Source organism: Nitrosospira sp. Nl5, assembly GCF_900102495.1.
Taxonomy (GTDB): domain Bacteria; phylum Pseudomonadota; class Gammaproteobacteria; order Burkholderiales; family Nitrosomonadaceae; genus Nitrosospira.
The window spans coordinates 1-57,671 of sequence record NZ_FMVQ01000010.1 but is presented as its reverse complement, the minus strand read 5'-3'; the positions used below and the strand labels follow the sequence as shown (position 1 = coordinate 57,671).

Genomic DNA, 57,671 nt, shown 5'->3' with positions numbered 1-57,671 from the left:
CCCGCTGGCGGCCATCCTCTTTTTTATTCTGGGACTGGGCATCACGCTGCTGGGCAGCGCCGCTCCCGCCTGGGAAGCTGCGACAGCTAATCCCGCCCCGGCACTCAAATCCGGAAGCGAAGATGCCGCGCTCTCAAAACTGGCCACGCCCTGGCCCGGCTTGCTTTGCCTGGCATCGGGAATATTGTTTACTCAACTACCGCCGGTTTTCGATTTGCCGATCTTCGGCTATCTCGCGATAGCGCAATTACTGACCGGCGGCATCGTCCTCATGCCACGTCTTTCAGCATTGATTTTCTCTGCCCTATCGCCCGCGTCCGCCAAGCGCAAGCCCGGCACTGTCGCGTCGATACTCGCCACGCTGTCGTTGGCACGCCTGGCCAATGCTCCCAATCAGGCTGCCATCGCTTTGAGTGGGGTGCTGGCAAGTTTTACCTTGATGGTGGCGATGGCGATCATGGTTGCGAGTTTTCGCGTGTCGGTCGACGATTGGCTGAAACACATCCTTCCGGCCGATTTGTATTTGCGGACAGCCACGAGCGGAGATGCGCGCGGGCTCACGCCGGATGAAATGAAAGCGCTTGCGAGCGTACCCGGTATCGCCCGCGTGGACTTTTCTCGCTCATCGCAACTGATGCTCGATCCCAGCCGTCCCAGCATCGCGTTAATCGCGCGTCCCATTGACATGAGTGATCCGGGCAATACGTTACCGATGACGGATGACGCGATTGCCCCCGCCCTGCTTCCGAGGAATGCGATGGTGATCTGGGTATCTGAAGCGATGGTTGATCTATATGGTTATACGCCAGGCAAGCAAGTAACCTTGCCAATAGCCGTTCCCGCCCCAAGCTTCATTGTCGCTGGCGTGTGGCGCGACTACGGGCGGCAATTCGGCGCGATACAAATGCAACTGGCGGATTATCAGGCGTTGACCGGCGATCGGCATGTGAACGATGCTGCGCTCTGGCTGCAAAAGGGAGTGACGCCCGAACAGATGATGAAATCGATGAAGAGCTTGCCGTTCGGTAATGTGCTCGAGTTTTCCGAGCCCGGTCAAATACGCGCATTAAGCCTGAAAATTTTTGACCGCAGCTTTGCGATAACCTACTTGCTGGAAGGCGTTGCGGTCATTATAGGATTGCTGGGGGTGGCAGCCAGCTTCTCGGCGCAAGCCTTGGCCCGCACCAAGGAATTCGGCATGTTGCGCCATATCGGCATGACACGCCGCCAGATCCTCGGTATGCTGGCGGTGGAAGGCGGTCTGCTGACCACGCTTGGAACTGTGCTCGGGTTCACGCTCGGCTGGTGCATCAGCCTGATTCTTGTCTTTATCGTGAATCCCCAGTCATTCCACTGGACCATGCAGTTGAGTCTCCCATGGAAAGGGCTGCTGGCGGCAGCGCTGGTGTTGATAGCATCGGCCGCTATGGCCGCGCTCGCGGCGGGACGCCGCGCGGTCTCGGGCAATGCAATACGTGCGGTACGGGAGGATTGGTAATGCATTTTTCCAGTGTAATCCCGTTCATACCGGTTGTTCTCACGAGCGAGGGCGCTTGATGATCTTCAAACTCAAGAGCTTGTTGACACGATCGCTGAATTTTTTTGTCACGTTTTTTGTTGTGACTTGCGTCGTCGCCACGTGCGTCTTCGCTGCGCCACCCCGCTTTTCTCAAGTGATTCAGGGCGTACCGCTCACCTTTCCGCATGATTTTGGCGCTCATCCGGAATTCCGTAACGAATGGTGGTATGTAACGGGCTGGCTGGAAACTCCTGACAAAAAACCGCTCGGCTTCCAGATCACTTTTTTTCGCGTGGCAACCGAACACGACCGGGCCAATCCGAGCCGCTTTGCTCCCAAACAACTCATCATTGCGCACGTGGCGCTGTCCGATCCTGCTGTCGGTAAATTACTGCAGGATCAAAAAAGCGCACGCGAGGGTTTGGGCCTGGCCTATACCAAGGAAGGCAATACCGATGTGAAACTGGGCGATTGGTATATGCTGCGCGAGGAAAATGGACACTATCAGACAAGCATAAAGGCGGATGACTTTACGCTGCGCTTGTCGCTGGCGCCTACCCAGGCGCCGATGCTGCAGGACGACAACGGTTTTTCCCGCAAAGGACCACAGCCGGAACAAGCCAGCTATTACTACAGTGAACCACAGCTACAAGTTATGGGAACCGTCATCCGCAATGGCAAGGAAGCTGCTGTAAAGGGCGTTGCCTGGCTCGACCACGAGTGGTCCACCGCCTATCTCGATCCGGCAGCCGAAGGATGGGATTGGGTTGGCGCCAATCTGGACGACGGCTCCGCCCTGATGGCTTTTCAAATACGCGGCAAAGATGGGAGTAAAGTGTGGGCGTATGCCGGCATCCGGGATGCGTCCGGCCGCTTCACACTATTCGAACCGGAGCAGGTGACCTTTGCACCACAGCGCACCTGGCGCTCCCCCCACACAAATGCCACCTATCCCGTGGAAATGCGGATTCAAACTGGCGCGACGGTATGGCTGCTTACCCCTTTGCAGGATGATCAGGAACTCGACTCCCGGCAATCGGCCGACGCAGTCTATTGGGAAGGCGCGGTGACCGTTACCCGTGATGGCAAACATGCCGGCCGAGGCTACTTCGAAATGACCGGGTACGTAAAACCATTAACGCTATAAGCCGCTATAAGCCGTGAGGGGTCTGCCCGCATCCGGCCCTGTTTATACCCACTCCCTGCAGGAGAATTTATGGGCCGTAGCTTGCAGACGATCGATCTTGCCAAATGAAACCGATGTTGCAAGAGCGGGGTTACAGAACCCGGATACACTTTTTTTTCCCCTCGCTGGTATTGCTGCTATTGATGCAAAACGATGCGGCCTGGGCTAGCAATGACGAATTCAGGACTGCATGCATAAAGCTGGGTGAGACCGTTGCGGTAGTGGTTACGTTCATGGACATTGCTGCTTCCGAAAACAGCTCACACACCTTGAAATCCCTTAAATCGCTATCGGGCAAGACCAGTGATCCGCATCATAACGTGTATGGCCTGACACAGGCTGAACCGACATTCAGCTACGAAATTAAACCCCGGTGGGGCATCAGCCCTGTGGGACAAACCTGCATGGTGCCAGATGTTTCAGTAAAAATGGGATTTTCGGCAATGCGGGTTTATCTCGCTCGGGAGCTTCAGGATAGTTGCAGAAAAAACATTGTTCGTGAACACGAACTCGAGCATGTATCTGCCTGGAAGTCCCACTTCCGCATCGGTGCAAAATTGCTGGAAGATCCTTTGCGGCGCGCTTTTTCCCAGCCACGTTACTATGCATCCAGAACTCAGGCGCAAGCCGACTTGCAGCCGTGGGCGGAAGGAGTGCTGAAGCCCTTTCAGCAACGATTAATGCAGGGTGTTGCATCGGCCCACCGCGCGATTGACTCACCGATATCCTACAATCATGTAAAGAAGCGGCTGCGTGCATGCCCTCCTAGTGCCGACGGGATATTGTGATGCGGCCGGCGCGTAAGAATCACGGTTAGCGGGTGGGTATATCTTTTCTGCGCGACCCCGGGGGGTTTACAGGCGCCGGGATGCGCAGGATAGTGTGATGATGCGGGGCAAACAGGCGCGCCTGCTCAAGCCATATACTGATAAAATCCCGTGCGCCATCAATCTTTGCTGCCTACATATTGCGGCTCTTTTTAATCAGGTCATATGCGGCCTGTACTTCCTGCGTTTGTGCGGTAGCCATCGAAATCATGTCTTCCGGAACGCCCTGCCCCATGAGTTTATCGGGATGATACTGGCTCATCAGCTTTCGATAAGCACGCTTGATTTCCTGATTGCTGCTTTCCTTACTTACGCCCAACGCTTTATAAGCGTCATCCAAAGCAGTGGCGGAGGTTGCTTGACCACCGGCAAAATGGGACTGGTTTATCACCATGCGCAGCAGTTGCTGGAACGCAGACTGATCGTAGCCCAAATGCAGAGCAAAATCTTTTAGCAAACCCTCCTCGGCCGCATCCAGCACCCCATCAGAAAGCGCCATGACGATAAGATAAATCAGCAGCATCTGCTTCAGGCTGTTCGTATGTCCACAAACCGCCATAAACTCTTTCAGCTTGGACTCGACATCAAAATCCGGCGATGCTCCCTGCTTAAACAGGGCAATTGCCAGCTGCCGATGGTCCGACGACATCCCCAGCTTCTGCATGAAGTTTTCAACATGATCAATCTCGTCTTGAGAAATATGCCCATCCGCTTTGGCAAGCTTTCCCATCAAAATGAAAACGGTTTCAATAAAAACTGTCTGGCGATGGGCATTCGTGAGCGGATTAATGGCGCCCATCCCATAAGCTCTGTAACGATCGATAAAACTTCCCACGAGATATCCGACGAACGCGCCGAAAATACCCAGGAAGTAATAGCCTAATAAAACTCCAATTATCTTAAACAAGGGAATTCCTGCGGATAATGTGAAAAAAAGTAGGTCATAGTGAGCGAAATAACTGGCCTTCGCTCCAGGCATTAGAAGAATCTAAGCGTTTAATCATGCTCTTCGAACTGCCAGAATCTTTTGTAAGTGCAAAGGAATAATGCAGGCTGCACTGACTATCGCCGCCTCCTGAACTTGCAGCGCGCCACGCGTTTCCACAGTTGGAAATCCTCGGCGAACACTAAGGACAGTGGCAGCGCCTGTTTTCGAATTAAACCATATTTTCTCCCATTCTCCCTCGTAGGCATAAAATATCTATGCATTTGACCTAGTCACATTTTTGAGGTAGCTTGGGATTGAGGCTGCAATCCACCTCATCTTTTATCTTCCCGTGTAAGCGGTTAGCAAATCAAGGAGATACAAAATGGCCGACCCAAAGACTTCATTTGATGAGTTGTATGACAAGATTGAAAATGCGGTAAAGAATCTGACAACGTTAAAGGTGGTCACGGCTGTAGGCGATGTGACTATCAGTCAGAGCAGCGTTACCGAAGATGACACGACTCACGAAACCCGTTCCGAAAATTATCAGAATGCCAAAGCCATTCTCAGCACGATCGACCTGATTGACGGCGACATAATGACGGTTATGGATGAGGTGTTTGCCAAGGATGCGATCTATGCCAGCATCCGCGACGACCATATGGAGCGCATCAAGAGTGCGCAGCAAATTGTAAATCAGAACGTGCAAACCTTGCTCGCCCTGGTTAAAGCCGTCGGCGACATTCTGGAGGCTGTCAATACTCAAAAGCGCGCCAGGCAATCCGAAAGTGTCGGTGGGGGCGGGACGTAATCCTGGCCAGCCACAAGATCATTTGAGGTCACAACATCGTTTGCTGGAACCAGCAGATGGCTCAGATGATGTGGCTTCTTCCATTGTAACGGGTTGAAGTTTACGAAAAAGATTATTTCCAAGGAGTCATCTCATGGCGGAAAAAGACACTACCGACAAAATGGAGGGCGCTGCAGGGCAATTCACGGATATTGTCAAGGATTTGTTCAATATTGAGGTCAATACCATTTTAAAAGATAAAATTTCCGCGCAGAAAATGCCCAGCCTCCGGCACGCCATGGTAGATATTGGTAAAGAATATTTTGAAATCTTGAGAGAAATGGAGCTGTCTCGTTGCCGTTTTCTTTTGCGGAAAAGTGGAAATGAGCAAATAGAGAGCCGAACTGTAAAATTTGGAACTGCGGAATTCAACGATATGCGGCGCGGAGGGGGGTTTTATACGCAGGAAGAGATAGACAACAGTACGCAAGATGACAAGAAGGTGCGATTGGTTGTGCAGCCATCGGTGGAGTGGCAGTTGGGTGGATTTGGTGCGTTGGATATTATGTGTGCCTGGGCTGATCGATTTTTGGAAGACCCCAAGAAAAAAGAATACCTGGAGAATAGGCAGCTCTCTGTTCTGCCGCGTATTAAAGATAATGCCGACATGCTTAAAGGGATGTTCAGCGCGATATGCAGGCGTGATAACAGGCTAAAAGAGAAGGGATTGATCGAAGAGCTGAAAAAGATTCCCCGGGAGAAATTGACATCCAATACGGTGGTGGAATTGAGTCAAAAAATTGATTTGGAGCGAACATTGGTTCTGACCAACCAATACACCCGGTCAGAGATCGTGAGTGATGAGAATCTTCCACCGTTGCCCGTGAAAGATAGTGAATTATTGTTGATACGGAAGGTGTGGGAAGTAGGGACGGAAGTCATTGCCATGCAGACGACTATTCAGGTAGATGGGGATGTGATTACCCGCTTGAATCTGAATTGCATGGATGAGCACCCGGATTTATTATCCTATCATAATGCGGGAGTAACTACCGCTTTGTGCCATTGGAAGGATTTGATTACCATTGCCAAAGAGCTGGTGCTGGCTGTTGGGCGAGGGGTGGCGAGCAGATTATCATAATGCGTATGTGGCGCGATTTGCAAGACGTGATTAAGATGGTCAGCGAGGGCGGTATGCAAGTCGTGACGCTGGTCGCCGAACCGGAAGGAGACATAACCGTATCCTCCACATCCTCCGCCTATCAGGGCAAAGTTTATGACCGGCGAGGCATACGAACGACAATCCAGTTTGATTCGGATTACGTCACCACGTTGTCCCTGGAGGCGCTTGCCATGCCTGAATTGTGGAAGCGTCACACAACTATTTTGCAGAAAAAATTAATTATCCTGCAAAGAATACGCGGTTGGGTGCAGCGAAGCTGGCTCCTCTTTTTGCTCTTTCCCGCCGGTACTTTCATTTTTGATGTAATGGCAGGCGGGTATAGCGTGCTCTTGGCGGTGGCCATTGTGCTGGCCCGAACGTGGGTCGTGCGCTTCCTGTATAAACTCCTACGGCCGCCGGCTTTGGCAGTTGCCAGGCGGTATGCCCAGCGGCGTTTCCGGCGATTTGTTTCCATGCCGGCACAACGGTAGCTGAATCGCCCCTACAATGGATGGTACGGCTTGAAGGTAAACGTCAGTTGATCTTTTAATCATGCCTGCAAATAAATTCTCAGGAATTGGAACCCCTGGGAGTTGCTCTAAAGTCTGTGGGCCATAAAAAAGACGTCAGAACTTTGAGTTCGTGATGGAATGCAAGAGTATCGCCTGGCGATGGCTCCCTTGATCGCACGGCTCATAATAAAGGAGAGACAGATGATCGAATTGCATTCGAGTCCCACGCCTAACGGGCAGAAAGTGATGCTCATGCTTGAAGAAACCGGAATCGATTGGCAGCACATCGATATCAATATCGGGACCGGGGATCAGTTTAAGGCCGAACACTTAAGGCTCAACCCCAATAACAAGATTCCCGCAATTGTGGATACAGAGGGACCTGGAGGTGGACTCTACACAATGATGGAGTCTGGCGCCATTCTATTTTATCTCGCGGAAAAAACCGGCAAGTTTTTGCCAACTGATGCACGCAAGCGCTATGACACGGTGCAGTGGCTATTCTTCCAGGTAGCGCATATCGGCCCCATGTTTGGCCAGGCCAACCACTTCAATGGCCAGGCCAGGGATAATCAGTACGCCCGGGATCGCTACAACAATGAGACCCTGCGCCTGTACCGGGTGCTGGAAAACCGGCTGGGCAAAAGTCCGTGGCTCGGTTGCGACGAATACACGATTGCCGACATCGCAACCTACCCTTGGTGCAAGGGACATAAGGATCGCGGCGTCGATCGCGCTACTTTCCCTAATTTCATGCGCTGGTTCGAAGCCATGGAAGCGCGCCCCGCGGTACAACGCAACAATGCGATGGCGGCCGAAATCCGGGCGCGCATGAGCAAAGCGGCGGAGGGGAAGCCCACCATCAACATCTACGATACCAGGGATAACGCCGAACGGCTCATTCGCGGCACATCAACATAGCGCACCATAAGAAATGCTTGTGCCTTTATGCTTCTTGAACCATAACCATACCAACCGGCTTGCAGCGCACATCATGATGTGCAATTTTTGTTGTTATAGATGGTAGTAAGGCTACTCTTCCTGTCACTGATTAAACGCGTAGCTTCTCCAGCGTCGTAATACGTATACGCCAAGCCCGGAAGCCAAAAAAGTGCGGCTGCAACGTTGGTCCCCGTAACCCCCTTCTTGGAATCGATATCCTCTTGCGCCTTGTCAAGCTTCCCTAATTCGTCCTTGATGGCATTACAGGAGAAATTCTGGTCGCCAGGCTGAACCACCTGTATTTTTTGTGAGGTTGCACAGCCGAATAGCAATCCACTCATCGCGGCTGACAGAACTGCATTTCTCAGGAAAAGCGGCATCATTCACTCCATTTCAGCCGCAAAAGCGCATGATTAAAGCCGAGGCTGAGCCGGCTTCGCGCAGAAATTTATCGGAAGCATCGGCTCCGCGATTCGGTGTTATGTGCGTTGCATAAACACTTTCCGATCATGCCATATAAATGAACATGCTGTACATGATAACTATCGAACCGAGGGTGGCTCATAGACTATAAACGAAAAATGAATACGAATATTCAAGTATCCTCCTTATTCTCTGCCTCTATCAAGAACAAAAGGAAGAGCTATAACAGAATGGCTTGGGAATGGAGAACAGCGGAAAACAGCCCAACACATCCGTCATGTTAATTTTACGAAGATTTCATATATAGCGTCTCCATCGGTTAAACTCGGTAATTTCATTTACGCTTACATCATCTATGGCTCAATACGTTCTTACCATGAATCGCGTGGGCAAGGTCGTCCCTCCCCGGCGCACAATACTCAAGGATATCTCTCTCAGTTTCTTCCCCGGCGCAAAGATAGGGCTGCTTGGCCTGAACGGCTCGGGCAAATCCACGGTGCTGAAAATCATGGCGGGGGTGGACAAGGATTTCGAAGGCGAGGTGACGGCGATGCCCAATCTCAATATCGGCTATCTTCCCCAGGAACCACAACTCGATCCCGGACAGAACGTGCGCGAGGCCGTGCAGGAAGGGCTGGGCGAAGTATTCAGCGCCCAGCAAAGGCTGGAAGAAGTCTATGCGGCGTACGCCGAGCCGGATGCCGACTTCGACGCACTCGCCTCCGAACAAGTCCGGCTTGAAGCCATCCTTGCCACTAGCGGGGGCGATAGTGGCCAACAGATGGAAATCGCCGCCGACGCACTGCGTCTGCCCGAATGGGATGCCATCATCAAAAACCTGTCCGGTGGCGAAAAACGTCGCGTGGCATTGTGCAGGCTGCTGCTGTCCAAGCCCGACATGCTATTGCTGGATGAACCCACCAATCATCTGGATGCCGAGTCGGTGGAATGGCTGGAGCAGTTCCTCACCCGCTTCCCCGGCACCGTGGTGGCGGTCACGCATGACCGTTATTTTCTCGACAACGCCGCCGAGTGGATTCTGGAACTCGACCGTGGTCACGGCATTCCGTGGAAGGGCAACTACAGCTCCTGGCTGGAACAGAAAGAAAATCGGCTGAAGCATGAAGAATCGACCGAATCCGCACGCCAGAAGGCGCTGCATAAAGAGCTCGAATGGGTACGGCAGAACCCCAAGGGGCGGCAGGCAAAATCGAAGGCGCGTATTGCCCGCTTCGAGGAACTTAATTCGCAGGAGTACCAGAAACGCAATGAGACCCAGGAAATTTTCATTCCCGTGGCGGATAGGCTGGGCAACGAGGTCATCGAATTCAAGAATGTTTCCAAGGCGTACGGCGACCGCCTGCTGATAGATGATTTAAGCTTTAACGTACCGCCCGGAGCCATTGTCGGCATCATCGGCCCCAACGGGGCTGGCAAATCCACCCTGTTTCGCATGATTACAGGAAAAGAACAGCCGGATTCCGGCGAGATAACAATTGGCGCGACGGTAAAAATATCGCATGTCGATCAATCGCGTGATGCACTGGAGAGTGGCAAAACCGTATTCGATACCATCGCCGGCGGCCACGACATGCTGACTGTCGGCAAGTATGAAACTCCCGCACGCGCTTATATCGGCCGCTTCAACTTCAAGGGTGCCGACCAGCAGAAGATTGTCGGCAACCTTTCCGGTGGCGAACGCGGACGGCTTCATCTGGCGAAAATGCTGATCTCGGGCGGTAACGTACTGCTGCTGGACGAGCCCTCCAACGATCTCGATGTCGAAACCTTGCGTGCATTGGAAGATGCATTGCTGGAGTTCGCCGGCTGTGTCCTGGTCATCTCGCACGACCGCTGGTTTCTCGATCGCATCGCCACCCACATCCTTGCATTTGAAGGCAATTCTCAGGTTACATTCTTTGCGGGCAACTATCAGGAATATGAGGCTGACAAGCGGAAGCGCCTCGGTGAGGAAGGCGCAAAACCGAAGCGGATCAGGTATAAGCCGATTAATCGGTAATTTTCAGGAATAGATACGGCCAAGTTTGTATCGTCCAGTCTGCCGCGGCTTCTGCTAGTAGCGGCCCTCGCGCTTGGGCCCTGTACCATTGTATCCTTCGTCCCTCTTATTGTCTTCCGTATACCTTTCGGTACCGTCGGTGCTATATCGGGAATTGTCCCGCTTACTGTCTGAACTCATGCTGCTTGTTGCCCGCTGTTTCTTTTTTTCCCCCTCCCCGGGTCCACAGTCAGTGTCCCTGACGGTTGCGGAATCACCAGCAGCAATCGAATCCGGCATATCACATTCCCTCGCCTGAACGACTCCCATGCTGGTGATGCTGAAAATCAAGCTACCCCCCAGCACCAGTGATTTTGCCGTTAATATGGAAGTAATTTTCATGGCTGCCTCCTGTTTTAATTTATCCAGCAATCAATATTGCTGAATGATACACATTGCCGCGAAAAGATTCGTACGCTAGCACACGGATTTACGGCGACACCGAAATCAATCCCAGCCTGAAGGTGTTTCCTGATCGTAGCCGGTTTCCCCCTTATATGAGGGAGCAGCAAAACCGGAAAGGATTCGTATATTATATGAACAGGTTAAATCTCCGTCAGCCCTCTCGGCCGGCTTCTTGATCAGTCCATACGCTGGCTGTATTCACATGCTCCGGACGAAATCCGATCCCGATGATCCGCGCAAGGATTCCGCGCAGGAACGGAAACCGTGCCAGGCGCCGGATAAAGAGTGGTGGCACGAGTGAGCCGCCGCCATGCAGCACGCGAGTGATGACGCGATTCTGAAGGAAGAGTTGAAGTCGCTGTGTCATGCGCGTCGGCAAGTCGCGGCGCTGTTGAACCCGCTGCAGGTCCTCCACGCGCAGGCAGTCTTCGCGTAACGACGCGGCCAGTAAATTCGATGCGGCGATTGCATCCTGAATCGCCAGATTGATGCCCACGCCCCCAACCGGGGACATCGCATGTGCCGCATCTCCGATACAAAGAAGGCCCGGACGGTACCACTGGCGCAGCCGATCGACCTGAACGGAGAGAAGCTTGATCGCCTCCCAGTCCCCAAGTTCCCCAACACGGTCGGCTACAAACGGCGCCAACTCCGCCAGACTATGACGGAATGATGCCAACCCTTGCTCGCGAATCTGCGCATCCGACCCCTTCGGAATCACAAAGCCGCACTGCCAGTAATCGCCCCGGCTCAGCATGATGAAGATCCGGCCTATATCGAAACGCCCAACAGGATCTTCCGGGTCATCCGAACGCCGCGAGAGCCGGAACCACAATACATCCATGGGCACGCCAAATTCCTCGACCTGTAAATCCGCTCGTGCGCGTACGACGGAGTGCCGGCCATCCGCTCCCACGATGAGACCAGCGCGCACGGCGAATGGCCCATCCGGAGTCGCTACCTGAAGCCCAACGACACGTCCAGCTTCCTCCATCAGCCCGGTCACCTCGGCATTCATTCGCAATTGGAATGTCGGATAGCGTGCCGCCCGATCGGCAAGGAGGTTAAGAAAATCCCACTGCGGCATGAAAGCGATAAAGCGGCATCGGGCTTTCAGATAAGTGAAGTCTGCCACCGTCAGCGCCAGTTCGCCAAACTGCGCATTAATCCGCGGCGCTTTTTGATGCGGCAATTTCAGTAGCGCTTCGAGAAGCCCCAGTTCATGCATGACTTCGAGCGTCGAAGGATGAATCGTGTCACCGCGGAAATCCCGCAGAAAGTCTGCATGCTTTTCCAGCACCAGTACCTCGATCCCGGCGCGAGCCAGCAGCAACCCCAACATCATGCCGGCCGGACCGCCTCCGGCGATGCAACACCGCACTGACACCGTATCCATTTCCATTTCCTTCCTGGACGAGTAGGAAAAACAGGAACAGGCAAAGACTACGCTGTGAAACCGGAATTAACAATCCATCGTATCAAACTCGGACTTGTGCCGGTTTGCAAAGGCAATGGCTTTTCTACGCAATTCTCTGTAAATTAGGATTTTTACTCATTTTACCAAGTATGCACGCTTATCACTTCCATGTCCGGTAGCCGCCTTCCTCTGGGCCATATCACTGCCCTGGCGGTCTGGATTGCTATCTCCGGTGCAATTTACCTGTATTTTGATGCCCGCCAGAAACCGACGATTGCCGTGGCCAGTGCGGATCTCGCCCGCGGGGAAGTGACCATCCCGAGATCGCGGGACGGACATTACTATGTGCGGGGTTCAATCAACGGCCATCCTGTCGATTTTATGGTGGATACAGGAGCCAGCATGGTTTCGATTGGTCGTGATATCGCGCGAAGTGCCGGTTTGCCGAGTGGCATGCCTGCCAGTTTTTCGACCGCAAACGGTACGATTATGGGCGAGATTGTATCGGGGCAGACTGTCGAAGCAGGAGGTATCGTAGTGAAAGGTCTCAGTGTAGGAGTTGGCGTCGTTGGAGACATGGCGCTGCTTGGACAAAACTTCTTGCGCAGGGTGGATGTGCTGCAATCAGGAGACAAAATGGTGCTGCGAATCGGGACCAAGTAGTCTCAGCGATGTGATCCAGCTAGAACCTGCGCCGGATTTGTCGCTCTATCAGGCCAGTCATCTGGAACTCCTGCTCGTCTAAAAACAGTTTCTCTCCCATACCTGGTCAGCATCGGCTAACATGTATGCGCCGGCTACGCCCCTTTGCATCACTGTATAACCTAACAATTGGCGCAAGTAGCTGGTATAGGAATTGATATAATCCGGCAAAATTTCCTAACCCGCTTTTCAAAATAGAACTCATGAAATCAGTTTATCGATACATACTCGCCCTGGTCTTTGTCTTTACGGCCTCTGCCGAGATACACGCATCGGGCAAAGCATGTCCTGATTGTCCTGAATTGGTATCCATCCCGGGCAATAACTTTGCCATCGGTAAATTCGCTGTGACTTTTGATGAATGGAATGCGTGCGTTGAAGGAGGCGGCTGCGGCGGATACGAACCTTCGGATAATGGTTGGGGGCGCGGCAACAGGCCAGTGATCAATGTGAGCTGGAATGATGCGCAAGCTTATGTGCAATGGCTGTCGCGCAAAACGGGGAAAACCTACCGTCTGCCGAGTGAAGAAGAATGGAAAATCGCCACGCGCGCCGGCACCACGACCGATTACTATTGGGGCAACGATGTCGGGCGTAAGAATGCCAATTGCGATGGTTGCGGCACCGAATGGGACAACAGAAGAACCGCGCCTGTTGGCAGCTTCGAGCCCAATGCCTTCGGCTTGTACGATATGATGGGCAATGTCTGGCAGTGGACGGAAAGCTGCTGGAAAGACAATTGCGCAAAGCGCATGTTTTGCGGCGGCTCCTGGAATCACAGACCGCAGGATATGCGTGTTACCGCATGCAACTGGTTTGACACATCAAAGCGGATGCGTTATCTGGGATTTCGTGTGGCCATGACGCTTTCCTGAAACGGCGCAGCGAAATAGACGGCTCCGCCTTTTGCACATACCTGATTCTCATACCGTAAAATGTGCAACGAAAAGAACTCCCAATTATTTTTTTCTGGCCTAGCGCCCCAGCAGTTCACCGACTCGTTTGAGCGATTCAACACCATCACAGACCACTTTGACGATAGCGATCAATGGCGCGCCCAGCAGTAGTCCAGCCATGCCCCATAGCCAAGCAAAGAAAAGCAACACAATAAATAAAACCGCAGGATTCACTCCTGCAAACCGGCCTTGTAGCCATGTGGTGAAAACCATCCCGACAGCGCTTGCGATCAGTAGGAACGAACCCGCTACCCCCAGCGCAGGCGGAAGCGACTCGAACTGAAGAAATCCCGCCACACCGCTAGCCAGCGCAATCGTCACCGTTCCCAGATAAGGAATAAAACGCAATATCCCCGCGGTTGCACCCCATATGCCAGCGTGCTCGAGTCCAAGCATTTCAAACGCGAGCCAGGTAAGGACCCCAACCAAGGTGTTTGATATCAACATCACAAGCAGGTAGCGCTGGACCTGCGCGTCCACCTCCTCAAGTATTCGCACGGCGTCCTTCTTGCGCGTGAGAGAGGGCCCCACAAACTGTACCAGTTTACGCCGGAAATGCGTGCCAGATGCAAGTAGGAAATAGGTAAGCAGCAACACGATGGGAGCCTGCGCCGCAAACGCCGCCAGCAACGCAAACTGCGCAAGCATGAAATTGCGCAACCAAGCGATGGGCTCCGGTTTTTCGATTACAGCGGTGCCGCTTCCGGTTGATTTCAAACCCGCGTCAGCAGCGGCGCCCTGGAGCTCATCGGCAGCCTCCTTCACGTGCTGCAACGCAGTCGGGCTACCGGTATACGCGGTGACCAGACTGTGACGCAGCTTGCGCGCAGCATCGGGAAGCTTTTCGATCATTGCGGCGGCATCGCCGCTTAACGAAAATACCAGCCAGGAGACGCCACCGACCAGAACAGCCAGCAAGCATCCCGCTCCCACAACCCGTGGAATATGCCAACGGTCAAGCCAGTCCACCACCGGGCGTAGCGCATAGCTGACGAGAATGCCAAACAACAACGGAACAACGAGCTCGCGCGCCAGATGCAACGCGGCGACAAGTGCAAGTAATACAAGTATCCACACCCCCACGCCTGTTCGCGCAATACGTGTAATACCCGAGGTCGTTTCGACGGCAACCGCAACCACATCCACGTTGGACGTCGGCGCCTTCTCGACCTCGGTTTTGTCATGAGATGCGTTCATGATCTCTGTTTAATGAGGGAATGGTTGTCCCTGATTGTCTCCTAAGGCGCCGCCGGATAATCCTAATCTGTCCGCCTTATTCTCGCCCCCAGCAACGATAATTTTTCCTCGATGCATTCATAGCCGCGATCAAGATGATAGATGCGATCGATGGTGGTCTCGCCCTTGGCGATTAGTCCCGCCAGCACCAGGCTTGCGGAGGCGCGCAAGTCGGTGGCCATGACATTTGCTCCGTCCAGGCTGGTCACGCCGCACACCACCGCGGTGTTGCCTTCCACTTTGATGTCGGCATTCATGCGCTTCAATTCCTGCACATGCATGAAGCGATTTTCGAATATGGTTTCGGTAATGATCGCGGTTCCGCTGGCAACGCTGTTCAATACCATGAATTGTGCCTGCATATCCGTGGGAAAAGCCGGATAGGGCGCAGTTCTCAGATTGACGGATTTCAACGGATTATTCATTTTCAGATGTATCCAGTCTTCGCCTGACTCGATTGCGGCACCTGCTTCCATCAGCTTGTCGAGAACCGCGTCAAGCGTGTCAGGGCGGGCTTCCCTGAGGCGGATTTCGCCACCGCTAGCCGCAGCCGCGACGAGGAATGTGCCCGTTTCGATACGATCGGCCATGACGCGATGCGTCGCGCCATGTAATTTCTCGACGCCTTCAATTGTAATGACATCGCTGCCGACGCCATGAATTTTCGCACCCATCGCTATAAGACAGTTGGCAAGGTCCAATACTTCCGGCTCGCGTGCGGCGTTTTCAAGCACTGTCGTTCCCTCGGCCAGGGTCGCCGCCATCATCAGGTTTTCCGTCCCGGTGACGGTGACAATATCCATAACGATGTGCGCTCCGTTGAGACGTTTTGCGTTTGCATGAATGTAGCCGTGCTCGATATCAATCTCCGCGCCCATCGCCTGCAGCCCCTTGATATGCTGATCAACGGGACGCAAGCCAATGGCACAGCCTCCCGGTAGCGAAACTCTTGCCGCACCTGCCCGGGCCAGCATCGGTCCCAGCACCAGGATTGCGGCACGCATGGTTTTCACCATCTCGTAAGGCGCCACAAGATGGGAAAGATGTGCAGCGGTCAGCTCCACTCCCTTGCCGTTCACCGCAATGCCTATGCCCATCTGCCCAAGGAGCCCCAACATGGTCGTTACATCGTTGAGATGGGGAACGTTCTCGACAGTTAACGTTTCACCGGTAAGGAGAGAAGCGCATAGAATAGGCAAGGCGGCATTTTTTGCGCCGGAAATACGGACTTCCCCGGAAAGCGGTGAGCCGCCATGGATGATCAGCTTTTGCATGGTTGATATGTATTATTCGTGAATGTTCATGTCCATCCATTCTTTGGCTGGCAAGAACTTTTCCAATGATGAGATTCGGTCAGAATTTTGTTGCCGGCAGGAAGCCTGCCGTTATGTCCGAATATATGCCAGGCAAATCTTTAACTTTCTCTGCCCGCATCAGTTTTCAAACGAGGTCGCCTGATACCTGTTTCGGAGTCTACAACGCTATCAGTCATGGTTACCGGTTGAAATATGCCGGCATTCCCTTCATCATATCGCAAAGAACACTCTCATAAATTCAAATTTACAAGCCGCTACCTCTTCCACACTCAAACGCTTTTAAGGAGATCAAATGAAAAAACAGACGATTCAAACTGGCGACGCGCCTCAGGCTATCGGCACCTATTCTCAGGCGATACGCGTCGATGGCGGGAATACGGTCTATCTTTCCGGCCAGATCGGGTTGGATCCGTTTACCATGCAGATGGTGGTGGGTATCGAGGGACAAATCCAGCAGGTGTTTTTGAATCTGAAGGCGGTAGCCGCGGCGAGTGGCGGTGCTTTGAGCGATATCGTCAAATTGAATGTCTATCTGACAGATCTTGCAAACTTTGACAGGGTGAATGAAATCATGTCCGGTTATTTCAGTCCGCCGTATCCGGCGCGGGCCGCGATAGGCGTGGCGGCGCTTCCACGCGGGGCGTTGGTGGAGATGGACGCGGTAATGGTACTACCCTGAATCTGGCGATTGACCCTTCCTTCTTCCGCCCATTTTTCACGCATTTTTTCAGCTGGGCGCATGACCCGAAAGGACTTTTTTTCATTCGACATTCACCTTATGGTGAGTTCGCTACAACTACGGGTTTAGGGCTACGGGGTGAAGTGTAATACCGGTGACAGTTCTTTTGCGAGCGGGATAGTACAAGAAAAACTCTCCAGACTTGGCATCGCCAATGAATTCGACCTGATGCTGCATTTGCCGTTGCGCTACGAAGATGAAACACATCTTTATCCCATCAACGATGCGCCCGAAAAGAAGACAGTACAGATTGAAGGCATCATCATCCACAGTGAAGTCATGTACCGTCCGCGGCGGCAACTGGTCTGCCAGGTGGAAGACTCTAGTGGCAGGATCTTCATACGGTTCCTCAATTTTTATGGCAGCCAGGTGAAAGCATATTCGGTCGGCACGCGGGTCCGTTTGTTAGGGGAAGTGCGGCCGGGCTTTTTCGGCGCGGAAATGATTCATCCGAAGTGTCGCATTGTGGGTGAATGCGAACCGTTGGCCGATGCGTTGACGCCGGTGTATCCGACCACTGCGGGGCTCTCCTCGGAAACAATACGCAAACTGATCCGGCGGACGCTGGACAGTGGTAAGCACCTCGTCCATCTCCCGGAAATTCTGCCTGACATGCTTTTGAAGCATTATCGGCTGCCAAATTTCAGGGACAGCATATTTTTTTTACATCAACCGCTACCGGATGCCTCGGCCTCACTATTGCAGGAACGCACCCATCCAGCCTGGCAGCGCATCAAGTTCGATGAATTACTGGCGCAACAGCTCTCCATGCGCTTGCATTACCGCCAGCGCCGCAGTCGTAGCGCGTTCATTCTGCCCAAGAAAAACAAACTGACCAAAACACTGCTGAAATCACTGCCCTTCAGGCTCACCGGCGGGCAGAAAAAAGCATGGGCCGAAATCAGCCGCGATCTGGCCGCCGCTCATCCCATGCAACGGCTGCTGCAAGGGGATGTGGGCAGCGGCAAGACGGTTGTCGCGACATTGGCTGTGTTACAGGCAATTGAGAATAACTATCAGGCCGCGCTGATGGCCCCGACCGAGATCCTCGCCGAACAGCATTACCGGAAACTCTCCGGCTGGCTTGATCCGCTGTTTGAACCGCTGGGTATTACCATCGCCTGGTTGTCCGGGAATCAGAAAAAAAAGCAGCGGGAGATAATGCTCGCCAATATCGCCGACGGTAGCGCCATGCTTGCCATTGGCACGCACGCATTATTCCAGGAGCAGGTGGAATTCGACAGGCTGGGACTTGCGGTTATTGATGAACAGCATCGCTTCGGCGTGCATCAGCGACTGGCCCTGAGAATGAAAGGAGCCAAAACAGGCTCAGCGCCGCATCAGTTGATGATGAGCGCGACACCCATTCCGCGCACACTTTCCATGAGCTATTATGCCGACCTGGATGTGTCGATAATAGACGGACTACCCCCCGGCAGAGCGCCGGTGCTGACGAAGCTGGTCGCGGATACTCGCCGTGATGAAGTGACCGGCCGTATCCGTGAAGCCTGCCATGACGGAAAACAGGCCTACTGGGTGTGTCCGCTGATTGAAGAATCCGAATCCTTGCAGCTCAAGACCGCTCTGGAAACTCATGACACATTGCGCCTGACTTTTCCCGAGTTGAAAATCGGGCTGGTGCACGGGCGGCTCTCACCACAGGAAAAATTCGCGGTGATGGAATCATTCAAGCAAGGTGAAATCCAACTGCTGGTTTCGACGACGGTAATCGAGGTGGGCGTGGATGTGCCCAATGCCTCCCTGATGGTGATTGAGCACGCTGAACGCATGGGACTGTCACAGTTGCACCAGCTACGCGGCCGTGTAGGACGCGGGGCGGAAGCAAGCATATGCATACTGCTGTATCAGAAGCCCCTGTCCGCAACGGCGCAAGAGCGGCTCAAAATCATCTTCGAACATACCGATGGTTTTGAGATCGCGCGCCACGACCTGCGGCTTCGCGGGCCCGGCGAATTCCTGGGCGCGCGCCAGAGCGGCGTACCCATGCTGCGCTTCGCCGATCTAGAGAGAGATGGGGGTTTACTTGATGCCGCCCGTACCGTCGCCGAGGAATTACTCCGCGACCATCCGGAAGCCGCGACACATCATCTTCGACGCTGGCTGGGGGACGGAAGCGAATACCTGCGGGTATAGAAAACCCAAGGACAGCCGATACCGCAATCGGCCCTGACGGGGAATAAACCAGGCGGTTGACTGCTCATTTTTTACCCATTTTTGACAGCCCCATGGGCCACCGGGACTTTATGCATCACTTGACCTTAGCGCAGTGGTAAGCCTCCTGCAACTACCGGATTCAGGATGATCTTACAAACCAGAAACCTGACCCTGCAATATCCGGGCAAGATATTGTGCAGCGACTTGAGCCTGATCATCAACCCCGGCGAATGCTGGGCCATACTCGGGCAGAACGGTTGTGGCAAGACTACCTTGATCCATGCTTTGAGCGGCCTGCGCCATATCAATGACGGGAATGCGCCTTCTGTAATGGTGGCAGGGAATGCGCTCCAAGCCTGGTCGCGCCGGGAGCTTGGCCGCCATCTCGGCATCATGTTGCAGGAAGAATCGGGCGAGTTCTGGGGCAACGTTTACGAATATGTATTGCTCGGACGATATCCTCATATCAAAAGCATGTTTGGCCAGGATGCCGTAGACCGGAACATTGCCATGCAGGCGATTGAGCGCATGGAGTTGACCAGTCTCGCCCGTCGTCCGCTTATCACGCTTTCCGGCGGCGAGCGCCAGCGCGCGCGCATCGCGTTGTTGCTTGCCCAGTCACCTCAATGCTATTTGCTGGATGAGCCGCTGCAGCACCTTGATCTGCGTCACCAGCTCCTCGCCATGGCGCTATTCAGTGAACTGGCCAGGCAAGGCAGCGCCCTCATGATGGTGCTCCATGATGTCGGCTGGGCGAGCCGCTTCTGCGATCATGTTCTGATGCTGTTCGATAATGGCCGCGTTATTGCCGGGACTGCGGAAGAGATGCTCAACCGGGCCAATCTTGAAACGCTTTATCAGTGTAATATGAAGGAATTCATTGTTGAGCGCGCGCGTCATTTTGTGCCTGAAACGATGCCGGGTGTATAATTCATAGTTTGATGCTGTCTAAGAAATCTCTAAATAAATCTTCCGTGGATGGTGTCGCTGGCAGGCTGCTGCCGGTCCGCCTTGTCACGCCCCGGCGAAGGGAATCGGCTATTCGCCCCCTCGCCTGGCGTGTAATCTATTCCACAAAACCATTGTCGCGCCCCTGCTGGTAAACTCGCGGGCTTATTCAGGGATTCCCTAAATTTCGTAATGATCCGTAAACTTCTCCACCGGGTTTTCAGCCGCAACCCATCCGTTCCTGTTTCCTCTTCCTACTTTCCTTCCGCTGGGGCGCACATCATCCCGCGCAAGCAACATGGCATTACACGCGATCACATCAACCCCTGTGCGCTGAAAGTGACAACAGGCCTGCAGGACGCAGGGTACTCCGCTTTCGTGGTGGGTGGCGCAGCCCGCGACTTGCTCCTGGGGCTGGAACCGAAAGATTATGACGTCGCCACGAATGCCACACCCGAGGAGGTGCGCGCCATTTTCCGCCGTTCGCGCATTATCGGCCGTCGTTTTCGTCTGGTCCACGTGATGTGCGGTGCCGAGACAGTGGAAGTTTCCACTTTCCGGGGCAGCACATCCCCCGATGAGGACGATGGCGTGACAGTCAGCACGCATGCGGATGAGCATGGGCGTCTTCTGCGCGATAATGTTTTTGGCAGTCAGGAAGAGGACGCGAAGCGGCGTGATTTCACTGTCAACGCGTTATTCTTCAATCCCGTCAGCGAAGAAATCTGGGATTACCTGAATGGCTATGACGATATCAAGGCAAAACGTTTGCGCATTATCGGCGATCCGTTGCAACGGTACCGCGAAGATCCGGTGCGAATGCTGCGGGCAGTCCGCCTCGCGGCCAAGCTCGATATGCAGATCGATGCGGACACCGCAGCGCCGATCGGTGATCTCGCTCCCCTGTTGCAGAACGTGCCGCCATCGCGGCTGTTTGATGAAATGTTGAAGCTGCTCCTGTCCGGCCACGCGTTAGCCTGCGTGATCGATTTGCGCACTCGTGGGCTGCACCATGGTTTGCTGCCAATGCTGGACGTGATACTGGAACAACCTCTGGGTGAGCGCTTCATCACGCTCGCGCTCAAGAAAACAGACGAGCGCGTTCGCCAGGAAAAACCGGTTTCTCCCGGCTTCCTGTTCGCGGCTCTGTTGTGGCACGAGGTACTCGCGGCATGGAATATCCGTCAGACCGCGGGCGAAAAATTGCTTCCTGCCCTGCATCAGGCAATGAACGATGTGCTGGCGGCGCAAAATAAAAAACTTGCTATTCCGCGCCGGTACGACGCAATCATGCAGGAAATCTGGGCGATGCAGCCGCGTTTTATCGGAAGATCAGGACGCAAGCCGTTTCGCCTGCTGGAGCATCCACGCTTTCGCGCCGCGTATGATTTTATGCTGCTGCGTTGCGAGAGTGGTGAAGTGGACATGGAATTGGGCAAGTGGTGGGAAGCATTCCAGCGCGCCAGTTCCGGGGAGCGCGAAGCCATGCTGCTCAAGGATGAAACGCAAAAGAAGCGTAGAAGAGGCCGTGGCCGCCAAAAACCGGCGTCTGGCGATACGGCAGACACCGGCGGGTCAGTCGCGAACGTGGTGAAATAGTGTCATGCGAATCGCAGTTGATTTGCCAGGCTTTCATTGCGCTAGGCAGTAACCTGGATGACCCCGCGCTCCAGGTGCGGTTGGCATTTGACGAGCTGGCGCGGCTTCCTTCAAGCCGCCTGTTGAGGCATTCCTCACTTTATCGCAGCGCACCGATAGGAGGGCTGGATCAGCCTGACTTCATCAACGCCGTTGCTCAGATCGAGACCGGCCTCGCCCCGCATGACCTGCTCAAAGCCTTGCTCGGGATCGAACGTTGTCATGGACGTGTGCGTGCGTACCCAAATGCGCCGCGAACACTGGATCTGGATATGCTGATATATGATGATCTGCAATGTGACGAGCGCTGCCTGGTCCTGCCACACCCACGCATGCATCAACGGGCATTCGTGTTGCAGCCACTTCTGGAAATCGCGCCGGACTGCCATATTCCAGGTCGCGGTGCTGCTGCTGAATTATTGGCCGTATGCGCGGGACAACGAATCGAGCGAGAGCAAAATAAATGACTCTGGAAAAATATCGCTACATTGTCGTCGAGGGCCCGATTGGCGCAGGAAAAACCAGCTTGGCGCAGCGCATGGCGAGCTGCCTGAGCGGAACGCTGCTGCTGGAAAAACCGGCCGAAAATCCGTTTCTCGAAAAATTCTATGGTGATATGCCGCGTTATGCCCTCCCGACACAATTATTTTTTTTGTTTCAGCGCGCTAATCAACTACAGGGCTTTGCGCAAATGGATATGTTCACTAAAGTGACCGTAAGCGATTTCCTGCTCGAAAAAGACAATTTGTTCGCCAGGCTTACCCTCAGTGATGCCGAATATGATCTGTATCAGCAAATCTATCGTCATCTGAAGCCCCAAGCGGCGACGCCCGATCTGGTAATTTATTTGCAGGCCTCCCCCGCAACCTTGATGGAACGGGTTAAGCGGCGCGGCAGCGCTTTTGAGAAAACCATTTCCGAGGAATATCTATGGCGCCTAAGTGACAGTTACACCAGTTTTTTTCATCAATACGAAGATGCGCCGGTAATGATGATCAACAGCGAAAATCTCAATTTTGTTGATAGCCAGGAGGATTTTGATCTATTGTTGCAACAGGTGGAGCAGATGCGCGGCCCTCGGGAATATTTCAATCGCGGCAGTTAATCATCAGAAGGCGTAAGGCAGTCGCAATTTCATATTCACATATCCACCAGCGGCATTGGCGACAATCAAGCTATTTTTTAGTGCCAATATTTTGATGCACAATACCAGGAGTCTGTTATGCGTACCACGCAAGATGCTTTACAAAAAATGCGGGATGATGGAGAAAAGATCGCGGTCCTGACTTGTTATGATGCCAGTTTCGCAACATTGCTTGAAAATGCCGGTGTCGATATTCTACTGGTGGGCGATTCCCTGGGTAACGTAGTGCAGGGCGAAGAAAGTACGCTGCCGGTAACGCTGGATGACATGATTTATCACACCCGTTGCGTCGTGCGTGGTTCAAGCAAAGGGTTCATTATGGCCGACATGCCTTTCGGCACGTCCCAGATCACTCCGGAAGATACCTTCGAGAATGCTGCCGAACTCATGGCGGCGGGCGCGAATATGGTGAAGCTCGAAGGTGGCTCAATTATGGCGGAAACGGTTGAATTCCTTACCCGCCGAGGAATCCCAGTTTGCGCTCATATCGGCCTGACACCCCAGTCGGTACACCAGCTTGGGGGTTACAAGGTACAAGGCAAGACTGACCACCAGGCAAAACAATTATTGGAGGATGCCGTAGTTCTGGAAAAAGCGGGCGCGGGCATGCTCCTGATGGAAGTCGTCCCTGCCGCGCTTGCCAAAAAAGTTACCGAAAAACTGACTATTCCCACCCTTGGTATTGGCGCCGGCATGGATTGCTCCGCGCAGGTGCTGGTATTGTATGACATGCTAGGTCTTTATTCCGGCAAGAAAGCCAGATTCATGAAGAATTTCATGACCGACGCTGGCAGCATCAATGAAGCAGTGGAAAATTACGTCGCGGCGGTCAAAGCCAGAGAGTTTCCAGGACCGGAACACGCATTCTGATTGGAGCGGGGGTTAGCATGGAGGTTATCACTGACATCCGGTCCTTGCGTCGCCGCCTCAAGCGACAGGCTTCCATTGCCTTTGTTCCGACCATGGGCAGTCTGCATGAAGGCCATTTATCGCTGGTGCGGATCGCGCAACAAAAAGCGGGTTGCGTGGTGGCAAGCATTTTTGTTAACCGCCTGCAATTTGCTCCGACGGAGGATTTTGATCAGTATCCGCGCGCTTTAGCGGATGACTGTCGGCTATTGAAAGATGGGGGTGTCGACATAGTATTCGCGCCCGAAGAGAAGGCCCTTTATCCATCGCCCCAGGAGTTTATGCTGGAGCCGCCGCCGATAGCGAATACGCTGGAAGGCGAATTCCGTACCGGATTTTTTCGTGGTGTGGCAACGTTGGTGCTGAAACTTTTCAATATCGTTCAACCTCAGGCAGCGGTGTTCGGTAAAAAGGATTATCAGCAACTGCACATCATACGCGAACTGGTAAGGCAATTGAATCTGCCGCTCGATATCGTCGCAGGCGACACGGTACGCGCATCTGATAATCTGGCTTTGAGTTCCCGCAATCGCTATCTCTCAAACGAGGAACGCGCCAAGGCGGTGCGTTTATATCAAGCCTTATCTCAAATCAAGCAGGGAATAGAAGCCGGAAACAGGAATTTTCATGAAATGGAAGAAAAAGCAAAGGAGAGTCTTCGTAGCTATGACTGGGAGGTTGATTACATTGCCGTGCGACAACGCGACACATTGGCTTCAGTGCAGGCGGACGATGAGGATATGGTCGTGCTGGGAGCAGCCAGGCTGGGTAAAACCAGGCTGATAGATAATCTTGAGGTAGCCGCTGGAATTTGAACAGAAGTCAATGCTAAATTTGATGAACGTCCTATTCAAGACTTTCGCAATGGGGTACCTCGACCTGTAAACCGGATTTCTGCTCGATTTCAATGCGCGTTTTCTACTTGGGACAGTTTGCGATGCACCGTTCTTCCACTATTTTCCTCCCGCCACAGCTTAAGAAACACGCATCCTGAACCGATTGACACCCGCATTCGACCTCACATTGTTCGTAGCGCAAGCGGTCAAACTCCCTGTTACGATCCGGCGGGACTGGCGGTGGTGGCCGGTAAAAAAAAGGATAGGAATATCCCATGCCATAATAGGGCCCTCCCCACCCCCAACCCCACGGCGAGCCGCCCCAACCCCAGGCGGAGCGCCCCCACCCCAAGCCGGCACGGCCCCAACCGAGATGTCGTGAATTCATCTGCCGGCGGTAGGTATGGAGTTCATCTTCATAACGCTGTACCGCCTTGTTATATCTCTGCTCCACCAGGGGCTCAATGCGTTTCAGACATGACTGATAAGTAGACGAGCAACCTTGCTGGCAAGATTCCAGCTTCTGCGTGCATTTGTCCAGGCAGACGCTTGCCGCAGGATCGGTAGGGGGCTCATAACGATGAGTCACCTGATGGCGGGGAGCGAACATGACACAACCAGACAGACCGCTTATCAAAATGCCCAGAACGATGGCACGTCGAAATGGAATCATGTTTAGTCTTTTATCCTAAATTCGGCAGTTGGACAGGGTGGAGTGTGCGGTTTTTGGGGTGCAGGGCAAGGCGCAACGACGCGGAATGGTCATTCCATTCCAAGGAGTTGTAACGCCGCCATGCGCCGCAAAAACCGCGCAATCCGCCCTGTAGCAAACTCACTTTATAGGTGAAGGTCAAATGACACAAAAAGTCTTTATGGAATCATTGCGCTAAATTAAAAGATGAGCGGTCAACTGCCGGATTTAGGTTTATCAAACCTGCAGTCTTAATCAATCTTTGATAACGCGCTACCCAAATGAAAAGAAAAAAGTTTACCTGAATGGTTGTTAGCGAATTTGCCAACTTATTGCTGGCGGACAAGATGGACGGTTTATTCTAGCGCATCAGGCCTTGGCATTCGCTAAGATTTCTACGTTTGCAAACAGCGAAAGCAAGGCTCGCTGCAAATTCTGCTACGGCAAAAGATCCAAAGATTGGATCAAGTCACAAATAGACACGCTAACTACTTGATTGACTGTCAAATAAGCGTCGTCGCCATCTGACGACACGGAATACCTTTGGATTTTCAAGTAGTTAAGATATATCGTGGATTCGGTGTTGCTGGGAAGCAACAATAATACCCTCCTTTATTCTTCTTATTATGTAACAGGTTGTTTTAAAAGGACTTTATATCTGGCACGATAAATGCTTAAAATTAAGAAGCACGAGCCGAACAGTTCTAAACAATGACTGTACGGGAAGTACTGAAGGTAGTAAGCATATTCACCACTAGACGGGAGGCACGCAACGGGATAAATACACGCCGGGACAGATATGCGGGGCAGGTGACGTTCTGTGGCAACTTGCTGAACCTTGCTTTGTCTTAATTAACTTGCCTTGATAGCGTCATGGTCGATGCATAAACTCTGGCAACACAGCTTAACATAAGGAGGTTTTTCATTATGTTTCCACTGCAAAGCCCGAAGCAAAACCGGATTCTTGCGGCCCTGCCGACGGAAGATTATGCGAGACTTCTTCCGTATCTTGAGTTCATATCCATGCCATTGGGGTATGTAATTTATGAATCCGGCGCCCCCATCACGCATTTATATTTTCCGACCACCAGTATTGTCGCACCAGTGTATGAAGTGGAAAACGGCACCTCAGTGCGGCTTGCAATTATCGGTAACGAAGGTCTTGCCGGTCTTTCTTCTCTCTTGGGCGACGGCGTGATGCCGGCGGGGGTTGTGGTGCAAAGTGGGGGTAATGGTTACCGGATCGGGACAAAAGTATTGAAAAACGAATTCGATTCGTGCGGTAAATTACAACAACTGGTATTGCATTACACGCAAGCGCTGATTACGCAAACCGCGCAGAATGCGATATGTAATCGGCATCACAATATAGAGCAACAGCTATGTCGTTTCCTGTTAATGAGCCTGGATCGATCGGCGGGCAATGAATTGCAAATGACGCACGAGCAAATAGCAGTTATGTTGGGCGTTCGGCGGGAAAGCGTGACGCAGGCGGCTCTTAAACTGCAAACGGTTGGAGCAATCCGGTACAGCCGTGGCCATATCACGATAGTGGATCGTGAAGAGATGGAAGATTCCGTATGTGAATGTTATGGGGTTGTGAATAATGAGTACGAGCGTCTGTTACCCCATCCATCCGTCTCTGATCCTGCTCCGGTAGCGGCTAAGCGATACGTCAGTAAAGAAATATGGTCTGTAAGCTGAGGAGAGCCCCGGACTACACAGCGAGAACCAAAGTCGCCCTCCCCCTGATCTTGGTTCGCGCTGTGTAGGCCCGGTTTGTCGCATAGCGGTGAAAGTCACTCGTCGTTTGGTGCCGCCATGAGCTCTCTCAAAACATAAGGTAATATGCCCCCATGCATATAATAATCCGCTTCGGTAGCCGTATCGATCCTGCTCAGTAAATCGATTTCGCGGGGGGAACCATCATTGCCATGAATTACCAGCGTCACATTTTGCTGCGGCCGAATATCGTCCAACCCCCGAAGGTCGAATTTCTCATCACCCTTGATGCCGAGCGATTGCGTGCTGGCGTTGTCCTTGAATTGCAACGGCAGCACGCCCATGCCGACAAGATTGCTGCGGTGTATGCGCTCAAAGCTGCTGGCGATGACTGCCTTGACACCGAGTAACTGGGTTCCCTTCGCGGCCCAATCACGGCTTGATCCGGCGCCATATTCTTCTCCCCCAAATACAACTGTCGGCACGCCGTCCTCAATATACTTCATGGCCGCATCGTAAATGCTCATTTGCCGACCGTCCGGCTGATGTAGCGTAACACCCCCTTCACTGCCCGGTATCATGAGGTTTTTGATGCGCACATTGGCGAAAGTGCCACGCATCATGACAGCATGATTGCCACGGCGCGCGCCGTAACTATTAAAATCAGACTTTGGAACGCCACTTGCAAGCAAGTATTCCCCGGCGGGTGAAGTATCCTTGATGCTTCCGGCCGGGCTGATATGATCGGTCGTCACTGAATCACCAAATATGCCTAGTACACGCGCATTGCGTATCCCATCCGGCTTGGCTGGCTGCATGGAAAAGTCTTGAAAGAACGGCGGCTCGGCAATATACGTGGATTTCGGCCAATCATATACTTCCCCCGAAGCTGATGATATATCGTTCCACAACGGATGATCCTGGGTGAGATTGCTGTAGAGCCGGCGGAATGCTTCCGCATTGGCGGCAAATTTCATCAGCCCATGGATCTCGCCCTCGCTCGGCCAGATGTCACCCAGCCAGACGGGCTTCCCGTCCTCGCCAAGCCCCAGCGGTTCAGTCGTCAAATCCCTGAGCATTGTTCCCGCGATGGCGTATGCCACGACAAGCGGGGGAGAGGCGAGGAAATTGGCACGAATGTTGGGATGGATTCGCGCCTCGAAATTGCGGTTGCCGGAGAGCACTGCGGCGCACACCAGCTCATTCGTCACCACGGCTTCCTCGATTGGATCCGACAGCGGCCCCGAATTGCCAATGCAGGTGGTACAGCCGTAGCCAGCCAGATTAAAGCCCAGTTCTTCAAGATAGGGCAGCAGGCCGGTAGCGGTAAGATATTCCGTTACCACGCGTGATCCTGGTGCAAGCGATGTCTTGATGTGGCGCTTTACCTTCAGTCCTTTTTCTACCGCCTTCTTTGCCAACAGTCCCGCAGCGAGCAGCACGCTGGGGTTAGAGGTATTGGTGCAAGATGTAATCGCCGCAATCAGAACATCGCCGTGGCCCAGATCGAATGGACCATTCGATATGCACAACGGAGCTTCGACCATATCCAGTATCGGACGATTGTTGACCATCTCCGTAATATTCCTTTCTGTCCCCGGGCTCACGGCAGCGGTGTTTCGGCTCGAATCACCGGCGATAGTCCCTCTATCCATGCCGTATTCATCACAAGCGCGTACTGAATAGCGGCGATCCATAGCTGTGGCATCCCTGCCATAACCGTTCTCCGAAACAGGCTTGGCAAAAAGCTCGGTTAACGTGTGTTTTATGTTTCCGATTTCAATTCGGTCCTGTGGCCGCCTGGGCCCGGCCAGCGAAGGGGTGACCGTGCCCAGATCAAGCTCCAGTTCACGTGTGTAATCGATATCTCCCTTGCGGGGGATGCCATACAGCCTCTGGGCCTGGAAATAGGATTGCAACGCGGCGATCTCCTCCTCGGTACGTCCCGTATATCTGAAATACTCGATGGTGGCATCATCCACCGGGAAGAAGCCCATGGTGGCCCCGTATTCAGGGGACATATTGGCGATAGTGGCACGGTCGGGCACCGATAGCGACGTGGTACCTTCGCCAAAAAATTCCACAAACTTACCCACCACATTGGCTTTGCGTAACATCTCGGTGACGGTCAGCACCAGGTCGGTGGCGGTAACACCGGCATGCAGATGGCCCGTCAGATTCACGCCAACAACGTCCGGAGTAAGAAAATAAACCGGCTGTCCCAGCATTCCTGCTTCCGCTTCGATCCCGCCAACGCCCCAGCCGACCACACCGATGCCGTTGATCATGGTGGTATGAGAATCCGTTCCTACCAGTGTATCGGGATACACCACGCCATTCTTCTGGTGCACGCCGCGGGCAAGATATTCCAGATTCACCTGGTGCACGATACCGATTCCGGGCGGCACGACTTTGAACGTGTCGAACGCCTGCATCCCCCATTTAATGAACTGGTAGCGCTCATTGTTGCGACGGAATTCCATCTCCATGTTAAGGTCGAGCGCCTGGTTGTTACCGTAGTAATCGACCTGAACTGAGTGGTCAACCACCAGATCAACCGGCACCAGCGGTTCGACAAGTTCGGGGTCCCTGCCCATTCTTTTTGCCACGCCGCGCATCGCCGCCAAATCCACCAGGAGCGGCACTCCGGTAAAATCCTGCAGTACAATCCGGGACACAACGAAGGGAATCTCATCTGTCCGCGGAGCGTTAGGTTGCCAGCTGGCCAATCGCTTCACATGCGCCTCAGTGATCTTCTCGCCGTCGCAATTGCGCAAGACCGATTCCAGCACGATGCGAACGGAAACCGGCAACCGCGAAATTTTGCCCGCACCGGCCGCTTCCAGGGCCGGAAGAGAATAGAACTTTGCTTTCTTGCTGGTGGAAAGGGGAAGTTCTTTCAGTGTATTGAACAGATTATGCGGCATAGTGATATCCTTCAAAATAATTTTCTAAATGGAGCAAGCCGGGAACCCGTTGCAACAGATCAAGATGGGTTTCCCCGACGTATCGCGTCCCGAGGCTCATTCGCCACCACAAAGACATTCATGTCAGCTTTTCGCTTCATCCGTGCCATATTCTGAAATATCGGCTTCAATCACGCTTTCGGAAAAGCTCTGATAGGCACTGCCGATTCGCCTCGCCATCGAGTCGGGAAAGAGATGGAACTCGCCCGCTTTCAGCGCGATGACGATACCTTCGGCAACAAACGATGGAGGCTCCGCAAGCCCCGCCAACCCAGCGGCGCTACTCATGTCGGTAGCGATAAGACCGGGATGCACGCTCAGAACCGCTGTGCCCTGCCGGCCCAGCAATTCACGCAGTGCCTGTGTGATCGAGTAAGCCGCGGCCTTGGAAGCCGAATGCGTCGCGAAACTGGCGGTGCATTTTAACGACGCAACGGAGTTGAGCTGCACGAACGCCCCACCCCCATTTATTTTGAGAACGGGCGCAAAGGCTTGCGCCATTCGAATAAGACCAAACACATTGATCTTCATTGCAAGTTCGAGCGAATTGATAGCATCGCTGTCCATCGGAGTGGACGCGATAAACACACCCGCATTGTTGACTACCACTTGGGCATCCTTTGTTGCCTCAGCTAATGCTGTAATGGTCTCGGGCTTCGCCAAATCTACGCAAACAGGAACGACTTTGTCTCCATAGCGTTCAACCAAAGGAGCAGCAGAGCCCGGATTGCGAACCGCGGCATAGACTTTCGTTGCTCCGTTATGCAGAAAAACATCGACTATTGCCTTGCCGATTCCACGATTTGCTCCCGTAACAAGAGCTATCTTACCTGCAATGTCGTAATTTTTATTCATCTCGCTTTTTAATTAAGCCTGGCTTTCGGATTTCCCACTTCAAATTATGACCATCAACGGCTATGTACGTTAAGGTTGTCATCGTAGCATCCACGGGAAACCACTTCCATGCTTATCTGCCTCCTGCCGCGGCGGTAACGATGATGTTGTCAGCATTGGCCGACAACGCACAAATCCAAAAAATCATATAATATGAAAAGGGAATGTGACGCTCCTGCAAACGTGGCTGTCCGGGCCGAATGCGCGGGGGGTCCCCTATTTTAGGTTTGTATATTTTGCGGTACCGATATCCGATGGATTAGCTTGGAGCGAGCATTGTTTATGGCCCTTCCCACACTGGCCTTGCTGCATGGTTTCCTTGGCTTTTCGCACCGCGGACCCATCGAGTATTTTCGTGGTGTAGAGCGTGCCTTGCGCCGGATACATATTGCCCCTCTCATACCGGAAGTGCCATCCGCCGGTACCATAGCTGAGCGCGCAGAGGTGCTCTCGCGGCAGCTATTCCGCCGTAACGCACCTGCCTTCGCTTTGGTAGGACATAGCATGGGAGGACTCGATGCCAGGTATCTGATTACCTATCTTGATCCGGACCGGCGTGTAAAGAGCCTGCTTACAGTCGCTACGCCGCATCTGGGCTCACCCCTGGCACGGTGGTTTCTCCAGGCGCATGGACCGATTCCAATGTGGATTCGGCATATCGGAAACCCTGGGCTGCGCGAACTCACTCCCGATGCGCGTGCAAAAATGCCCATTCCGGACCGTGAGGATGTCGACTATTCGTCCTATGCCAGTTGCCGCCCTCTTCATGAGCTTCCATTCTGGTTTCGTCCCTATGGGAGCGTCATCCAGGAAGACAATGATGGAATGGTGCCGGTCGGTTCCGCCCAATGGGGGAACTTTCGCGGGGTCGTGCACGCCGACCACGTGGAACTTCTCGGGTGGAGCCTGGATTTTCCCAGTACCCGATCCGGTCGGCCATACGATCACCGTCACTTCTGGACTCGGGCTGCCACCGAGGCGATCGCCGCGGCGGAAAACGACATCACCTGAGGAAGGGGCATGGATCAGAACGAGGGAAATCATCAGTGGGATATGCCGTGGTACGACTGGCTCGTATTTCTGGTGCCGATATCTCTTATAGTTGGTCTTGGGCTGGAATCGGCCCTTGGACCAGAAGGAGTCGAGTACCGAGATTTCCGGGCCGTCGCACACTGGTTTGACCCTGTGTTCTTTCAATATAATTTGATCATGACGCTGCTGGCGGTGCTGGTAGTGCCGTCGCTCGCTTTAAGTTATATACAAACCATGGCAAACCGGAAGGAAAGACGGTTACAGCGTGAGGTCCCACTCGAACGTCGCGGTGAAGTCCGCAGAAGGATGGGGCGCCGTGCTTCCTTCAGCAACTATCGCGGTAGTGTCTGGCTGACCACCACTGTCGTGCTGCTCGGTACTTGCATCCTGCTTTTGTTCAAGCCTGTTTCCTCGGCGGGGGAAACGGGTGTTGATTTCAGTCTTGGCGCAAACATGATGACAATGGGCCCTTTCGTCGAATTGTTCGAGAATAATCCGGATGCGTACTACTCTCATCTCACTCGAAGTCTCACTGCTTTCCAATTTGGTTTCCTGGGCGCGTACATTTATTTCATTGGCTCAGTCGTACGTGCATACTTCACATTCGATCTGACTTCCCATACTTTTGTTGATGGCACCATCCGCATGATCGTCGCCAGTATACTGGCGCTGGTACTCTCCTTCGCCTTCGACTTCATCTTCGCAGGCGACCTCATATCCGATGAAACGTCAGCTTCTGCCCATGTCGGTGATTCCACTGAATCTGCGTCCGCCGCCAAGCTTTCGTCCGCCGAAAATTCATCTGCTATTGAGGATTCCGCGAGCAGTTCTGAGGAAGCAGAGTCAACAATACCTGCGAGTCTTAGCCTGCTTCCCGTTTTGAGCTTTTTCTTTGGTTTCTATCCAAAACGCGCGTTACTGGCTATCGAACGTATTGTGCTCAAGGTAATGAGGAATACCTTTGGAGAGAGCTATCGCGCGCTGCCGCTTTCCATGCTTTCGGGCATGAGCTATGCCCATGAACTGAGACTGGAGCGAGAGGGTTATGACAACATTGAAAATCTGAGCAATGCCGACGCCGTGGACATCGCGGTACGCACCTGCTTCAGCTATAGCCAGTCCAAGCAATGGATAGATCAGGCGTGGCTCGCGGCGCACTTGCGGGAGGATTATCCGGAATTCGTGCGCCGCACGGGTATTACGAATAGTGACGAGTTGCAGCGTTTCCTATTCACTTGCGATCGCGCCCAAGTTGACGGAGTCGGGCAATTGGTGGCTGGGTTATCGACAGACTCGGCGGCAGGTTCATCATGGAAGGTAAAGCTGGCGGCCCTGAAAATATTGCTCGATGTAAATACCGCGGGCAGCGAACCCCGCCAATCAAGGGAAAAGGGAGAGTGAAGCGGACTGAGGCGCCTCAACTTGCTTGGTGTGAGCAGGTAAAGCAGAGCCTACGTTAAATTACAAAACTGTCAACAAACTCGTTAACCGGCATTGCTTCCAGTCTTATTTGGTCCAGGCAGATGTCAATTATCTCCTTTTGCTGCGTTACCGGGAAGCGGCGCGCGAGGTTGGTTCTAAACTTTTCTTCCAGTAGTGGAATGCCTTCGTGACGACGAAGCTTGTGACCGATGGGGTATTCCACAACGACTTCATCCAGCTTGCTGCCATCCCTGAATTCCACCGTAATGCCGTTGGTGATAGAGCGTTTTTCGGGATCGTAATAATCCCGGGTAAACCGCGAGTCCTCGACACAAGTGATTTTCGCGCGCAGCGTGTCAATGCGCGGATCGCTTGCCACAGCATCCTCATAATCGGCAGCGGTAAGCCTCCCAAAAATCAGCGTTACCGCGACGATGTACTGGATGCAATGATCACGGTCGGCAGCGTTGTACAACGGCCCTTTCTTGTCGATGATACGGACCGCCGCCTCGTGAGTACGAATTGTGATTTTATCGATCTCATCGATCCGCTCTTTTACCCAGGGATGGATCTGCAGGGCACATTCTGCCGCTGTCTGGGAATGAAATTCAGCAGGGAACGAAACCTTGAACAATACATTTTCCATCACATATGAGCCCCACTGCGCAATCGGCCTCTGGAAGCTGAATGGCCGCCCCTTGAATAGCGCATCATAAAACCCCCAGGTTTTGGCGGTGAGCGCCGAGGGATAACCCATTTCTCCCTTCAGCGTAATCAGCGCGAGCCAGACTGCGCGGCTGGTGGCGTCGCCCGCCGCCCAGGATTTGCGCGAGCCGGTATTCGGCGCATGGCGGTAGGTACGCAGCGGTTGTCCATCCACCCACGCCTGCGAAAGCGCATCAATGATCTGCCCGCGGCTGCCGCCTAATAAATGCGTCACCACCGCGACGGATGCAACCTTAACCAGCACCACATGATCCAGCCCGATTTTATTGAAGCTGTTTTCCAACGCGAGGCAACCCTGGATTTCATGTGCCTTGATCATTGAGTTCAGGACGTCGCGCATAGTGAAAGGCCTCTTCCCGTTAGCCACGGCATGACGTGCACACCAGTCCGCCACCGCAAGTATGCCTCCGAGATTATCCGATGGATGGCCCCACTCGGCAGCAAGCCAGGTATCGTTGAAATCGAGCCAGCGAATCATGGTACCGATATTGAACGCAGCCTGTACCGGATCGAGCTGAAAAAGGGTGCCGGGAATTTTCGCGCCATTGGGCACTATCGTGCCCGAGACAAGCGGTCCGAGCAGTCCGGTGCAGGCCGGGTAAGTAAGCGCTTCCATCGCACAGCCGAGAGAATCCATCAGGCAGTTGCGCGCCGTATCATAAGCCAGGCTGCTGAGAACACTGGGATTGACGACATAATCGGCAATGTCTCCCAGCACTTGATCGGGATGGGGACGGATATTGGAGATGTGGGACGACATGGCACATATTATAGAGCAGCCAACCTATAGAGCCAGCCATCCGACAGGGATCACTGTCTTCCCGCGAAAGCGGCCGAAAACGAACTACCCCGTGAGTCACCAACATCCAACAGAGAGAGTCCGTCTTTCCCGCGAAAGCGGGAATCCAGAAATATTCCCCATTTATGATGGCTGACTCCGTAACAGGTAAGCGGCAAGCAACCTCGGTATTCTGAGCCGTTGATGATAGTACCGTGGTCGCCCTATCCGGGTTGAGCCTTCATCCAGTACTCGTCTGAATACACTTCTCGATTATTTCTCCTGGTACTACCGTCATTCCCATGATGGAAGAGCGCGCGTTCCGAACCTGCTCCCCTGCCCTTCGTCCACCCCTCCAGTGCGCCGCCGGCGTAACGCACACACTGCTGCCAGTAACGGCACAGATATTTCGCGAGTCTTGCCCCCCCTATCGACGGTAGTACCAGGCGTGGTAAAGCGTTTTTACGATGCGACTGCTCTTGCGATATGCAAAGGCGGATCGGGACTTGCAATGTTTCCCACGATAGGTGCATTCGTTTGGAAAAGATGGGTGCAGCCGACGAAGGCGAGGGTAGTTACGAGGAGAGTGCTAGCATCAATCTACTTGCTTACAGCAATATTTTACGAACTCAATCCCGGGCGGCCGCTGTGCTATAAAGAAAGTTGTAATGCAGGATCATATGGTCATGATCAGAGATTGAGGTGAGGAAACTCGCTGTGCGCGAGGGAGATCAGATTTGACTGAACAGCAGCAGACAACAGAGCAGGTAATGAATACGGAAGAAGATGCGGCCCGCGTGCTCCTGGAAATCGTGCGGCAGCTAGCAGTGGAATTGCACGCACGTTCCGGGGCAGAAATGTCGGCAACACTAGACAGTTCCCTGGAGCGGGATCTGGGCTTTGACAGTCTCTGGCGCGTGGAACTGATCGCTCGCACAGAGCGCATCTTCCGAATCAGTCTACCGGAACAAATGCTTGCCAATGCTGAAACGCCGCGCGACCTGTTGCAAGCAGTGTTGACTGCTGTGCCCTCAGCGATGCCGCTGAAGGGAATGCAGCGGAGTGACGCCCCAGTCCGGGCACAAGCCGAACCGTCAGATGCGCTTACTCTGCCGCAGGTTCTTGATTGGCATGTGCACTCCCACCCGCATCGGATGCACATTACATTGCTGGATGAAGCAGGCAAAGAAACCGGAATCTCCTACGCTGCCTTGCAGAAAAGCGCCCGGGAGATTGCATCGGGACTGCTGGAATATGGGTTGCAGCCCGAACAGTCTGTGGCCATCATGCTACCGACCAGCCACGACTATTTCTGCTGCTTCTTTGGAGCGCTTCTGGCTGGCGGGGTACCCGTGCCAATTTATCCACCTGCTCGGGCCTCACAAATCGAGGATCATCTGCGCCGGCATGCCGGCATTCTGTCCAACGCACTTGCTGTGATCCTGATTACTGTACCTGAGGCGAGGCCTGCCGCGAGGCTGCTCCAGGCACAGGTGGAGACCTTAGGCGCAGTTGTCACCGCGGGCGAACTGTCCGTTCCCCGGCAAGCGCCAGGATATCCTCACCAGGCCGGGCAGATTGCGCTGCTCCAGTACACTTCCGGCAGCACCGCCAACCCGAAGGGTGTTGCCTTGACTCATGCCAATCTATTGGCCAATATCCGCGCGATGGGGCAGGTGACGCAGGTCACTTCCACGGACGTGTTTGTCAGTTGGTTGCCGCTGTATCATGACATGGGATTGATCGGCGCCTGGCTGGGCAGTCTGTATTATGCCTGCCCCTTGGTAGTGATGTCGCCAATCACCTTTCTGGCACGGCCGGAGCGCTGGCTGTGGGCAATCCATCGGCACCGCGGCACCCTTTCGGCATCCCCCAATTTCGGCTATGAGCTGTGCCTGCGCAAGATTCCGGACGATGCTCTCGACGGACTGGATCTATCTAGTTGGCGCATGGCTTTCAACGGTGCCGAACCGGTAAGTCCCGAGACCATCGTCAACTTCACGCAGCGCTTCGCCCGCTATGGGCTACATCCGGAGGCGATTGCACCGGTATACGGACTGGCTGAATGTTCAGTAGGGCTGGCTTTCCCACCGCCAGGGCGCGGACCGCTGATCGATCGTATTAAACGGGATAAATTCACGCGTTCCGGTCAGGCGGATCCGGCCGGCAGCGAGGAGGCGGATGCGCTGCGCTTCGTGGCTTGTGGCCCGCCGCTTCCCGGCCATCAGATCAAAATCGTTGACGCGATGAGCAATGAAGTGGGCGAGCGGGTGGAAGGCCGCGTGGAATTCAAAGGGCCGTCCGCTACTAGCGGTTACTTCCGTAATCCTGAGCAGAATCGCCAGTTGTTCCACGACGGATGGCTGGATTCTGGCGATCTCGCCTATGTCGCTGCAGGTGATCTTTATCTGACCGGACGCGCAAAAGACATCATTATCCGCGCCGGGCGCAATATCTACCCCTATGAACTGGAGGAGGCGGTGGGTAATATCGCCGGCATTCGCAAGGGGTGCGTCGCGGTTTTTGGCAGCCCGGATCCAGTTTCCGGCACGGAGCGCCTGGTGGTTCTAGCCGAAGTACGCGATACCGATTCCGGAAAGCGTGAGGAATTGCGTAGCCAAATCAATTCCCTGACTCTGGATATGCTGGGAATGCCGGCAGACGACATCGTGCTGGCGCCCGTCCATAGTGTGCTCAAAACTTCAAGTGGCAAGATCCGTCGGGCAGCCTGCCGTGAGCTGTATGAAAAGGGTGTGGCTTCCCCGCGACCGGTATGGTGGCAGGTGATCCGGCTGGCGTTTGCTGGTGTGCTGCCTCAGTTGCGCCGCGGCAGCAGGATGACGTCCGACATTCTCTACGCCGCGTATGTGTGGGCATTGTTCTCCCTCCTGGCACCGGCAACCTGGCTGGCAACCGCGCTGCTGCCCCGTCCCGCCTGGGGTTGGGCGGTGAGTCGCGGGAGCGCGCAGATCCTCACACGTTTGTCAGGAACTCCATTGGTGGTTCACGGATTGGAAAATTTCCCCCGCAAGACACCTTGCGTGCTGGTGGCAAACCATGCCAGCTACCTTGATGGGATCATGCTCGTCGCGGCCCTGCCAGGCGGATTCAGTGCCAAGGGGTATTTCAGTTTTGTGGCCAAGCGGGAGCTGCTGGACAATATCGTTTCGCGCGTGTATTTGCGGCATATTGGGTCGGATTTCGTCGAGCGCTTCGATCCGGAACGCGGTATGGACGAATTAAAGCAGGTGGCACTCTCTCTGCAGTCTGGCCGCTGTCCGATATTTTTCCCGGAAGGCACATTCAACCGCATGCCAGGCTTGTTACCGTTCCATATGGGCGCGTTTGTGGTAGCGGCCGAGGCAGGTGTACCGATAGTGCCCATGAGCATTCGTGGCACCCGCTCCATTCTTCGCGCCGATCATTGGTTTCCACGCCGCGGAGCTATCACCATTATCATCAGCAAGCCAATCATGCCGGATGGGAAAGACTGGGCGGCCACCGTTCGTCTGCGGGACGCCGCTCGCGCGGAAATCTTACGTCTGTGTGGAGAGCCGGACCTCGCATCGGGAAGTCTAAGCGATGCACGCTCCGAATAGAGAGCGCACGCGAATAAGGAGGGACACGTTTATCGTTTTTCGTAATAATCGCCGAAGCAGAAACCAGGAAACATATGTTATCAACATTTTTGAGGAGATCGGAAATTCAGTGTTGAAGAATAACCGCCATCGAGCTGCAACTTGCCTGCACCCCAAAAATCGCCCGCCAACCACCGCTTAGGAGAGATGCCATGCCATACGACACGCTAGAAGACCTTCCGGACAATGTCAGGGATGTGCTGCCGAAACACGCCCAGGAGATATACCGGGCGGCTTTCAATAATGCCTGGGATGAATATAGGGATCCCGCCGAACGCAGGGGCCATGCTTCACGCGAAGAAACAGCGCACAAGGTAGCTTGGGCGGCGGTGAAACACGAATACGAAAAAGATGGCAACAAATGGCGTAAGAAGTCGTAAATACCTGGAGAAATGGATAGGTTCCGATTGTTACCTTCGATCATCGAGTCATCGCCTGACCTTACTTTTATTTTTTCTTGTCACCCCGCCTGACTGTCGCGTGCAGAAATCGGAACAAATTCCCGATCATCCGGCCCGACGTAATTCGCCGACGGCCGAATAATCTTGTTGTCCAGGCGCTGCTCGATAATGTGCGCTGCCCACCCGCTAGTGCGCGCGACTGCGAACAGTGGCGTGAACATGACTCTAGGCACGCCCATCATGTGATAGCTTACGGCGGAGAACCAGTCGAGGTTGGGAAACATTTTTTTGATGTCCCACATCACCGTTTCCAGCCTTGCGGCAATATCGAACATCTTCATATCGCTGGCATTAACAGAGAGTTGTCTTGCGACTTCCCGGATGATGCGATTGCGCGGGTCGGCGACGGTGTAAACCGGATGGCCAAATCCGATAATGATTTCCCTGTTCGCGACGCGGCGGCGGATATCGGCTTCGGCTTCATCCGGATTATCGTAGCGCTTCTGAATATCGAATGCGGCCTCGTTGGCGCCACCATGCTTCGCTCCACGCAATGCACCTATTGCGCCGGTGAAGGCGGAATAAAAATCCGAGCCGGTGCCGGCGATCACGCGTGCGGCAAAAGTAGAAGCGTTGAACTCATGTTCGGCATATAGCACCAGCGACGTGTGCATTGCCTTCAACCAGTTCCGCGGCGGCGGTTTACCATGCAACAGGTGCAAGAAATTTCCACCGATTGAATCATCATCGGTTCCCACGTCAATTCGGCGGTTATCACGAGAATAGTGATACCAGTAGAGCAACATGGGCCCCAGAGAGGCCAATACCCTGTCTGCCAGATCGCGTCCGCCTGCAATAGTACGGTTCTCTGCTTCCGGCAGCACCGTACCTAATGCGGAGACGCCGGTACGCATAACATCCATCGGATGAGCAGTTGCGGGAATCGTTTCCAATATCGTTTTAATGCCGGCGGGAAAGTCGCGCAGGCTCCTCAGTTTTTCCTTATACGCAGCCAGTTCCGCCAGCGTAGGCAGCTTTTCGTGAATCAGCAGATAGGCAATTTCCTCAAATTCACAGGAATCGGCTACATCCAGAATGTCGTAGCCGCGATAATGTAGATCATTACCTGTCCTGCCGACGCTGCAAATGGCGGTATTGCCTGCCACCACGCCCGATAGCATGACCGATTTCTTGGCTTTCGAGCCGGGATTTGGGATAGCTTCACTCATCTTGAGGCTTTTTAGAGAGGCCGGGAAACAGGGCGTCCAGCTTCTTTTCGTATGCGTGGTAATCAAGAAAATCATATAGCTCGGCGCGGGTCTGCATGATATCTACCACGTTTTTCTGCGAGCCCTCGTTGCGTATTGCCCGATATACTTGTAGGGCAGCGGCATTCATGGCCCGAAATGCGGACAGGGGATAAAGCACCAGGGAAACATCCACGCGGGCCAACTCCTCTATTGTGTACAGGGGAGTGACACCGAATTCAGTCATGTTGGCCAGAATGGGCACTTTCACCGCTGCGGCAAACTGCCGGTACATGTCCAGCTCAGTCAGGGCTTCGGGAAAAATCATGTCTGCGCCAGCCTCCACATAGAGACTCGCGCGGTCTATCGCAGCTTGCAGTCCTTCCACCGCCAACGCATCGGTGCGTGCCATTACGACAAAATCGGGGTCGGTCCTGGCGTCCGCGGCAGCTTTGATGCGGTCCGTCATTTCCGCGTGGCTGACGATAGCCTTACCGGGGCGGTGGCCGCAGCGCTTGACCTGCACCTGGTCTTCAATGTGCATCGCTCCCGCACCAAATTTGATCAGCGATTTCACCGTGCGGGCGATACCTAAAGCATTTCCGAACCCGGTATCCGCGTCGACCAGTAACGGTGTGTCAGTGATATCGGTGATGCGGCGTACGTCGGTCAGCACGTCGTCCAGCGTCGACATAGCGAGGTCGGGAAGACCCAGGGATGACGCCGCGACTCCGGCGCCCGAAAGGTAAATCGCCCTGAAGCCGATGCGATCCGCCATGCGGGCGGAATAGGCATTGATACAGCCCGCCACCTGCAATGGCTTTTCGGCGCCAAGAGCGGCGCGAAAACGATAACCAGCGGAGGACGAAATCATATGCGAGGAACAATATTACACTGTGGAGAATAGTTTCATCCGAGCAAATGCTTCACGGAATCCCGCTCTTCCAGCAACTCCTGATAAGTCGCTTGCATTTTTACTTTGCTGAATTCGCTTATTTCCAGATCAGGGACGATTTTGTACCCGCCTCCCCGGCAGGTGACGGGGTAGCCATAGATAACGCCCTCGGGAATACCGTAGCTGCCATCCGAGGGGATGCCCATGGATACCCAGTCATTTTCCCGCGTGCCAAAAACCCAGTCATGGATATGATCGATGGCCGCATTTGCGGCGCTGGCAGCACTCGACAGCCCTCGGGCTTCAATAACCACGGTACCGCGTTTTTGGACGGTGGGGATGAAATAGTTTTCCACCCATGCAGGATCATTAATGAGATAAGTAGCTTTGTTGCCGTCGATCTCGGCATGATTCAGGTCCGGATACTGCGTGGCGGAATGATTGCCCCAAACGATAATTTTTCTGACGCCGAGAACCGGTTTTCCAACCCTGGTGGCGACCTGCCACACAGCGCGATTGTGATCCAGCCGCATCATTGCCGAGAAATTTTCCGGTTTCAGACCCGGCGCATTTCTCATTGCGATGTAAGCGTTCGTATTTGCGGGATTGCCCACAATCAAAACTTTTACATCGCGGCGGGCAACCTCATCCAGCGCCCTGCCCTGGATGGTAAATATGGCGCCATTCGCTTCCAGCAAATCCTTACGCTCCATCCCTTTGGAACGCGGACGCGCGCCCACCATTATCGCGATGCCAGCGTCACGGAAAGCGACCTTGGAGTCATCAGTAACGACGACGCCGGCCAGTAGTGGAAATGCGCAATCCTCCAATTCCATTACCACGCCTTTAAGCGAGGGTAGTAACTGGGGTATATCGAGCAATTGCAGGATAACCGGCTGATGCTTGCCAAGCATGTCGCCGGCGGCGATACGAAACAGCAGGCTGTAACCGATTTGGCCGGCGGCGCCCGTGACTGCGATGCGAATGGGAGGGTTCATTCTTGCGCTCCTGTAGGAAATTGCCAATACAAGAAATTTTCTGAGTTGATTTTCCCAAGCGCGCGAGGGATCTCTCGACGGATGAGCGAAACCGGTATAACAATCCCACGAGAGTGATCCACTTCGCATTCGCGTTTCCACTCGTGTGAGGCGTGCTGGCAAGAGGATTTATTCAGAAATCCCCGTCAGGCATATACACCGCTCTGGACTATAAAAACATTCATCTTTGCTGTCAATTTAGGCAGCATTCAAAGTTCGCCTCGGATGAGCCCGGGTTTAAACCGGATTTATTGTAGGGTTTATTTGTGAGCGCACGCCGGTTGTGCCGCTCAGTATAACGGTCTACACTGATCCGTGAATGTAGAAACACTCGTTCCGGAGAGCAGAAAAATTGGAAAAAAAGCGTCCAAAATATCTTGATTTGACAGAAATCAGGCAACCGCTACCGGCTGTGGTTTCGCTGCTGCACCGCGTAAGTGGCGCACTGTTATTCTTTCCGGGCATCCCTCTCCTCCTTTGCAGCTTTGACATGTTACTGAATTCTCCACAAGACTACGCCCGAGTTGAATCTCTGCTGACCAGCCCGCTATTCAAGGCTGTCTTAATGCTTTCGTTGTGGTTCTTCCTGCACCACTTCTTTGCCGGCATCCGTTTTCTCGCACTGGACATGCATTATGGCGGCACGCTGGAACAGGCGCGTTTAAGCAGCAAGATAGTGTTGGCCGCGGGGATTATTCTCACGCTGCTGATCTCGGTAGTGATATGGTGAGGCGTATCGTCACCGGCGCGCATTATGGCCTGCGGGATTGGCTGGCGCAACGCGTCACAGCGGTGGTGATGGCGGTCTTCGTTCTTTTATTGGTGGCAATGCTGCTGATTTCTCCGCCTCACGACTATGCTTCATGGAAAGCAATATTCAGCGAGCGGTGGATGCGCATTGCCTCCTTCCTGTTTCTTGTCAGTCTGTTCTGGCACGCCTGGATCGGGATGCGCAATATCCTGATGGATTACGTTCACGCTACCGGCATTCGTCTGGCATTACAGATATTGGTCATACTGTCCCTGCTGTTTTATACCATTTGGGCTGTGGAAATTCTATGGGCGGTGGAGCTGGTGTGATAGCCAGAAGAAAATTCGATGCCGTGATTGTCGGCGCCGGCGGCGCGGGGATGCGTGCCGCACTGCAATTGTCGGAGGCGGGGCTTAAAGTGGCGGTGTTGTCCAAGGTGTTTCCCACCCGTTCCCATACAGTCGCCGCACAGGGCGGGATTGCCGCGGCGCTGGGCAATGTCACCGAGGATAACTGGCACTGGCACATGTACGATACAGTGAAAGGCTCCGATTATCTCGGCGACCAGGATGCCATTGAATTCATGTGCCGCCAGGCGAGCGAAGTCGTGTACGAGTTGGAACATTTCGGGATGCCTTTCGATCGTCTCGAGAACGGGAAAATTTACCAGCGCCCTTTCGGGGGCCAATCGCAAAACTTTGGCGGCGCACAGGCGACACGCTCATGCGCCGCAGCCGACCGTACCGGCCACGCCATGCTGCACACACTATATCAGCGTAATGTGCGTGCCAATACCCAGTTTTTCATTGAATGGATGGGGCTGGATCTGATTCGCGACGAAGACGGCGATGTATCCGGCATTACGGCGCTGGATATGGAAACCGGCGAAGTCATGGTGCTGCAGGCAAGGGCTACACTGTTCGCCACCGGCGGTGGCGCCCGCATATTCAGCGCCAGCACCAATGCATTCATCAATACCGGCGATGGACTCGGCATGGCGGCACGCGGCGGCATTCCTCTGGAGGATATGGAGTTCTGGCAATTCCATCCCACAGGAGTGTATGGAGTCGGGGTACTGATCAGCGAGGCGGTGCGCGGCGAAGGCGGCTATCTGCTCAACAAGGATGGTGAACGCTTCATGGAACGCTACGCTCCCCACGCCAAGGATCTGGCGAGCCGCGATGTTGTATCACGTGCCCTGACGACGGAAATCAAGGAGGGACGAGGCTGCGGCAGGGATGCCGATCATCTGCTGCTGAAACTGGACCATCTTGGTGCGGATGTGATCAAAATGCGGTTACCGGGCATTCGTGAAATCGCCATGAAGTTTGCGCATGCAGACCCGATCCATGAGCCGATTCCGGTGGCACCCACCGCGCATTACATGATGGGCGGAATTCCGACCAATTTTTATGGGCAGGTAGTTGCGCCTTACAAAACAGGGCCTGAGGAAGTGGTGCAAGGCTTCTACGCTGTAGGCGAGTGCGCCTGCGTTTCAGTGCACGGCGGCAATCGCCTGGGCACCAATTCGCTGCTCGACATACTTGTGTTCGGGCGGGCTGCCGGCAACCAGATAATCGAGGATTTAAAAAAGAACACGCATCACAAGCCGTTACCGGCGGATTCCATCGACAAGGCACTCGCGCGGCTAACCCGCCTGGACGGTCAGAAGAGTGGCGAGAGTGTCGCGCAAGTCGGCGATACGCTCCGCAAAACCATGCAGATGCATTGTGGCGTATTCCGTTTCGCCGACATGCTCAAGCAGGGCGTGGTAAAAGTCGACGAATTAGCGGAACGTGCCAAGCACACCGAGATCAGGGACAAGAGCAGAGTCTTCAATACCGCCCGGGTGGAAGCCCTGGAACTGGACAACCTGGTGGAAGTAGCAGTGGCTACCATGATATCGGCCGAGGCGCGCACTGAAAGCCGTGGAGCCCATGCGCGCGACGATTTCCCAAAGCGGGATGACGACAAGTGGCTCAAGCATACTTTGTATTTCAGCGAAGGCCGTCGGCTGGATTACAAGCCGGTCCGGTTAAAACCGTTGACAGTGGAATCGTTTCCCCCCAAGGCAAGAACATATTAACAAAAACCAGTCATTACGGATGAGCGGAGTTCGATAGAAATGCGAAGTTCCAGTGATATCGTATTGTTTGTCAACTGCGTCGAACAAAAACGTTGACGCGGTATTTGTTCGAAACAAGAAAACACTTTTCATTTGGCGCTTGAGGAAACGCGTATGCGAGGGAAATAAAATGAAAACCATAGAGCCATGCGTTCTGGTTATCTTCGGAGCAGGGGGAAACTTGTCGCGGCGTAAACTAATCCCCGCACTGTTCCGGCTTGAAGTCGCCAGGCGTTTACCGGAAACAATGGCAATTCTCGCTTGCAGCCTGGAACTGTGGAGCAACGAGCAGTGGATCGCAGAGGTAACGGATATGCTGCGGTCCAAATTTCCCGATGGGCTCGACGAGCAGGCGTTCGAGCGCTTTTGTGCCCGGTTGCATTACCATCCCAATCCTCCTGGCGACGGTGACGCATATCTAAAATTACAAAAAGTACTGGAAGAAACTCCCGAATTTTCCCCCAATGTCGTGTTTTACATGGCGGTGCGTCCATCGGAGTTTCCGGCAATCATCGACAAGCTCGGGGTGATAGGCCTCCTCAAGCAGAAAAAAGGCTGGTGCCGCGTGGTAATCGAGAAACCTTTCGGCTACGACTTGTTAAGCGCGCAGACCTTGCAAGGAAGCTTGTACCGGCATCTGGACGAACCCCAGATTTACCGCATCGACCATTATCTCGGTAAAGGCACGGTACAGAACGTAATGGTGTTCCGCTTCGCCAATATATTGCTGGAACCCCTGTGGAATAACCACTATATCGATCATGTGCAGATTACCCATTCTGAAACCCTGGGTATCGAGGGGCGCGCTGATTATTACGAGGGAGCCGGTGCGCTGCGCGACATGATCCAGAGCCACTTGTTGCAACTGCTTGCCCTGGTAGCAATGGAACCGCCGGTAACATTATCCGCCGAGCACTTGCGGGACGAGAAAGTAAAGGTACTGAAAGCGATACGGCCGATCACGCAGAACTCCGTGCATGCCCACGCTTTTCGCGGGCAATATACCAGCGGCATCATCGGCGGCAAGTCCGTTCCGGGATATCTGGACGAACCGGGCGTAGCCCCTGACAGCGCCACCGAAACTTATGCTGCGCTAAAGCTGTTTATCGATAACTGGCGCTGGGCCGGCGTCCCCTTCTATTTACGGACTGGCAAACGTATGGCGGAAAACAGTTCGGCAATTTGCATCCGCTTCAAAAATCCGCCGCAGGATTTGCTGCGCCATACCTATCGCGAGTCATCGCACCCGAATTGGATCATGCTGGGCATTCAGCCCAATGACTGTCTGAAGATGGAAATTCAGGTCAAAGTTCCGGGGCTGGACCTGCATACCCGTTCCATCAGCCTGGATGCCACTTATCGCAAAAGCAGCGAGGCCGACTACGACGCTTACGAAGGCTTGCTGCTGGATGTGATGCAAGGCGATCATTCGCTGTTTCTGCGTATTGATGAAGTGGAATGGGCATGGCGCGCGGTGGATCCCATTATCAAGGTATGGGCGATGGAGCGCGATTTTATTAATGGCTACCACGCCGGCAGCTGGGGGCCGCGCGGCACTTATCGGCTATTCGACAGTGACGATCAGTTCTGGCGTCATTCCCTGGATCCGGAAGGGGCGGATTTGCAGGCTTTTTGATATCGCCTATTTTTGCCGGATTTTGGTTGGAAGACCTCGCAAATTTAACTGGAGATAAACAATGCTCAGACTTTTAAAAGAATCCGATTTTACGCATAAGAAATTCGGCTTCGACGCGGATTCAATCAAGCAATCTCTCTCCAACTGTTTGATCTACTCGGTGGGAAAAGACACCATCACCGCTACCGATCGCGACAGGTTCTTCGCCGCAGCTTATGTGGTGCGCGACCGTTTGATCGACCGGTGGATGGAAACCATGCGCAGCTACTATATCAACGATGCAAAACGGGTTTACTACTTTTCCCTGGAATTCCTGATGGGTCGCACGCTGATGAACAGCGTGCACAACCTTGGCTTTGACCAGCAATTCCGCCAGGCATTTAATGAACTGGGAATCAACCTGGAAGATGTGCGTGAAATAGAGCCCGACGCGGCGCTCGGGAATGGAGGTCTGGGAAGGCTTGCCGCCTGCTTCCTTGATTCCATGGCGACGCTCAATCTGCCCGGCTACGGCTATGGCATCCGCTATGAATATGGCATGTTTGCGCAGCGCATCGAAGACGGCAGGCAAATCGAGCATCCTGATAACTGGTTGCGTTATGGCAATCCATGGGAATTTCCCCGTCCGGAAGTGTTGCACCAGGTTAAATTTCATGGCCGCGTGGTTCAGTATGAAGACGAGCACGGCGTAGCGCGTTACCACTGGGTAGATACCGATGACGTGATGGCCATGGCCTTTGACACCCCCATTCCAGGTTGTGATACCAATACCGTCAACAACATGCGCTTATGGGCGGCCAAGGCAACGCGGGATTTCGAGTTGCGCTATTTTAACGAGGGCAATTACGTCAAGGCGGTGGAGGATAAGAACGCGTCCGAAGACCTTTCCAAGGTGCTCTATCCCGATGACAGCACGGCAATGGGACGCGAGTTGCGTCTGAAGCAGCAATACTTCTTCGTGTGCGCTTCGCTGCACGACGTTCTTTATCGTTATAGCAAGCATCAAAATAATTTTGATGCGTTGCCCGACAAAGTCGCTATCCAGCTGAACGATACGCATCCCGCCATCGGTATTGCGGAATTGATGCGTGTGCTGGTGGATGTGCACCATCACGACTGGGAGAAAGCGTGGGACATCACGACCCGCACCTTCGCTTATACCAACCACACCCTGATGCCCGAGGCGCTTGAAACATGGGCGGTCACTCTGTTTGAGAATGTCCTGCCGCGGCATCTGCAAATTATTTACGAAATCAACCGCAGGTTTTTGAAGGACGTGATGCACCGATATCCCGGCGATACCGGAATATTGCGCCGTATGTCCATCATCGACGAGGAGGGCGAAAGACGAATCCGCATGGCGCACTTGGCCATCGTCGGCAGCCACAAGGTGAACGGGGTTGCGCAAATTCACACCGAACTGATGAAGCAAACCATATTCGCGGACTTCGACCGTTTTTATCCCGGCAAGATCATTAATATAACCAATGGCATTACTCCGCGCCGCTGGCTGAACCAAGCCAATGCGCGCCTGGCAAAACTTATTTCCTCACGCATAGGCTCCGGCTGGGTCAAGGACTTGAATCAGTTGCAGCGCTTGGTCCCGCTTGCCATGGATGCTTCCTTTTGCGAGGAGTTCGCTGCCGTGAAGCGCGCCAACAAGAGACATTTTGCCGACATATTGAAGCAAAACCTCAACGTGGACGTCAACGTGGATTCCCTGTTCGACGTTCAGATCAAACGCATCCACGAATACAAACGCCAATTGCTCAATGTGCTGCATGTGGTAACGCTGTATAACCGCATCCGTCTTCATCCCGATGCCGACGGCGTGCCGCGCACCGTAATTTTTGGCGGCAAGGCAGCGCCGGGCTATGTCAAGGCCAAGCTCATCATCAAGCTTATTAATGATATCGCCGATATCGTAAATAATGACCCAAAGGCAGCAGGTCGGCTAAAAGTCGTGTTCATGCCTAATTATGATGTCTCGACCGCTGAAGAGATGATCCCGGCTGCGGACCTCTCCGAACAGATTTCCACAGCGGGTACGGAAGCTTCCGGTACAGGAAACATGAAACTGGCCTTGAATGGCGCGTTGACCATTGGCACTGCGGATGGCGCCAATATCGAGATTCGCAGCGAGGTCGGGGAAGACAATATTTTTATATTCGGTCTCGATGCGGCGGGTGTCGCGAAGATGAAGGCGAACGGCTATCGACCGTGGGACATCTACTCTGCCAACACCGAATTGCGGACCGTGCTCGATATGATCGGCTCAGGCTTTTTCTCGCCGGATGAACCGGACCGCTTCAAGTCTATTATCGATTCGCTTTTACATCAGGGCGATGAATACCTGCTGCTGGCGGATTACGCCTCCTATATCGCCTGCCAGAAAGAGGTTGAGCTCGCTTATCTGGATCAGGAGCGATGGGTGCGCAAGGCAATCCTGAATGTTGCCCATATGGGTAAATTTTCCAGTGACCGTACTGTCATACAATATGCCGACCAGATTTGGGACGCGAAGCCGGTGGTACCTGTCGAGCAGTGATTGCCTGGCCGGTTCCAAATATTCCAGCAGCGAGTTTGGCAGCGATTTTATTGCAGCTTTCGCAGGGCTTTTTCAAGAATTACCTGGTGCTGAATTAGGACAATCTCGACATTCCTGGTAAATGCCCGCTAACCGAGGTATCAGACATGAAGTTCTCTATTTACCGCTTCGATCCCGACAAGGACGAAAAGCCTTACATGCAGGACTACGATATCGACCTGGAGCCAGCTGACAAAATGCTGCTGGATGCGCTGGTGCGTATCAAGTCTATTGATGATAGCTTGAGCCTGCGCCGCTCCTGCCGGGAAGGGGTATGCGGATCGGACGGGATGAACATCAACGGCCGCAATGGATTGGCGTGTATCACACCGGTCTCTGCCCTGAGAGAACCGGTGGAATTGCGCCCCCTGCCGGGGCTGCCGGTAATTCGCGACCTGATTGTGGACATGACGCAATTCTTCACTCAATACCACTCGATCAAACCTTATCTCATTAACAACGATCCCCCGCCGGAAACCGAGCGGCTGCAATCCCCTGAAGAAAGGGCGGAACTGGATGGGCTGTATGAATGTATTCTATGTGCATGCTGTTCCACGGCGTGCCCCTCATTCTGGTGGAATCCGGATAAGTTTGTCGGTCCCGCTGGATTGTTGCAGGCATACCGTTTCCTAGCCGACAGCCGTGACCAGGCTACCGCCGAGCGGCTGGATAACCTGGAAGACCCGTATCGGCTGTTCCGCTGCCATTCCATCATGAATTGCGTAGATGTGTGTCCCAAGGGGTTGAATCCAACTCGCGCTATTGGCAAGATCAAGGACATGATGGTGAAAAGAACAGTATGAGGCACATATGAAGGAACTGGAGCGCGCCCGCTGGCGTTGCCGGCGTGGTTTGCTGGAGCTTGATATCGTGCTGCAACGTTTCATGGATGTACATTACGTTCAGCTGGACGAAACAGGGCTGCGGCAATTTGATACATTGCTGAATCTTCCCGATAATGACTTGTGGGAAATGATCGCGCTGAGAAAAGAAGTGGAGGATAGCAACCTTCAGCCCGTACTGTATCTTTTGCAAACAATTTAATTCCCTCGTAGTTTTATCGGGGGGGAAGAAATAATAGGGACAAATATGGAAAAAAAACATACGGCGACTCTCAATCTCGATAACCGCCAGCCGCTTGAATTTCCCATCATGTCCGGCAGCATGGGACCGGATGTGGTGGATATTCGTACTTTGCATGCCAAGAGCGGGATGTTTACTTACGACCCCGGTTTTCTTTCCACCGCCAGCAGTAGTTCCAAAATAACTTTCATAGACGGCGACAAGGGCATCCTGCTTTATCGCGGCTATCCAATCGAACAACTGGCCAAGCGATGCGATTTCATGGAGGTATGTTATTTGCTGATGAATGGGGAGCTGCCTACCAGAAATCAAAAGGCCTCGTTCGACAAAACCATCAAGGAGCACACCATGGTTCATGAGCAACTGGCGCGCTTCTTCACCGGTTTTCGCCGTGATGCCCATCCCATGGCGGTGATGGTTGGCGTAGTCGGTGCCTTATCGGCGTTTTATCACGATGCGATGGACATTTCCGATGCCTCGCACCGCGAACTGTCTGCTTTCCGCCTGATAGCGAAATTACCGACCATCACCGCAATGACATATAAATACAATATCGGACAGCCTTTCGTCTACCCGCGCAACTGCCTGAATTATGCGGAGAACTTCATGCACATGATGTTCGCCACTCCCACCGAGGAATATAAACCCAACTCGGTATTGGCGCGGGCGTTGGACCGCATCCTGATTCTGCATGCCGACCACGAGCAGAATGCTTCCACTTCCACCGTCCGCCTTGCTGGCTCCAGCGGCGCAAATCCGTTTGCCTGCATTTCCGCCGGAATTGCCTGCTTATGGGGGCCAGCGCATGGCGGCGCAAACGAAGCCTGCTTGAACATGCTGGAGGAAATTGGTGACGACTCGCGTATCGGGGAATATATCGACCGCGCTAAAGACAAGAACGACAGCTTCAGACTGGTGGGCTTCGGCCATCGTGTGTACAAGAATTTTGATCCGCGTGCAAAATTGATGCGCGAAACCTGCCATGAGGTGTTGAGCGAACTGGGGTTGCATGACGACCGTTTGTTCAAGCTGGCGCTGAAGCTGGAGAAAATCGCACTGGAAGACGAATATTTCATCTCCAGGAAACTCTATCCCAATGTCGATTTCTACTCCGGCATTGTCCAGCGTGCTTTGGGAATTCCGATCTCGATGTTCACCGCCATATTCACGATGGCTCGCACTGTAGGCTGGATTGCGCAGTGGAGCGAAATGATTTCCGATCCCGAGTATAAAATAGGACGTCCGCGTCAGCTCTATACGGGCGCTGTCACCAGGGATGTCGTGCCAATTGCATTACGTAAATAATTCGGCTTTGCCAAACAACGGGGTTTTAACCATATGAAGCAGCTGTTCGAGGACTCTTTACTGTTCGTCGCAAATGCGCCGTTCATCGAAGAGCTTTACGAGAATTATCTGCAAAATCCCGCATCGGTTGCAGTGGAGTGGCGCGGATATTTTGATAAATTGCCAACGCAGGGACAAGCCTCCCACGATGTGCCGCATCGCCCCGTAATAGAATCGTTCATTCGTCTCGCAAAAGAGCATCCACGCCGGGACGGTCAGGATGTTGTCCAGGAAACCGTGCGGGAAAGGGGTGATCTCGTAACAGAGCGCAAACAGATATCGGTACTGCAGTTAATCAATGCCTACCGTTTTCTCGGCGTTCGTCATGCCAGTCTCGACCCTCTCAAACATCAGGAAAAACCGTACGTTCCGGAACTCAATCCATCCCACTACGGGTTAACCGAGTCGGATATGAACACCGTATTCGGCACCGGTTCCCTGATCGGTCCAGCCCGTGCATCGCTGCGGGAGATTTTGCGGACGCTGCAGCAAACGTACTGCGGCAGTATTGGCGTGGAGTATATGTACATTGCCGATACCGAGCAAAAACGCTGGATACAGAACCGCATCGAAGGCCCGCGTGCGCAGCCCGATTACTCGGCCGAATACAAACGCCATATTCTGGAGCGTCTCAATGCGGCGGAAGGCCTGGAAAAATATCTGCATACCCGCTATGTCGGGCAGAAACGCTTCTCCGGTGAAGGCGGCGAAAGCCTGATACCGCTATTGGATAATCTGCTGCAGCGCGCCGGCCAGATGGGCGTCCAGCAGATGATTATCGGCATGGCGCACCGCGGGCGGCTTAATGTGCTGGTCAATACTCTGGGGAAGGTGCCGGCCGACCTGTTCCAGGAATTCGAAGGCAAGCATGCACAGGAACTCACTGAAGGCGATGTCAAATATCATCAGGGATTTTCCTCGGCCGTATCCACTCCCGGCGGAGTCATGCGCCTGACACTGGCATTCAATCCTTCACATCTGGAAATTGTCGACCCCGTGGTGCAGGGCTCGGTGCGCGCCCGTCAACACCGCCTGCAAGACAGGGAGGGCAACCTGGTGCTGCCTGTACTGCTGCATGGCGACGCCGCGTATTCAGCCCAGGGCGTCGTGATGGAAACGCTCAATTTGTCGCAAACGCGCGGATATGGTACGGGCGGCACGGTGCATATCATTATCAATAATCAGATTGGGTTCACCACCTCCGACCCGCGGGACACCCGTTCCACGCTGTATTGTACCGACGTGTCGAAAATGATCGAAGCACCGATTTTTCATGTCAACGGTGACGATCCCGAAGCTGTCATCATGGTGACCGAAATCGCGCTTGATTTCCGGATGAGGTTTCATAAGGACGTGGTCGTGGATATGGTCTGTTTCCGCACCCTCGGTCACAATGAACAGGATGAGCCCATGGTGACGCAGCCGCTGATGTACAAGATCATTGGCCGGCATCCGGGTACACGCAAGCTCTACGCCGATAAACTGGAAACCGAGGGTATCGTCAGCGCCGGTCAGGCTGAACAGATGGTAAAGGCCTATCGCGATGATATGGACGCAGGCCGCAATCCTAACAAAACCATACTGTATGGCTACAAATCGTCCCATGCGGTGGATTGGGCTCCCTTCCTCAAGGGCGGCAAATGGGATGTCAAGGTTAAAACCGGGCTGCAGCTGGCGGAACTACGGAATCTGGCGGCACGTCTCACCGATATTCCCGCCAAATTCAAATTGCATTCACGCGTGGAAAAGATTATTGCCGACCGTCGCCTGATGGGCGAAGGCAAGCTGCCGCTGGATTGGGGGATGGCCGAAAATCTTGCCTACGCGGCGCTTCTGAACGAGGGTTTTGCCGTACGCATTTCAGGGCAGGATTCAGGACGGGGAACGTTCTTTCATCGCCATGCCGTGCTTCACGACCAGAACCGGGAACGGTGGAACGAAGGCACATATATTCCCCTGCGCCACATTTCGCCGGAGCAGCCAGATTTCGCGATAATCGATTCCGTATTGTCGGAAGAAGCGGTGTTGGGTTTCGAATACGGCTATGCTACCGCCGAACCGGACGAACTGGTGGTTTGGGAAGCACAGTTCGGCGATTTCGCCAATGGCGCCCAAGTGGTGATAGATCAGTTCATCGCTTCCGGAGAGGCCAAGTGGGGGCGGCTGTGCGGCCTGGTTATGATGCTTCCCCACGGCTACGAAGGGCAAGGACCGGAGCACTCTTCAGCACGACTGGAGCGTTATCTTCAACTATGCGCGGAATACAATCTCCAGGTATGTGTTCCGTCCACACCCGCACAGATGTTTCATATACTGCGACGGCAAATGGTGCGGCCGCTGCGCAAGCCGTTGATCATCATGAGTCCGAAGAGCATGTTGCGTCACAAGGAATCGGTATCCAGCCTTGCGGATCTCGCCGATGGCGGTTTTCAGAACGTGATTCCCGAAACCGAAAAAATTGATCCAAAAAAAGTGCGGCGCGTCATTGCATGCAGCGGCAAGGTTTATTATGACCTGCTCGCTTACCGGCGGGAAAACAAGATAGACGATGTAGCGATCATCCGTATCGAGCAATTGTACCCATTTCCACATGATGATTTTCAGGCTGAAATCGAGCGCTATCCGCAAGCCGGAGATATACTCTGGTGCCAGGAGGAACCCGGCAACCAGGGGGCCTGGCACCGCATCCAGCACTATCTGCTGCGCCACATGCGTTCCGATCAAGTTCTGGGCTACGCGTTGCGTTCGTCGTCGGCATCCCCGGCGGTGGGATACCTGGCAAAACACAATTTCCAGCAGAAGGAATTGGTAGCGGCGGCGTTCCGCGAGAAAATTTAACCAGGAGGTTGCGCGTCATGCTAGTCGAAGTCAAAGTTCCGGTACTATCCGAATCGGTGGCGGAAGCCACGCTGCTTTCCTGGCACAAAAAAGAGGGCCAGCGTGTTGACCGCGACGAAAACCTGGTGGATATCGAGACGGATAAAGTCGTGCTGGAATTACCGGCGCCGGCAACAGGCATGCTGGCAAAAATCGTCAAGGGCAACGGGGCGACAGTTGCAGGCGGAGAAACCATCGCCACCATAGACACCGGGGCCGCAACCTCAACCGCGGCTGTTAGCCCGGCTGCGGGCGCGACCCCCTCGAATGCGGAGCCTGCTTCAGCACCGTCCAGTGGGGAACCTGCTTCAGCGCCACAGGGTGCGGAGCCTAGGTCGGCAGCCGCTTCAACCTCTGCGTCCGCTCCGGAAATGATGCCCGCCGCCCGTAAAATGGCGACACGAGCGAATCTCGATGCGGAAGAAATCGGCGCAATCAAAGGTAGCGGGCGCGGCGGCCGGATCACCAAAGAGGATGTCGCCGCGCATGTGGAAATCAAATCTCAACCCTCCCCTCCAACTCCGGAAGCTTCGGCAGCGGCTCCGGTAGAGGCGGTGGCTGCGCCCGGTGGTAATCGACCTGAACAACGCGTGGCCATGTCACGGTTACGGGCGCGCATTGCCGAGCGGCTTGTGCAGTCGCAGTCCACCGCGGCGATACTGACCACTTTCAACGAAGTCAATATGCAGGCGATAACCGACTTGCGCGCTCGCTACAAGGATAAGTTCGAGAAGGAGCATGGGGTCAAGCTCGGTCTCACCTCGTTTTTTGTCAAAGCGGCAGTGGCGGCACTGAAAAAATTTCCCATTGTCAACGCGTCGATAGATGGGAACGACATCGTCTACCATGGCTATTATGATATCGGCATTGCCGTAAGCAGCCCGCGCGGGTTGGTCGTTCCCATTATCCGGGACGCCGATTCCCTGTCGCTGGCCGAAATTGAAAAGCAGGTTGCTGATTTCGGCAAACGCGCGCAGGACGGAAAACTGACCATTGAAGAATTGACCGGTGGTACCTTCTCAATCACCAATGGCGGTGTATTCGGCTCGATGCTCTCCACTCCCATCATCAATCCGCCGCAAAGCGCCATCCTTGGTATCCACGCCACGAAGGAGCGTCCAGTGGCCGAGCACGGGCAGGTCGTGATTCGTCCGATGAATTACCTCGCGCTATCCTATGACCACCGAATCATAGACGGGCGCGAAGCGGTACTTTCTCTGGTGGCAATGAAAGAGGCGCTGGAATACCCGATAAGTCCTTTACTGGAAGCCTGACAGCATAAACAGTAAACTCGTCTTTGCAGCGCCCATTTTCATATTCCACTTTCTCACGCTTTTCTCATAAAAAAGAACATGACTCAATCTTTTGATGTGGCGGTAATCGGCGCGGGTCCAGGCGGCTATGTGGCCGCGATCCGTTGCGCACAGTTGGGGCTTAATACCGTTTGCATAGATGAATGGAAAAATCCGCAAGGCAGACCCAGCCTTGGCGGCACTTGCCTGAACGTGGGTTGCATCCCGTCAAAGGCGCTGCTGGAATCCTCGGAGAATTACGAGCGTGCTGCACACAAGTTCTCTGCGCATGGAATCACCGTGGAGGGGCTGTCGATCGATGTACCCGTAATGATATCCCGCAAGGATAAAATCGTCTCGAACTTTACCGGCGGCGTCGCCATGCTGTTCAAAAAAAATAAAGTCACTTCGATGCACGGGCGCGGAACGCTGCTCGGGAATAGCGAAGATGGTGACAGCGGCAACGACATGACATGGCGGGTCGAAGTGAAGAACGGAGATCAGACCGATACCGTCGAGGCAAAGCATATCATCATCGCCACAGGTTCAACTCCGCGCCAATTGCCATTCGCCCTGGTGGACAACGAGCGGATACTGGACAATACCGGCGCGCTGGCGCTAACGGAGGCGCCAAAGCGACTGGGTGTGATCGGCGGTGGCGTGATCGGTCTGGAAATGGGCAGCATGTGGCGGAGGCTCGGCTCGGAAGTCACTATTCTTGAGGCGCTACCCGGATTTCTCATGGCTGCCGATGAGCAAGTGGCGAAGGAAGCGCGAAAAATCTTCACCAGGGAATCAGGTCTGATAATACAAACCGGCGTCAAAATAAGCGGAGTTGAAACTGCCGGGACAAATATTACCCTGGAATATGCTGATGCCCAGGGGGGAACACAAAAACTGGAAGTGGACAAACTGATCGTCGCGGTTGGCCGTATTCCCAATACCGCTGGTCTGGGCGTCGAGAATGCCGGGCTGAGAATGGATAACCGAGGTTACATTGAAGTAGACAGCAGTTGCCGAACCAATCTGCCAAACGTCTATGCCGTGGGCGACGTGGTGCGGGGACCCATGCTCGCGCATAAGGCATCCGAGGAAGGCGTCGCAGTTGCCGAAACTATTGCGGGTCAGGCTGGACATGCAAATCTCGACACGATTCCATGGGTGATCTACACCTCGCCGGAAATTGCCTGGGTGGGCAAGACCGAGCAGGAATTGAAAGCGGCGGGCATTCAATATAAAGCGGGACAGTTTCCCTTCAGGGCAAACGGACGCGCGCGGGCCCTGGGCGAGACGGGCGGTTTCGTCAAAGTGCTGGCGGATGCAAGAACCGACCGCGTCCTCGGTATCCACATGATCGGCCCCTACGTTTCGGAAATGATTGCCGAAGCTGTTACGGCGATGGAATTCGCAGCCAGCAGTGAGGATATCGCACGCATCGTTCATGCTCACCCCTCGTTATCGGAAGCGCTGCATGAAGCGGCGCTGGGTGTGGATAAACGCGCGATTCATATATAGACCGAGGGCTGAGCCTGCATTCCTGCCGCCAGACACGGCCTTCCGCTGTCATCCCCGCAGTTGGCCGCTTTTATGGGGGGGCAACTTTCCGTCTCCGGCCATGCGATGGCACCCACTGCAATATCGCCAGATGTCTACTTCCTATCATCTAAGGGTTTCCCTTAGTATAAAACCAGGGTTTCCCCAATATACTGGTGGTATTGACTGAGTTAGGATAACGCTACTTTCATTCTATTTGCATTC

47 protein-coding genes (1 of these 47 running past the window's edge) are annotated in these 57,671 nt (G+C 53.9%); 34 read left to right on the top strand and 13 right to left on the bottom strand.

The annotated features are described in order from the left end of the window. From BLP45_RS10455 to BLP45_RS10445, 3 genes are all read left to right on the top strand, one after another. Positions 1 to 1,498: the 3' portion of an FtsX-like permease family protein gene (locus BLP45_RS10455; protein ID WP_256327784.1), read on the top strand. It extends 1,058 nt beyond the left edge of the window; 1,498 of the gene's 2,556 nt are visible here — the last part of the coding sequence; its start codon lies beyond the left edge, outside the window; its stop codon occupies positions 1,496 to 1,498. Between the two features lie 58 nt (positions 1,499 to 1,556). Next, a complete protein-coding gene (locus tag BLP45_RS10450; protein ID WP_090372381.1) occupies positions 1,557 to 2,666 on the top strand; it encodes a lipocalin-like domain-containing protein in 1,110 nt (369 codons plus the stop codon). A gap of 104 nt (positions 2,667 to 2,770) precedes the next feature. Continuing rightward, the gene (locus BLP45_RS10445; RefSeq protein ID WP_143002434.1) at positions 2,771 to 3,493 is read left to right on the top strand and encodes a hypothetical protein; all 723 of its coding nucleotides are present in this window, start codon (positions 2,771 to 2,773) and stop codon (positions 3,491 to 3,493) included. 172 nt (positions 3,494 to 3,665) lie between these two features. On the opposite strand, the gene djlA is transcribed toward BLP45_RS10445, so the two are convergent. Continuing rightward, on the bottom strand, positions 3,666 to 4,439 hold the full coding sequence (djlA, locus tag BLP45_RS10440; RefSeq protein ID WP_090372464.1) for a co-chaperone DjlA: 774 nt from the start codon (positions 4,437 to 4,439) through the stop codon (positions 3,666 to 3,668). A gap of 403 nt (positions 4,440 to 4,842) precedes the next feature. On the opposite strand from djlA, the gene BLP45_RS10435 reads away from it, so the two are divergent. From BLP45_RS10435 to BLP45_RS10420, 4 genes are all read left to right on the top strand, one after another. After that, positions 4,843 to 5,271 (top strand): hypothetical protein, encoded by a 429-nt coding sequence (locus tag BLP45_RS10435; RefSeq protein WP_090372377.1) that lies wholly within the window; start codon positions 4,843 to 4,845, stop codon positions 5,269 to 5,271. 133 nt (positions 5,272 to 5,404) lie between these two features. Beyond that, entirely contained in the window at positions 5,405 to 6,391 is a 987-nt protein-coding gene (locus tag BLP45_RS10430; protein WP_090372376.1) for a hypothetical protein, read from the top strand. Further along, positions 6,391 to 6,903: a hypothetical protein gene (locus BLP45_RS10425; RefSeq protein WP_090372374.1), complete on the top strand. Its 513-nt coding sequence runs from the start codon at positions 6,391 to 6,393 to the stop codon at positions 6,901 to 6,903. Before BLP45_RS10430 ends, BLP45_RS10425 begins: the two co-directional genes overlap by 1 nt. A gap of 222 nt (positions 6,904 to 7,125) precedes the next feature. Further along, a complete protein-coding gene (locus BLP45_RS10420; protein ID WP_090372372.1) occupies positions 7,126 to 7,845 on the top strand; it encodes a glutathione binding-like protein in 720 nt (239 codons plus the stop codon). 71 nt (positions 7,846 to 7,916) lie between these two features. Here BLP45_RS10420 and BLP45_RS10415 read toward each other — a convergent pair whose 3' ends face one another. Further along, positions 7,917 to 8,249, bottom strand: a complete 333-nt coding sequence (locus BLP45_RS10415; protein WP_256327782.1) for a hypothetical protein — start codon at positions 8,247 to 8,249, stop codon at positions 7,917 to 7,919. 395 nt (positions 8,250 to 8,644) lie between these two features. Here BLP45_RS10415 and ettA point away from each other — a divergent pair, with 395 nt between their 5' ends. Further along, on the top strand, positions 8,645 to 10,309 hold the full coding sequence (gene ettA / locus BLP45_RS10410; RefSeq protein WP_090372368.1) for an energy-dependent translational throttle protein EttA: 1,665 nt from the start codon (positions 8,645 to 8,647) through the stop codon (positions 10,307 to 10,309). Positions 10,310 to 10,363: 54 nt separating this feature from the next. Here the strand turns inward: ettA and BLP45_RS10405 are convergent, their stop codons facing one another. Next, a complete protein-coding gene (locus BLP45_RS10405; protein ID WP_090372366.1) occupies positions 10,364 to 10,690 on the bottom strand; it encodes a hypothetical protein in 327 nt (108 codons plus the stop codon). A gap of 214 nt (positions 10,691 to 10,904) precedes the next feature. Then, complete coding sequence (locus BLP45_RS10400) at positions 10,905 to 12,149, bottom strand: FAD-dependent oxidoreductase (protein WP_218117983.1); 1,245 nt, start codon at positions 12,147 to 12,149, stop codon at positions 10,905 to 10,907. Positions 12,150 to 12,338: 189 nt separating this feature from the next. Here BLP45_RS10400 and BLP45_RS10395 point away from each other — a divergent pair, with 189 nt between their 5' ends. Together BLP45_RS10395 and BLP45_RS10390 are read left to right on the top strand one after the other, a co-directional pair. Beyond that, positions 12,339 to 12,833, top strand: a complete 495-nt coding sequence (locus BLP45_RS10395) for a retropepsin-like aspartic protease family protein (protein ID WP_256327781.1) — start codon at positions 12,339 to 12,341, stop codon at positions 12,831 to 12,833. 242 nt (positions 12,834 to 13,075) lie between these two features. Continuing rightward, complete coding sequence (locus tag BLP45_RS10390) at positions 13,076 to 13,747, top strand: formylglycine-generating enzyme family protein (RefSeq protein ID WP_090372362.1); 672 nt, start codon at positions 13,076 to 13,078, stop codon at positions 13,745 to 13,747. Between the two features lie 99 nt (positions 13,748 to 13,846). Here the strand turns inward: BLP45_RS10390 and BLP45_RS10385 are convergent, their stop codons facing one another. Further along, on the bottom strand, positions 13,847 to 15,025 hold the full coding sequence (locus BLP45_RS10385) for an AI-2E family transporter (RefSeq protein WP_090372361.1): 1,179 nt from the start codon (positions 15,023 to 15,025) through the stop codon (positions 13,847 to 13,849). A gap of 62 nt (positions 15,026 to 15,087) precedes the next feature. Next, positions 15,088 to 16,338 (bottom strand): UDP-N-acetylglucosamine 1-carboxyvinyltransferase, encoded by a 1,251-nt coding sequence (gene murA, locus BLP45_RS10380; protein ID WP_090372359.1) that lies wholly within the window; start codon positions 16,336 to 16,338, stop codon positions 15,088 to 15,090. A 334-nt stretch (positions 16,339 to 16,672) separates the two neighbouring features. Here murA and BLP45_RS10375 point away from each other — a divergent pair, with 334 nt between their 5' ends. The 8 genes from BLP45_RS10375 to panC all read left to right on the top strand — a co-directional run bounded on the left by BLP45_RS10375 (position 16,673) and on the right by panC (position 24,748). Continuing rightward, a complete protein-coding gene (locus BLP45_RS10375; RefSeq protein WP_090372357.1) occupies positions 16,673 to 17,059 on the top strand; it encodes a Rid family detoxifying hydrolase in 387 nt (128 codons plus the stop codon). A gap of 138 nt (positions 17,060 to 17,197) precedes the next feature. Continuing rightward, positions 17,198 to 19,273, top strand: coding sequence for an ATP-dependent DNA helicase RecG (gene recG / locus BLP45_RS10370; protein WP_090372356.1), 2,076 nt, complete (start codon positions 17,198 to 17,200; stop codon positions 19,271 to 19,273). A gap of 165 nt (positions 19,274 to 19,438) precedes the next feature. Next, positions 19,439 to 20,224, top strand: coding sequence for an ABC transporter ATP-binding protein (locus BLP45_RS10365; RefSeq protein WP_090372354.1), 786 nt, complete (start codon positions 19,439 to 19,441; stop codon positions 20,222 to 20,224). Between the two features lie 210 nt (positions 20,225 to 20,434). Then, complete coding sequence (gene pcnB, locus BLP45_RS10360) at positions 20,435 to 21,841, top strand: polynucleotide adenylyltransferase PcnB (RefSeq protein WP_090372353.1); 1,407 nt, start codon at positions 20,435 to 20,437, stop codon at positions 21,839 to 21,841. After that, positions 21,841 to 22,347: a 2-amino-4-hydroxy-6-hydroxymethyldihydropteridine diphosphokinase gene (folK, locus tag BLP45_RS10355; RefSeq protein WP_256327780.1), complete on the top strand. Its 507-nt coding sequence runs from the start codon at positions 21,841 to 21,843 to the stop codon at positions 22,345 to 22,347. Before pcnB ends, folK begins: the two co-directional genes overlap by 1 nt. Next, positions 22,344 to 22,985 (top strand): deoxynucleoside kinase, encoded by a 642-nt coding sequence (locus BLP45_RS10350; RefSeq protein WP_090372351.1) that lies wholly within the window; start codon positions 22,344 to 22,346, stop codon positions 22,983 to 22,985. Before folK ends, BLP45_RS10350 begins: the two co-directional genes overlap by 4 nt. Before the next feature lie 117 nt (positions 22,986 to 23,102). Further along, positions 23,103 to 23,894, top strand: coding sequence for a 3-methyl-2-oxobutanoate hydroxymethyltransferase (gene panB / locus BLP45_RS10345; RefSeq protein WP_090372349.1), 792 nt, complete (start codon positions 23,103 to 23,105; stop codon positions 23,892 to 23,894). Positions 23,895 to 23,911: 17 nt separating this feature from the next. Continuing rightward, positions 23,912 to 24,748, top strand: a complete 837-nt coding sequence (panC, locus tag BLP45_RS10340; RefSeq protein ID WP_090372347.1) for a pantoate--beta-alanine ligase — start codon at positions 23,912 to 23,914, stop codon at positions 24,746 to 24,748. A gap of 103 nt (positions 24,749 to 24,851) precedes the next feature. Here panC and BLP45_RS14425 read toward each other — a convergent pair whose 3' ends face one another. Next, positions 24,852 to 25,442 (bottom strand): hypothetical protein, encoded by a 591-nt coding sequence (locus BLP45_RS14425; protein ID WP_143002433.1) that lies wholly within the window; start codon positions 25,440 to 25,442, stop codon positions 24,852 to 24,854. A gap of 945 nt (positions 25,443 to 26,387) precedes the next feature. Here BLP45_RS14425 and BLP45_RS10335 point away from each other — a divergent pair. Continuing rightward, entirely contained in the window at positions 26,388 to 27,164 is a 777-nt protein-coding gene (locus BLP45_RS10335; protein WP_090372345.1) for a Crp/Fnr family transcriptional regulator, read from the top strand. A gap of 95 nt (positions 27,165 to 27,259) precedes the next feature. On the opposite strand, the gene BLP45_RS10330 is transcribed toward BLP45_RS10335, so the two are convergent. Beyond that, positions 27,260 to 30,109: an aconitate hydratase gene (locus BLP45_RS10330; protein ID WP_090372343.1), complete on the bottom strand. Its 2,850-nt coding sequence runs from the start codon at positions 30,107 to 30,109 to the stop codon at positions 27,260 to 27,262. Positions 30,110 to 30,232: 123 nt separating this feature from the next. After that, positions 30,233 to 31,003: an SDR family oxidoreductase gene (locus tag BLP45_RS10325; RefSeq protein WP_090372341.1), complete on the bottom strand. Its 771-nt coding sequence runs from the start codon at positions 31,001 to 31,003 to the stop codon at positions 30,233 to 30,235. 321 nt (positions 31,004 to 31,324) lie between these two features. On the opposite strand from BLP45_RS10325, the gene BLP45_RS10320 reads away from it, so the two are divergent. Beyond that, positions 31,325 to 32,053 (top strand): esterase/lipase family protein, encoded by a 729-nt coding sequence (locus tag BLP45_RS10320; RefSeq protein ID WP_090372340.1) that lies wholly within the window; start codon positions 31,325 to 31,327, stop codon positions 32,051 to 32,053. Positions 32,054 to 32,062: 9 nt separating this feature from the next. Further along, positions 32,063 to 33,475 carry a hypothetical protein gene (locus BLP45_RS10315; protein WP_090372338.1) on the top strand — a complete coding sequence of 471 codons (1,413 nt, stop codon included), beginning with the start codon at positions 32,063 to 32,065 and terminating at the stop codon, positions 33,473 to 33,475. A 55-nt stretch (positions 33,476 to 33,530) separates the two neighbouring features. On the opposite strand, the gene BLP45_RS10310 is transcribed toward BLP45_RS10315, so the two are convergent. Continuing rightward, positions 33,531 to 34,982: a bifunctional 2-methylcitrate dehydratase/aconitate hydratase gene (locus BLP45_RS10310; protein ID WP_090372336.1), complete on the bottom strand. Its 1,452-nt coding sequence runs from the start codon at positions 34,980 to 34,982 to the stop codon at positions 33,531 to 33,533. Positions 34,983 to 35,737: 755 nt separating this feature from the next. Between BLP45_RS10310 and BLP45_RS10305 the strand changes: the two genes are divergently transcribed. Beyond that, on the top strand, positions 35,738 to 38,599 hold the full coding sequence (locus BLP45_RS10305) for an AMP-binding protein (RefSeq protein ID WP_090372334.1): 2,862 nt from the start codon (positions 35,738 to 35,740) through the stop codon (positions 38,597 to 38,599). Positions 38,600 to 38,790: 191 nt separating this feature from the next. Continuing rightward, on the top strand, positions 38,791 to 39,018 hold the full coding sequence (gene chaB / locus BLP45_RS10300; protein WP_090372332.1) for a putative cation transport regulator ChaB: 228 nt from the start codon (positions 38,791 to 38,793) through the stop codon (positions 39,016 to 39,018). 80 nt (positions 39,019 to 39,098) lie between these two features. On the opposite strand, the gene prpC is transcribed toward chaB, so the two are convergent. From prpC to BLP45_RS10285, 3 genes are read right to left on the bottom strand one after another with little or no spacing between them, the layout of a single operon-like run. After that, complete coding sequence (gene prpC / locus BLP45_RS10295) at positions 39,099 to 40,268, bottom strand: bifunctional 2-methylcitrate synthase/citrate synthase (RefSeq protein ID WP_090372331.1); 1,170 nt, start codon at positions 40,266 to 40,268, stop codon at positions 39,099 to 39,101. Then, a complete protein-coding gene (prpB, locus tag BLP45_RS10290) occupies positions 40,261 to 41,160 on the bottom strand; it encodes a methylisocitrate lyase (protein ID WP_090372329.1) in 900 nt (299 codons plus the stop codon). The genes prpC and prpB overlap by 8 nt, the downstream gene beginning before the upstream one ends. 35 nt (positions 41,161 to 41,195) lie before the next feature. Next, on the bottom strand, positions 41,196 to 42,179 hold the full coding sequence (locus BLP45_RS10285; RefSeq protein WP_090372327.1) for a malate dehydrogenase: 984 nt from the start codon (positions 42,177 to 42,179) through the stop codon (positions 41,196 to 41,198). Positions 42,180 to 42,570: 391 nt separating this feature from the next. Here BLP45_RS10285 and sdhC point away from each other — a divergent pair, with 391 nt between their 5' ends. The 11 genes from sdhC (at position 42,571) to lpdA (ending at position 57,428) form a co-directional block, all read left to right on the top strand. Next, positions 42,571 to 42,948, top strand: a complete 378-nt coding sequence (gene sdhC / locus BLP45_RS10280) for a succinate dehydrogenase, cytochrome b556 subunit (RefSeq protein ID WP_090372325.1) — start codon at positions 42,571 to 42,573, stop codon at positions 42,946 to 42,948. Further along, positions 42,942 to 43,298 carry a succinate dehydrogenase, hydrophobic membrane anchor protein gene (sdhD, locus tag BLP45_RS10275; protein WP_090372324.1) on the top strand — a complete coding sequence of 119 codons (357 nt, stop codon included), beginning with the start codon at positions 42,942 to 42,944 and terminating at the stop codon, positions 43,296 to 43,298. The genes sdhC and sdhD overlap by 7 nt, the downstream gene beginning before the upstream one ends. Continuing rightward, positions 43,277 to 45,055: a succinate dehydrogenase flavoprotein subunit gene (gene sdhA, locus BLP45_RS10270; RefSeq protein WP_090372322.1), complete on the top strand. Its 1,779-nt coding sequence runs from the start codon at positions 43,277 to 43,279 to the stop codon at positions 45,053 to 45,055. Before sdhD ends, sdhA begins: the two co-directional genes overlap by 22 nt. Before the next feature lie 169 nt (positions 45,056 to 45,224). Further along, positions 45,225 to 46,730 (top strand): glucose-6-phosphate dehydrogenase, encoded by a 1,506-nt coding sequence (gene zwf / locus BLP45_RS10265; RefSeq protein WP_090372320.1) that lies wholly within the window; start codon positions 45,225 to 45,227, stop codon positions 46,728 to 46,730. 61 nt (positions 46,731 to 46,791) lie between these two features. Continuing rightward, positions 46,792 to 49,278, top strand: coding sequence for a glycogen/starch/alpha-glucan phosphorylase (locus BLP45_RS10260; protein WP_090372319.1), 2,487 nt, complete (start codon positions 46,792 to 46,794; stop codon positions 49,276 to 49,278). 146 nt (positions 49,279 to 49,424) lie between these two features. Beyond that, entirely contained in the window at positions 49,425 to 50,120 is a 696-nt protein-coding gene (locus tag BLP45_RS10255) for a succinate dehydrogenase iron-sulfur subunit (RefSeq protein WP_090372317.1), read from the top strand. A 7-nt stretch (positions 50,121 to 50,127) separates the two neighbouring features. Beyond that, the gene (locus BLP45_RS10250; protein ID WP_090372315.1) at positions 50,128 to 50,361 is read left to right on the top strand and encodes an FAD assembly factor SdhE; all 234 of its coding nucleotides are present in this window, start codon (positions 50,128 to 50,130) and stop codon (positions 50,359 to 50,361) included. A 45-nt stretch (positions 50,362 to 50,406) separates the two neighbouring features. After that, positions 50,407 to 51,705: a citrate synthase gene (gene gltA / locus BLP45_RS10245; RefSeq protein WP_090372313.1), complete on the top strand. Its 1,299-nt coding sequence runs from the start codon at positions 50,407 to 50,409 to the stop codon at positions 51,703 to 51,705. Positions 51,706 to 51,738: 33 nt separating this feature from the next. After that, on the top strand, positions 51,739 to 54,582 hold the full coding sequence (locus BLP45_RS10240) for a 2-oxoglutarate dehydrogenase E1 component (RefSeq protein WP_090372310.1): 2,844 nt from the start codon (positions 51,739 to 51,741) through the stop codon (positions 54,580 to 54,582). Between the two features lie 17 nt (positions 54,583 to 54,599). Then, complete coding sequence (gene odhB / locus BLP45_RS10235) at positions 54,600 to 55,895, top strand: 2-oxoglutarate dehydrogenase complex dihydrolipoyllysine-residue succinyltransferase (RefSeq protein WP_090372308.1); 1,296 nt, start codon at positions 54,600 to 54,602, stop codon at positions 55,893 to 55,895. A 78-nt stretch (positions 55,896 to 55,973) separates the two neighbouring features. Further along, positions 55,974 to 57,428 carry a dihydrolipoyl dehydrogenase gene (lpdA, locus tag BLP45_RS10230; RefSeq protein ID WP_090372306.1) on the top strand — a complete coding sequence of 485 codons (1,455 nt, stop codon included), beginning with the start codon at positions 55,974 to 55,976 and terminating at the stop codon, positions 57,426 to 57,428. Positions 57,429 to 57,671 lie beyond the last annotated feature (243 nt).

Excerpts from the sequence above, each read along its gene's own strand:
- BLP45_RS10450 (WP_090372381.1), top strand. The coding sequence starts at position 1,557 with ATGATCTTCAAACTCAAGAGCTTGTTGACACGATCGCTGAATTTTTTT.
- BLP45_RS10445 (WP_143002434.1), top strand. The coding sequence starts at position 2,771 with ATGAAACCGATGTTGCAAGAGCGGGGTTACAGAACCCGGATACACTTT.
- BLP45_RS10435 (WP_090372377.1), top strand. The coding sequence starts at position 4,843 with ATGGCCGACCCAAAGACTTCATTTGATGAGTTGTATGACAAGATTGAA.
- BLP45_RS10430 (WP_090372376.1), top strand. The coding sequence starts at position 5,405 with ATGGCGGAAAAAGACACTACCGACAAAATGGAGGGCGCTGCAGGGCAA.
- BLP45_RS10425 (WP_090372374.1), top strand. The coding sequence starts at position 6,391 with ATGCGTATGTGGCGCGATTTGCAAGACGTGATTAAGATGGTCAGCGAG.
- BLP45_RS10420 (WP_090372372.1), top strand. The coding sequence starts at position 7,126 with ATGATCGAATTGCATTCGAGTCCCACGCCTAACGGGCAGAAAGTGATG.
- BLP45_RS10415 (WP_256327782.1), bottom strand. The coding sequence starts at position 8,249 with ATGATGCCGCTTTTCCTGAGAAATGCAGTTCTGTCAGCCGCGATGAGT.
- ettA (WP_090372368.1), top strand. The coding sequence starts at position 8,645 with ATGGCTCAATACGTTCTTACCATGAATCGCGTGGGCAAGGTCGTCCCT.
- BLP45_RS10405 (WP_090372366.1), bottom strand. The coding sequence starts at position 10,690 with ATGAAAATTACTTCCATATTAACGGCAAAATCACTGGTGCTGGGGGGT.
- BLP45_RS10400 (WP_218117983.1), bottom strand. The coding sequence starts at position 12,149 with ATGGATACGGTGTCAGTGCGGTGTTGCATCGCCGGAGGCGGTCCGGCC.
- BLP45_RS10395 (WP_256327781.1), top strand. The coding sequence starts at position 12,339 with ATGTCCGGTAGCCGCCTTCCTCTGGGCCATATCACTGCCCTGGCGGTC.
- BLP45_RS10390 (WP_090372362.1), top strand. The coding sequence starts at position 13,076 with ATGAAATCAGTTTATCGATACATACTCGCCCTGGTCTTTGTCTTTACG.
- BLP45_RS10385 (WP_090372361.1), bottom strand. The coding sequence starts at position 15,025 with ATGAACGCATCTCATGACAAAACCGAGGTCGAGAAGGCGCCGACGTCC.
- murA (WP_090372359.1), bottom strand. The coding sequence starts at position 16,338 with ATGCAAAAGCTGATCATCCATGGCGGCTCACCGCTTTCCGGGGAAGTC.
- BLP45_RS10375 (WP_090372357.1), top strand. The coding sequence starts at position 16,673 with ATGAAAAAACAGACGATTCAAACTGGCGACGCGCCTCAGGCTATCGGC.
- BLP45_RS10365 (WP_090372354.1), top strand. The coding sequence starts at position 19,439 with ATGATCTTACAAACCAGAAACCTGACCCTGCAATATCCGGGCAAGATA.
- pcnB (WP_090372353.1), top strand. The coding sequence starts at position 20,435 with ATGATCCGTAAACTTCTCCACCGGGTTTTCAGCCGCAACCCATCCGTT.
- BLP45_RS10350 (WP_090372351.1), top strand. The coding sequence starts at position 22,344 with ATGACTCTGGAAAAATATCGCTACATTGTCGTCGAGGGCCCGATTGGC.
- panB (WP_090372349.1), top strand. The coding sequence starts at position 23,103 with ATGCGTACCACGCAAGATGCTTTACAAAAAATGCGGGATGATGGAGAA.
- panC (WP_090372347.1), top strand. The coding sequence starts at position 23,912 with ATGGAGGTTATCACTGACATCCGGTCCTTGCGTCGCCGCCTCAAGCGA.
- BLP45_RS14425 (WP_143002433.1), bottom strand. The coding sequence starts at position 25,442 with ATGATTCCATTTCGACGTGCCATCGTTCTGGGCATTTTGATAAGCGGT.
- BLP45_RS10335 (WP_090372345.1), top strand. The coding sequence starts at position 26,388 with ATGTTTCCACTGCAAAGCCCGAAGCAAAACCGGATTCTTGCGGCCCTG.
- BLP45_RS10330 (WP_090372343.1), bottom strand. The coding sequence starts at position 30,109 with ATGCCGCATAATCTGTTCAATACACTGAAAGAACTTCCCCTTTCCACC.
- BLP45_RS10325 (WP_090372341.1), bottom strand. The coding sequence starts at position 31,003 with ATGAATAAAAATTACGACATTGCAGGTAAGATAGCTCTTGTTACGGGA.
- BLP45_RS10320 (WP_090372340.1), top strand. The coding sequence starts at position 31,325 with ATGGCCCTTCCCACACTGGCCTTGCTGCATGGTTTCCTTGGCTTTTCG.
- BLP45_RS10315 (WP_090372338.1), top strand. The coding sequence starts at position 32,063 with ATGGATCAGAACGAGGGAAATCATCAGTGGGATATGCCGTGGTACGAC.
- BLP45_RS10310 (WP_090372336.1), bottom strand. The coding sequence starts at position 34,982 with ATGTCGTCCCACATCTCCAATATCCGTCCCCATCCCGATCAAGTGCTG.
- chaB (WP_090372332.1), top strand. The coding sequence starts at position 38,791 with ATGCCATACGACACGCTAGAAGACCTTCCGGACAATGTCAGGGATGTG.
- prpC (WP_090372331.1), bottom strand. The coding sequence starts at position 40,268 with ATGAGTGAAGCTATCCCAAATCCCGGCTCGAAAGCCAAGAAATCGGTC.
- prpB (WP_090372329.1), bottom strand. The coding sequence starts at position 41,160 with ATGATTTCGTCCTCCGCTGGTTATCGTTTTCGCGCCGCTCTTGGCGCC.
- BLP45_RS10285 (WP_090372327.1), bottom strand. The coding sequence starts at position 42,179 with ATGAACCCTCCCATTCGCATCGCAGTCACGGGCGCCGCCGGCCAAATC.
- sdhD (WP_090372324.1), top strand. The coding sequence starts at position 42,942 with ATGGTGAGGCGTATCGTCACCGGCGCGCATTATGGCCTGCGGGATTGG.
- sdhA (WP_090372322.1), top strand. The coding sequence starts at position 43,277 with ATGGGCGGTGGAGCTGGTGTGATAGCCAGAAGAAAATTCGATGCCGTG.
- zwf (WP_090372320.1), top strand. The coding sequence starts at position 45,225 with ATGAAAACCATAGAGCCATGCGTTCTGGTTATCTTCGGAGCAGGGGGA.
- BLP45_RS10260 (WP_090372319.1), top strand. The coding sequence starts at position 46,792 with ATGCTCAGACTTTTAAAAGAATCCGATTTTACGCATAAGAAATTCGGC.
- BLP45_RS10255 (WP_090372317.1), top strand. The coding sequence starts at position 49,425 with ATGAAGTTCTCTATTTACCGCTTCGATCCCGACAAGGACGAAAAGCCT.
- BLP45_RS10250 (WP_090372315.1), top strand. The coding sequence starts at position 50,128 with ATGAAGGAACTGGAGCGCGCCCGCTGGCGTTGCCGGCGTGGTTTGCTG.
- gltA (WP_090372313.1), top strand. The coding sequence starts at position 50,407 with ATGGAAAAAAAACATACGGCGACTCTCAATCTCGATAACCGCCAGCCG.
- BLP45_RS10240 (WP_090372310.1), top strand. The coding sequence starts at position 51,739 with ATGAAGCAGCTGTTCGAGGACTCTTTACTGTTCGTCGCAAATGCGCCG.
- odhB (WP_090372308.1), top strand. The coding sequence starts at position 54,600 with ATGCTAGTCGAAGTCAAAGTTCCGGTACTATCCGAATCGGTGGCGGAA.
- lpdA (WP_090372306.1), top strand. The coding sequence starts at position 55,974 with ATGACTCAATCTTTTGATGTGGCGGTAATCGGCGCGGGTCCAGGCGGC.